Consider the following 57671-nt stretch of genomic DNA (forward strand, 5'->3'; position numbering starts at 1 on the left):
TGGTCCCACCTGACCCCATGCCGAACTCAGAAGTGAAACGCCGTAGCGCCGATGGTAGTGTGGGGTCTCCCCATGTGAGAGTAGGGAACTGCCAGACATCAAATAAGTGAGAAGGCCATCCGAAAGGATGGCCTTTTTGCGTTTCTACGCTACACAAACTGTAGGCCGGGTAAGGCGAAGCCGCCACCCGGCATAACAAACGATTAATGAATCACCTGCGATAAAAATGCCCGTGTGCGTTCTGACTTCGGATGCGCAAAGAACTCATCCGGTGGTGCCTGTTCGACAATCTCTCCACGATCCATAAAGATCACCCTGTCAGCGACGGTTCTGGCGAACCCCATTTCATGCGTCACGCACAGCATCGTCATCCCGGATTGCGCCAGCCCAATCATGGTATCCAGCACCTCTTTCACCATTTCTGGATCCAGCGCTGATGTTGGCTCATCAAACAACATTATCTTAGGTTTCATGCACAGGGAGCGGGCGATCGCTACACGCTGCTGCTGACCGCCGGATATCTGCCCAGGGAATTTATTGGCATGTTCAGCAATGCGCACACGCTCGAGATAGTGCATTGCCAACGCTTCGGCCTCTTTTTTCGGCATCTTTTGAACCCAAATGGGGGCCAGCGTGCAGTTTTGCAGAACGGTCAGATGCGGGAACAGATTGAAGTGCTGGAATACCATCCCCACTTCCTGTCGTACACGGTCGATATTGCGAATATCTTCATTCAGCTCGATACCATCAACCACAATACGCCCCTGCTGATGTTCTTCAAGATGGTTAATACAGCGAATAGTTGTGGATTTCCCTGAACCGGAAGGACCACAAAGTACGATACGTTCGCCCTGCTTCACCTTGAGATTGATATCCTTCAGGACATGAAACTGTCCGTACCATTTATTGACGTTTTCCAGCGTAATCATCGCGTCGGCAGGTGTCATAGTAATCTGGCTCATAATTTCCTCAGTGCGGTGTACGCCCGGTGTTAAAGCGCTTTTCCAGGTGCTGGCTATAGCGCGACATGCTAAAACAGAAGATCCAGTAGATCAGAGCAGCGAAGACATATCCCTCGGTGGACATACCCAGCCAGACAGGGTCAACGGTAGCCTGCTGCACGCTGCTAAAGAGATCGAACAATCCGATGATGATCACCAGACTGGTATCTTTGAAGAGGGCAATGATCGTGTTGACCAGACCCGGAATGACCAGTTTGAGTGCTTGCGGGAGAATGACCAGACCCTGCGTTTTCCAGTAACCGAGAGCCAAAGATTCAGCGGCTTCGTACTGACCTTTGGGTAATGCCTGCAGACCACCACGCACAACCTCAGCAACGTAGGCAGACTGAAATAGAATCACCCCGACCAGGGCGCGGATCAGTTTGTCTATCGTTGTGCCTTCTGCCATAAACAGCGGCAGCATGACCGACGACATAAACAGAACGGTGATAAGCGGTACGCCACGCCAGAACTCTATGAAAATAACGGAGAGGACACGTACGACCGGCATTTTTGATCGCCGCCCCAGAGCCAGTAAAATCCCCCACGGCAGAGCGCCAGCGATCCCCACTGAGGCAATAATGAGCGTCAGCGTCAGTCCGCCCCACTGACGGGTTTCAACGCGCTCGAGCCCCAGAAAACCGCCATACAACAACACCCAAACAATAATCGGATAAACGGCAGCCCAGCTCGCAATGTATCGGCCACGGTGAGGAAGCTTTTTCCAGAACATTACGGCGATGGAGAGCAAGCCGATAACCAGCGCCAGATTAATACGCCAGCGCTGTTCGTGTGGGTACAATCCATACATGAACTGACCAAAACGTTCGTGGATAAAGACCCAGCATGCGCCCGCTTTTGTACAATCCGCGCGCGTGGAGCCCACCCAGTTCGCCTGCAGAAAAGCCCAATTAAGCAGAGGCGGGATCAGTTCCCAGATTAACCACAGGCAAACAACCGTCAGCAGGCTGTTACTCCAGCTGGAGAACAGGTTCTTACGTGCCCAAATAATGAAGCGCCCACCGTTTGTGCTGGCAGGACGCGAGGAGTGCGACAATATCGCTTTTGTCATCATGGATCCTTAGCGCTCAACCAGTGCTATACGGCGGTTATAAAGGTTCATCAACAGTGAAATCATCAGGCTGATGATCAGATAAACAGACATAGTAATGGCAATAGTTTCAATCGCTTGCCCGGTCTGGTTAAGCACGGTCCCAGCGAACAGTGACACCATATCGGGGTAGCCGATGGCAGCGGCCAGCGATGAGTTTTTGACAATATTGAGGTACTGGCTGGTCAGTGGCGGGATGATGACCCGTAAAGCCTGCGGAATAATGACCTGGCGAAGCGTCACGGTATTTGGCAAGCCCAGCGAGCGCGCCGCCTCATGCTGCCCGTAAGGGACTGCCTGGATCCCTGAGCGGATGATCTCCGCAATAAATGCGGAGGTATAAATCGAGAGCGCCAGCGTCAGTGCGGCCAGTTCCGGAATTAACACCATCCCGCCCTGGAAGTTAAAACCACGCAAATGCGGAATATCCCAGTGCAAGGCTGCGCCAAATAGCCAGTGTGCGACTAACGGCAGACCAACAATCAGTGCAGCGCCAACCGGCCATGTTTTACGCAACTGCCCGGTTTTGATCTGATGCTTACGGTTATAGCGGAACAAGCCGACAGTAATCGCAAGTGCAATAATCATGGCGATGATGAAGGCATAGAACCCTTCAGCGACCTGCGGAGAGGGAATGTATAACCCGCGGTTGCTCAGAAAAAGGAGGTCGAAAGCATCCACGGCCTGGCGAGGACCGGGAAGGTTACGCAGGACAGCGAAATACCAGAAGAAAATCTGCAGCAGTGGCGGGATATTACGAAAGGTTTCGATATAAATAGTCGACAGTTTCCGCAGCAGCCAGTTTTCAGAAAGTCGGGCCAGACCCAGGAAAAAGCCGAGTACGGAAGCGAACACAATACAGAGCGCTGACACCAGCAGCGTATTCAACAGACCCACGATGAATACGCGTCCATACGTATCGCCTTCCTGATAATCAATAAGATGCTGAACGATGCCAAAACCCGCGCTGCGATCCAGAAAAGCAAAACCAGAGGTGATGCCTCGGTTATTCAGGTTGGTAACGGTGTTATGGATTAAATAAATGGCGATAGCCACAACCACGACAACAGCAATAATCTGGAACAGCCAGGCGCGGACCGCGGGATGAGAAAAGGACAGCGCTCCTTTTACGGCTAAGCGGCGATGGGACATAAAAACCTCGGTAACCATGACTCTGGACTGGGCACTGCGCTTGCAGTGCCCGTTACAGCAAAGACTTAACGTACTGGCGGTGCGTACTGAATACCGCCGTTATTCCAGAGATTGTTCTGGCCGCGTTTGATCTTCAGCGGGCTTTCCGAGCCCACGTTGCGCTCAAAGATCTCGCCATAGTTACCGACCTGTTTAATGATGTTATAAGCCCACTTGTTATCCAGCTTCAGGTCTTTGCCGAAATCACCTTCTTTGCCCAGAAGATGTGCCATATCTGGCGTGGACGGATTAGCGGTTTTTTCATCGACGTTTTTCGAGCTGATGCCCATCTCTTCGGCGTTCAGCATGGCAAACAGCGTCCAGCGAACAATGGAGAACCAGTCTTCATCGCCACGACGAACGACAGGGCCAAGAGGTTCTTTGGAGATCACTTCCGGCAGGACAATCCACTCGGCAGGGTTGCTCAATTTGATGCGTAAAGCGTAGAGCTGTGACTGGTCAGATGCCAGGGTATCGCAACGGCCAGACTCCAGCGCCTTAGCCGATTCATCAGAGCGATCAAAGGTGACAGGGGTGTACTTCATATTATTGGCTTTGAAGTAGTCCGCGACGTTAAGCTCTGTGTCAGTACCAGCCTGGATGCACACGGTCGCACCATCCAGCTCTTTAGCGCTTTTCAGACCGGCTTTATTATGAGTAAGGAAGCCGATGCCGTCGTAATAGGTGACGCCGGTAAATGACATTCCCATTCCCGCGTCGCGCGAGGAGGTCCAGGTCGTATTGCGGGAGAGCATATCAACTTCGCCAGACTGTAGCGCAGTGAAACGTTCTTTCGCCGTCAGTGGGGTATATTTTACTTTGCTGTCATCACCGAAAACCGCTGCGGCAACGCCACGGCAGACATCAACGTCAATACCGGTAAACTTGCCGTTCGCGTCGGCATAGGAAAAGCCTGGCAAACCGTCACTGATACCACATTGTACAAAACCTTTCTTTTTAACGGCATCCAGCGTCGTGCCCGCATGCGCCTGACCGGCTACAGCAAACAACACGCTCGCGGCGGCCAGGCTGGCTATCATCATCTTTTTCATAATGGATCCTGTGTGGCGAAATTTATCGTTATAGAGGCGTTTTAAAACGCTTTTACCTGTCTGTGGCTTTGGCCAACGTTTATAAAGCAAACGTAATGCCAGGTTTTGCGCTCGATTAAATAAAGACAAGTGAACGCATAATGCTGAGTGTAGACAGGCTTAAATAAATCGAATGCCCCGAAACGGTGCGAAATTCCAACCTGCGCCACAAATTAGAGCAAAAGTTGGTAGAAGGGTATGGTTTAAACCGGAGGTAGTTTCAGCCGTGAATATTGGCAGGGTATTAAATGGATTTAATATGTGAATATCATCACGATGGAATTGGTAACTCGTCAGGATAGGCAATAAAGATGTGACGTCAATCTTATAAAAAATACCAGGCGTGAATAAAAGAGGGCTCTTTTTTTACTTATATTAAATTAGTGCACTATTTAAAAGCAAAAGCGCGGACAGCGCCGCGCTTTCAGGAATGAGTCATACCCCAGTGGTTATTTTGTCAGAGCCACGATACCCAGCGTCAGACCCGCTATTGCGGCAGCACCGCCAGCGATAGCACCGGCTGTTTCCCAGTTATCCTGGGTGGTGCCTTTCATGCAGGTGTTGGTATGAACCAGTCGGCCTTGATCGTCGTATACCGGTACACATGGAGAATCGTGCGCGCAACCAGCAAGCAGCGCAGCGAGAAGTGCAACGGAAATGAATCTTTTCATGATGTTACCTCAGTGTTTTCTCACATTCGCCATAAAGCCAAAACGGCAATTAACGAATTAGCGACTATTTTACCACCAGCAGAAGTTCGCGTTGCAGGAGGAATAATCTCAAATTATGTGAATTGTAAAAATCATGGAGAAAACTCAGCGGCAAAAAGAATTAATGGAGAAAATATGAAGAGAAAGAAATTTAAAGCTGTTGTTTATATTAAATAAAAGGCACCAGAGGTGCCTTTTAGTGATGGGTTATTCTTTATGGTTTATGAATCGTCGACGGACAACCACGAAGAATACGGGTACGAAGAAGATAGCCAAAAGTGTTGCAGATAGCATTCCTCCCATTACACCCGTCCCGACAGCATTTTGCGCGCCGCTCCCGGCACCGCTGCTCATTACTAACGGCATGACGCCCAGAATAAAGGCCAGCGAAGTCATCAGGATAGGACGAAGGCGCATCCGGGAGGCTTCCAGCGTCGCTTCAATTATCCCTTTGCCCTCCTTCTCCATCAGATCTTTGGCAAACTCCACAATCAGGATGGCGTTTTTGGCCGATAACCCAATTGTTGTCAGAAGGCCGACCTGGAAATAGACGTCATTGTTCAGTCCTCGCAATGAAGCTGCGAGAAGGGCGCCAATCACCCCCAATGGCACAACCAGCATGACGGAGAATGGAATAGACCAACTCTCATACAGCGCAGCCAGGCATAAGAACACCACTATCAGCGAGATAGCATACAACGCTGGTGCCTGGTTGCCTGAAAGTCGCTCCTGATATGACATACCCGTCCAGTCGTAGCCGATGCCGGAAGGCAGTTTTGAGGCGAGGCTTTCCATCATGACCATCGCTTCACCGGTACTCTTACCCGGTGCGGATTCACCGAGGATCTCCATCGATGGCATGCCGTTGTAGCGTTCAAGGCGAGGAGAACCATACACCCAGTGGGCGTTGCTAAAGGCGGAGAACGGTACCATTTCTCCATTTGCGCTGCGCACGTAAAGGTTGCTGATGTCTCCCGGCAGCATGCGGAAGCGGGCATCGGCCTGAACGTACACTTTTTTCACGCGGCCGTGATCAATAAAGTCATTTACGTAAGTTCCCCCTAGCGCCGTCGAGATCGTCTGGTTGACATCAGATAGGCTGATGCCCAGGGCCTGCGCTTTCTCCTGATCGACATCCAGTTTGAACTGAGGGGTATCTTCCAGACCGTTAGGACGCACTCGAACCAACAGGTCGGGGTGCTCCTTTACCATACCGAGCAGTTTGTTACGCGCCTGCGTTAATTGCGTATGTCCCAGGTTGGCCTGATCGATCAGTTCGAAATCGAATCCTGTTGCAGTCCCTAACTCGATAATGGCGGGCAGGTTAAAGGGAAATACGAGGCCATCTTTGATCTGGCTGAACGCTTTCGTCGCGCGACCCACAATGGCTTCAACGCTATTCTTCTCACCCGGGCGTTCTTCCCAGGGCTTCAGGCTGACGAAGGCGATACCGGAGTTTTGCCCCTGGCCGCTAAAGCTAAAACCATTAACGGTAAAGACGGATTCAACATTCGCTTTCTCTTTCGTCAGGTAGTAGTTCTGAACCTGATCGAGAACCTGCTGCGTACGTGTCTGGGTTGCTCCGGCAGGAAGCTGAACCATCGTCATAAACACCCCCTGATCCTCTTCAGGCAGGAAGGAGGTCGGCAAGCGCAGGAACAGTACCGCCATGCCGCCGACGATGAGCACGTACACCACCAGGTAGCGCCCGGTCTTGCGAAGAATACCGCTCACGCTGTTGCTGTAGTGTTCCACGCTCTTGTCAAAGAGGGTATTGAACCAGCCAAAGAAGCCACCTTTCGTCTCGTGATGTTCACTGGACGCGGGCTTGAGCAGTGTGGCGCAAAGGGCAGGGGTGAGGATCAGTGCAACCAGAACGGACAGCGCCATCGCGGAGACAATGGTGAGCGAGAACTGGCGATAGATGGCCCCCGTCGAGCCGCCAAAAAAGGCCATAGGGATGAATACTGCCGAAAGCACCATGGCGATACCGACCAGCGCGCCCTGGATCTGCTCCATCGACTTCTGCGTTGCCTCTTTTGGCGGCAGCTTGTCCTCAACCATGACGCGTTCGACGTTCTCAACAACCACAATCGCATCATCGACCAACAGGCCTATCGCCAGCACCATCCCGAACATCGTCAGGGTATTGATGGAGAAACCGAATGCCGCCAGAACCGCGAAGGTCCCCAACAGAACGACCGGAACCGCAATTGTAGGAATGAGCGTTGCCCGCAGGTTTTGCAGGAACAAATACATAACGAGGAAGACGAGAACAATCGCCTCAAACAGGGTTTTCACCACTTCGTGAATGGAGATTTTCACGAACGGCGTGGTGTCATAGGGATAGACAACCTTCAATCCCTGCGGGAAGAATTGCTGCAGCTCTGCCAGCTTGCTCTTAATCGCTGCCGCCGTATCCAGCGCGTTTGCCCCGGTTGCCAGCTTGATCCCGAGACCCGTAGCCGCCTGGCCGTTGATTTTGGTGACCATGTTGTAGTTTTCGCCGCCCAGCTCAATGCGAGCCACATCCTTCAGGTGCACCATGGAGCCGTCCTGGTTCACCTTCAGCGTCACGCGACCAAACTCTTCCGGCGATTTTAGACGAGTCTGCGCGATGATAGAGGCGTTCAACTGCTGGCCGGGAACCGATGGCGTTCCACCTAGCTGTCCGGCCGCAATCTGGTCATTCTGCGTTTTCAGTTGATTGATAATATCCAGAGGCGTCAGCTGGTATTTATTCATCGCATTGCTGTCGAGCCAGATACGCATTGCATACTGCGCACCGAACAGCTGCACATCGCCAACACCCGTTGTGCGACTAATTGCATCTTTCACATTCGACGCGACGTAGTCAGAGATATCATCCTGAGTCAGGTTTTTATTGTCCGACACAAAGCCCGCAACCAGCAGGAAGCTACTGCTGGATTTTTTAACGCCAATCCCTTGCTGCTGTACTTCTTGTGGCAGCAGCGGCATGGCGAGCTGAAGTTTGTTTTGAACCTGAACCTGCGCGATGTCCGGATCTGTACCCGACTCAAAGGTCAGAGTGATGGTGACGTTACCCGCAGAATCGCTGGTGGACGACATATACATCAGATTATCGATGCCGTTCATGTTCTGCTCGATAACCTGCGTCACGGTATCCTGCACCGTCTGAGCGTCAGCGCCCGGGTAGGTTGCTGTGATGGCAACGGCAGGAGGGGCGATGGTCGGATACTGCGCGACGGGCAGTTTGAGAATTGCCAGCCCGCCCGCAATCATCAAAATAATAGCGAGTACCCAGGCGAAAACCGGCCTTTGAATAAAGAAATTAGCCATGTCGTTGTCCTTAACTGGCTGGCGTTGCAGCGGTGTCAGGTGTCGTTACGACGGTGACGCCAGGACGAACTTTTTGCAGGCCGCTGACAATCACGCGGTCGCCATTTTTCAGCCCTTCCGTCACAAGCCAGCGGTCGCCAATCGCCTGAGGAGCAACGACGGTACGTGATTCAACCTGGTTTTTATCGTTAACCACCATCACCGTTGCGTCACCGCGCGGTGTGCGGGTCACGCCCTGCTGCGGAACCAGAATGGCATTCGGCTGTGTGCCTTCATCAATGCGCGCGCGGACAAACATACCGGGTAAGAGCTGATGCTGAGGATTTGGGAAAATCGCGCGCAGGGTAATCGAGCCGGTGCTTTCGTCGACCGTCACATCTGAGAACTGCAGCGTACCCTTCTGCGGGTAGGGCTGACCGTTTTCCATCAACAGCTCAACGGTGCTGGTGGCGTCCCCTTTTTCCAGACTGGTCTGTTTCAGGCGCATAAAATCATTGCTGGACTGAGTCACATCGACGTAGATGGGATCAAGCTGCTGTACCGTTGCCAGGGCGGTTGCCTGCCCGCTCGTGACGAGAGCCCCTTCGGTGACGCTGGATTTGCCGATACGTCCGTTGATGGGGGATGTCACTTTGGTATAGGCAAGATTGATGCGCGCGCCTTCAACGCCGGCTTGTGCGGCAACGACGCTGGCATCGGCCTGTTGCGCCGTCGCCACTGCCTGATCGTATTCCTGCTTGCTGACGTACTGGGTGCCGACCAGCGGGACATAGCGCTTCACCGTCAGATGCGCAATATTCGCTGCCGCCTGCGCTTTCGCCAGTTCGCCTTTCGCACTGTCATAGGCCGCCTGATACGTAGCAGGATCGATTTGATAAAGGGAGTCGCCTGCCTTCACATCACTGCCTTCTGTGAAGTTACGGCGAAGAATAATGCCGCTAACCTGAGGACGGACCTCCGCAACGCGATACGCATCTGTCCTGCCAGGAAGTTCCGTTGTGACTGCCAGTGGCGCGCTTTTCACAACGTGTACACTCACCTGAGGGGCTTGTGGTTGTTGTTGCTGGTTCTCCTGCCCATCGCATCCGGTGAGCAGTGCGGCGCAGACAATAAAACCGGCTAAGGGTAAGAGTCTGAAATGATTCGTCATTACTGTTCCTTTAAATACCCATTAACCGATATTTGCCGTAAATCGGTGACAGGGGCAGGGTACAAATACAAAAATGTAGCTGCATATAATAATGAGGGTATTTAATGTTTTTTAATTTATAAGTGCGAATGAAGAGGGCTAAAGACAAAAATCAGAATCAGACCGGATGCATGACACGATATACTTACTCATGACTAATCAAGTAAATGGAATTAAATCGTCTCATTCATATGTGGTGTGAATTTAATTGCTTTTATTCATTCGCCTTAATTATAAATTAAGAGGGTTGACTTTTTTTGTGCAAAATTAAAACCGATTTTAGGGAATACTCTGTTACCTGACTCCAAAATTAAGCCTTCAACGTGTGAATAACGAGTAACTGTCTATGGCGCGTAAAAAGAAAGAAGATGCCCAGAAAACCCGGCAACGGCTAATTGAGGCGGCAATCGGTGAGTTTGCTACGCGTGGCGTAGCCAACACGACGCTTACGGACATCGCTGATGCCGCAAAGGTTACGCGCGGTGCAGTCTACTGGCATTTTTCCAGTAAAGCCGAAATATTTAATGCCATTTGGGAGCAGCAGATCCCCCTGCGTGAAATTATTCGTGACAGGCTATCGCTCACCGAAAATGATGACCCGTTGTTAATGCTTCGTGAGCAATTTATCACGGCATTGCAATATATCGCACGTGAACCACGGCAGTGTGCGCTTTTACAAATTCTGTATCATAAATGTGAATTTAACAATAATATGATTTCAGAATGTGAAATTCGTAAACGTATTGGTTTCAACAATGATTCTCTGCGCGCTACGCTGGAGAATTGTATTTCACGGAAAGTGATTTCACCACAGGTCAATGTTGATTTGACGCTGATCGTTCTCCATGGCTTTTTTAGCGGGATAATTAAAAACTGGCTAATGAATAGCGACAGTTTTAATCTATATCAGCAGGCACCCGCTCTGGTCGACAACATCCTGGGGACACTCCCTGTGATACGCGTGTCGCCGCAGGATGACGTTTATACTTCCGCGCCGGGCAACATCTCCCCACGTTCACACAGTGCCTCAATGGTCTGAGCACTGACCGGCTTACCTAACAGATAACCCTGGAGCGTGTGACAGCCCAGCCTGGTTAAAAACGTTTGCTGTGCTTCAGTTTCCACACCCTCTGCCACCACTTTTAGATTTAGCGTTTTGGCCAGCGCGACGATGGCTGAGACAATGGTGGCATCTTCGCTTTCCCCACTCAATTCCTGCACAAAAGCACGATCAATTTTCAGTTCACTGGCGGGTAGGCGCTTAAGGTATAGCAGGCTTGAATACCCGGTTCCGAAGTCATCAATGGAGGCTTTCACTCCGGCATTGGTCAGTTCTGTCAGTACCCGTACGCTTTCATCAGGGTTGCTCATCGCGGTGGTTTCGGTCACTTCAAGGATCAGCATTTCCGGGGGGACATCGTGACGGGTCAGGCAGTCGAGCACCGTTTTTACCAGTGAGGGTTGTTCAAACTGCAGCGTCGACAGGTTTACCGCCATCGACCAGTTACGGTGCCCCTGTAGGCGCCACTCCCGCAGCTGGCGACAGGCTTCGTTGATAACCCAGTTACCGATGGGAATAATCAGCCCTGTTTTTTCTGCCAGCGGCAGGAAGAGTTCGGGCGTCAATAATCCCTGCTTCGGATGCTGCCAGCGTAGCAGTGCTTCAAAGCCGAGGAGGGGGCCCGCAGGTGCATGGAATTTAGGCTGATAGAGCAAACGAAGTTCATTGCGATCGATGGCCAGCCACAGATCGTTCATCAGCTGCAGATGGGTCTGCGCCAGCGTATTCATGGAGGGCTGGAAAAAATGATACCCGTTCCGGCCCATATGTTTTGTGTGGTACATCGCCGCATCGGCATTGAACATCAGTTCGCGATCGGTTTTGCCGTCATGCGGATAAAGCGCGATCCCAATGCTGAGGGTCACCACCAGCTCATAAGGCTCCAGGTTGAACGGGTTATCTATAGCGCGAACCAGCGAATTCGCCAGCGAGGCCGCATCATCCGGGCCTTCACTCTCCGCCAGCAGAACAAATTCATCGCCACCGATACGGGCGAGAGTGAACTGGCCCTTCAGTGGCAGCAACAAACGCTCCGTCACGGCGACCAGGAGCTTATCGCCAACATCATGCCCGTAGGCGTCATTGATGGTTTTAAACCCGTCGAGATCCATGAACATCAGCGCAAAGTGTGCACCCTCGCGGTCTGCTTTACTGATAGCCTGATCGAGTCTGTCTTCCAGCAGGATACGGTTGGGCAGACGCGTCAGGGTATCGTGCAGCGCCAGCTGCGCGAGTTCCCGGTTCGCTTCTGCAAGCGACGAGGCCAGAAGGGCAGTACGTGCCTGAAGGCGGGCATCCAGCATTGACACCAGCAGGGTGATCCCAAGAATAGAGAGCGCGACGACGCTGACCAGCACCGCCAGCCAGCTTCCGTTGATACCTTCATGGTGAACCATTGTGGACATTGGAAACTGCGCCGCTTTCATGCCTGCATAGTGCATTCCCGCAATCGCAATCCCCATTGTGATGGCGGCACCCATGCGCATCAGCACGACCTGCGCGGCTTCGTGACGCAGGCGGAAGGTCAGCCATAATGCCGCGAGCGAGGCGGCAAGCGCAATGGCGACCGAAATGGCCACCCAGACCTTGTCCCAGATAATCCCGGGCATCACTTCCAGCGCCGCCATGCCGGTGTAATGCATGGCAACAATACCGCTTCCCATCACCAGCGCGCCGGGCAACAGTCGGCGCAAGCGTAATTGCTCGCAGCTTACGAGCCATAGCGCAAAAAGCGACGAACCCACGGCGATAAGCATGGATAACACCGTCAGGGTGGCGTTGTAGCTCATGCTCATGGAGAGATCCATCGCCAGCATGCCGATAAAATGCATGGCCCACACGCCAATACCCATTGCAATACCGCCGCCAGCCAGCCAGACGCGGGCAGCGACGCCCTGGCTCCCGGCAACGCGTGCAGCCATGTTCAGTGCGGTATACGCAGCAAGGATGGCAACAACAAAGGAGAGGACTACCAGGATGTGATTGTATTGGCTGACCAGCATGGACGGTTCTACTCGAGTGTGAGGTTACGCAAGAGCGGTTGGGAAGGGCGAGACATTATCACCGTAAGGTAATGACTCAAAGGGATTTAAATCCTCGTTTTTACTGTGTGAATATCGTTTTTTGGCGACGTTCGCAGGCTAGTCGAGCTCAGAGCAATTGACCAGTTTTAGAGGATTCACGGAGTTCATATTGCGGCACTTATCGGTTTCGGTACTCATCAGTTCAATCCACTGCATCAGCAGCGCATCGAAAATGAAAACAGAGACAGCAAAAACAACCAGCCACCAGTATTTACGAATCATTGTGCCATTCCGCAGGAAAGAACCAGTAAGGTGCTGGAAATATACACGAAAAGTCGCGCTTTAAAAGCGGGAGAGGTGAAGGTTTACAAAGCGTTGACGGTTGCCATTATGGGCAATAAAAAAGGCGCTTCCCCATGCCGAAGAGCGCCTTTTTAAACAAGCATTTAACTGATTAGTATCAGTTCATGCCGTATTTTTTCAATTTCTTACGCAGAGTACCACGGTTGATACCCATCATCAGCGCAGCGCGGGTCTGGTTACCGCGGGTGTATTGCATCACCATGTCCAACAGTGGCTGTTCAACTTCAGCCAGTACCAGCTCATACAGGTCATTAACATCCTGACCGTTCAGTTGAGCAAAATAGTTCTTCAGTGCCTGTTTAACCGAGTCACGCAGGGGCTTTTGAGTTACCTGGTCCTGGGAGTTAACGGTAGATACGGTCAGTACGTCAGAATTTACGCGTTGTTCGAACATAGTTCTGTCAGCTCTTTATTTCATTACGCAAGATTTTCGAAGTATGCCTCCAACGCCTCCAGCTGTACGCTGGCATCCTCTATGGCGTTGAATGTGCGCCGAAACTGGTCATTTGGAGCGTGCTCCTGGAGATACCAGGAGACGTGTTTACGCGCAATTCGGTACCCTTTTGCCTGACCGTAATGGTCATGCAATTCCCGAACATGCGAACAAAGCAAGCGCTTGACCTCTGCCAGTGGCAGCGGAGCAAGCAGCTCCCCAGTGTCCAGATAATGCTGGATTTCCCGAAAGATCCAGGGTCTTCCCTGAGCGGCACGTCCTATCATCAGAGCATCAGCTCCCGTATAGTCGAGCACAGCTCTGGCTTTAAGCGGGTCAGTAATGTCACCATTCGCGATAATCGGAATGGAAACTTTCTGCTTAACTGCCCGAATGCTGTCGTATTCAGCTTCTCCGTTGAACAAACAGGCGCGAGTGCGTCCATGAATGGTCAGGGCCTGAATGCCACAGTCTTCGGCCAGTTGGGCAATCTCTACACAGTTACGGTGTTCCGGCGACCAACCCGTGCGAATCTTTAACGTAACAGGAACGTCCACTGCGCTGACAACCGCCGTCAGGATTGACTTCACCTGGTCGGGGTATTGCAGAAGGGCTGAACCTGCAAGCTTGCGATTCACTTTCTTGGCCGGGCAACCCATATTGATATCAATAATTTGGGCACCACTTTCCACGTTGATACGCGCGGCGTCTGCCATCTCTTCAGGCACGCTTCCGGCAATTTGCACGGTGCGAATACCTGGCTCATCCACATGTACCATCCGCAAACGGGACTTATCGCTTTCCCACACTTGTGGGTTAGACGACATCATCTCGGAAACGGTTAAACCTGCTCCCATCTCGTAGCACAACGTCCTGAACGGCCGGTCGGTAATACCTGCCATTGGCGCTGCGATCAGGCGATTTCTGAGCTGGTGGTGTCCGATGCGCATGAGTTAAGAAATGACCATACTGTGACTGCAAGGCGGCGTATATTACGCATTTTTTGCACGAGATGAAAGGCCAAACTTTGAACAATCCACTGCTGTAGATCAAGGAATCGCCGCTAAGACTATTCGGGGAAAATTATTCACTATTTAAATCATTGTGTTATACATTAATGGTTATTTTATCGGCGCTTACAATTTCCCGTAACTTCTCATCATTTCTGAATAAATGAATCACTTCAGCGGGATAATCTGCTGTTTTTAACAGCAGATTATCCCGCATCTTTGCGATCTACGTCGCATTTTAGAACATCATCTCAGCGCGAAAAATGCACATTATTCAACGATGACGCGGCCATGAAGCGGTTGTACCGGACGGTTATTATCATGGTGCATGGTGTGAGTGAATTTACCCAACTGTTCTGCTGAGACGGTCAGCGGATGTTTGAGCACAATCCAGGTGACACCCTCGGAGCACGGTGGGGTGGTGAGTGACCCGCTAAAGCGCCAGTACGTCTTATCTTTTGGCAGCAGCTGGTTCATGTCGAGGTTTGGCTTGATGCTGACGTTCTGGTCAACCTGGCCCGGCATCACGCCCCAGAGTTTATCCAGTTCAGCGTTAGCGGCACCTTTATCAAACATCACGGCAACCACCACCAGCTCCCCCTTTTCGTTCTTATGCACCAGATGCATTTCCATTGCGTACGACTTACCGTGCACCGTGTTTTCGCTCGGGGCATGGAAGTGGAACTGCTGTAAGGTCCAGGTTTGATTATCGAGGGTGATGCTGTCGCGGGTGTCCGCCTTTTCAACGGCCTGAATAGTATGTCCGTTGTTTGTCAGCGTAACGGGACCGTCAATATAGTGCGTTTCCAGCGGGGAGAGGTGTGCTTTCGCGGTGGAATCGATGTTAATGGGAGACTGGTTCATCCCGCTTTTACAGGTCTTGTACGCCTCGTCCAGCTCGCCCCAGTGCTCCGGTGCGCCTTCTCCTTGATAACTCCAGTGTGATGCAATAGCGGAAGCCGAGACCATGCTCAGCGCCAGCAGCGCTGCCTTGCCATAAACGTGTTTCATTATATTCTTCCTGTGAATTTTATTATTCAAATCAAAATTAAAACACATGATTTGTAGGGTTATTTTAGCGGAGACAGGTAAAAGGCGGGAGAAATACCAGAGGGAAAAAGGCGTGGTCAGAGGACCACGCCAAAGGCTTATTTTTTACGACCGGTAATGCGGCACCACTCTTCTTTCTCAACCACCGGGTCGAGCGCGAAGAGATCGGCATAGGCTTCACAGACGCTCTCAGACTGGCTTGCCAGAATACCGGAAAGCCCCAGCAGACCGCCCTCAACGGGCAGCACGCTGATTAACGGTGCCAGTTCACGTAATGGGCCTGCCAGGATGTTTGCCACTACCACGTCGGCTTTCATGGCCTCAGGTTGAGCATCTGGCAGATACAGCTCCAGACGATCGGAAACCCCGTTACGCTCGGCATTATCGCGGCTGGCCTGAATCGCCTGTGGATCGATATCGATCCCGATGGCTTTTGCCGCGCCCAGTTTAAGGGCAGCAATTGCGAGGATCCCGGAACCACAGCCGAAGTCGATCACCGTCTTACCGTCCAGATCCAGTCCATCCAGCCATTGCAGGCACAGGGACGTCGTTGGATGGGTGCCGGTCCCAAACGCCAGACCCGGATCGAGCATCACGTTAACCGCATTCGCGTCCGGCACGTCGCGCCAGCTTGGGCAAATCCACAGACGCTTGCCGAACTGCATCGGGTGGAAGTTATCCATCCACTCGCGTTCCCAGTCTTTATCTTCCAGCTGTTCGATTTTGTGCACAAACCCAGCGCCCAGCAGAGGGTGGTTTTCCAAAATCGCGACGACCTCTTTCATGTCGGTTTCTGCATCAAACAGGCCGATAACGTCGGTATCGCCCCACAGGCGGGTTTCGCCCGGCAGTGGCTCAAAGACCGGCGTGTCATGCGTGTCCTGGAAGGTGATAGAGACCGAACCGGCCTCCATCAGCGCATCGCTCAATTCCTCGGCGTTAGCGCCGGTTGTGTTCAGTTTTAGTTGGATCCACGGCATGGCAAAACTCTTTATTTATCAGTAGAAATCATAGCGGGTTGTGGGACGGGCTGACCGAAACGGTTCCCCACCACAAACGCCAGTAAACTTAGCAGTAACGAAGGCACAATCGGATGGAAGCCCAGATACTGAATTTTAAATGTTGCGAGCACGGCGTACAGCACGCCGCCGACAATCATGGCGCTCAGCGCGCCTGCAGCGTTCGCGCGCTCCCAGTAGAGACCCAATACCAGCGGCCACAGGAAGACGGCTTCAAGGCCGCCAAACGCAAGCAGGTTCAGCCAGATGATCATCTCCGGTGGACGCCATGCGGCTAGCAGCAGCAATGCCCCTAACGCCAGCGTAATAACGGCCGACATGCGCTTCAGGCGTCGCTCATTTTCGACCTGATCAGGGCGCAGGTTCAGATAAAGATCTTTAATGATCGTAGCGGAACTTTGCAGTAACTGAGCGTTGATTGTCGACATGATGGCGGCCATCGGTGCGGCAAGGAAAATGCCGGCAGCGAACGGCGGAAGCACTTTTACCATCAGCGTTGGGATCACCAGATCCGGCACGGTGAGGTCGGGGATCACCGCGCGCCCTAATGCGCCCGCCAGGTGCATACCAAACATCAGGATCGCGACAACGACAGTGCCGATAATGATACCTCGGTGCACGGCTTTGCTGTCTTTATAAGAGATACAGCGCACGGCGGTATGCGGCAGGCCAATCACCCCAAAGCACACTAATACCCAGAACGAGGTCATAAATGTAGGAGAAAGGATGTCATCCGCGCCCTGGGGCGAAACCAGTTTTGGATCGATCGCCTCGAGCGTTTCAACCGCATGGCTCAGGCCACCCGCGGCGTGGACGATGCCGACCAGCAGAACGATAGTGCCGATAAGCATAACCATGCCCTGCATCGTGTCGTTCAGCACGCTGGCGCGGAATCCGCCAAAGGCTGTATACAGCGCAATGCTGACACCGAAGATGATCAGGCCTGTCTCGTAGGGGATCCCGGCAGCCGTTTCCAGCAGGCGTGCCCCGCCGATAAACTGTACCGTCATCGCGCCGATAAAGGCCACCAGCAGGCTTAAGCTGGCCAGCCACACCAGTAAACGGCTCTGGTAACGTGCAAACAGCATATCGTTGAGCGTCACGGCATTATAACGGCGCGCCAGAATGGCAAATTTTTTGCCCAATATGCCGAGCGAGAGCCAGACGGCAGGAAGCTGGATCATTGCCAGCAGCACCCAGCCTAACCCGTATTTATAGGCTGCTCCGGGTCCGCCGATAAACGAACTGGCGCTGATGTAGGTCGCGGTCAGCGTCATGGCCAGCACGACGCCGCCCATCGAGCGGCTGCCGAGGAAATACTCGTTCAGGAAGGTGCCCGTCGTTCTTTTACGCATGGCGTAAACGGATAAACCAAACACCACTAACAAGTACGCGATAAGCGGCAGAATGACTTCAAGCTGCATCATCGTCCTCCAGCGGAATATCACGATAAATGAATTTCACCATTGCCCAGCACAGCAGGATAAAGACCAGCGGTACCAGCAGGCAGGCCATTTCAAACCAGTGTGGCAGGCCGGTGATGCCAATAGCGGAGTCAGGTAAGTAAGCGGTTACTAACCAGGCAACAAGATAGAGAAGGGTCAGCCACAGCGCCCAGCGCGCTTCTTTATGGGCCTGAACAAAACGCTTGTCCATTTTATGTCCCTTGTGGATGAAGAAAGCGGGGATTGTACATGATGGGGCCTGGCGATCCCCAGAAATAAAAAAGGCCGGATAATCCGGCCTTTTCGCGTTGCTGCAGTCTTACTTCTCGTGCAGACCGAGTTTCTTCTCAAGATAGTGGATGTTAGTCCCACCATTCTGGAAGTGCTCGTCGCTCATGATGCGCATCTGCAGATCGACGTTGGTTTTGATACCGTCGATGATCAGCTCCTGCAGGGCGTTCTTCATGCGGGCAATCGCCACGTCACGGTTTTCGCCGTAGCAGATAAGCTTACCGATCATTGAGTCATAGTACGGCGGTACGGTGTAGCCGGCGTAGATATGAGACTCCCAACGCACACCAAAGCCACCCGGCGCGTGGAAACGCGTGATTTTACCCGGGCTTGGCAGGAAGGTATTCGGGTCTTCGGCGTTGATACGGCATTCCACCGCATGGCCTTTCACCACAACTTCTTCCTGCTTGATGGACAGCGGCTGGCCGGCTGCGATACGCAGCTGTTCTTTGATCAGGTCAACGCCGGTGATCATTTCTGTCACAGGGTGTTCAACCTGAATACGGGTGTTCATTTCGATGAAATAGAACTCGCCGTTTTCGAACAGGAACTCAAAGGTACCTGCACCGCGATAGCCGATATCGACACACGCTTTGGCGCAACGCTCGCCGATGTAGCGACGCAGTTCCGGGGTAATGCCCGGTGCTGGCGCTTCTTCGACCACTTTCTGGTGACGACGCTGCATGGAGCAGTCACGTTCTGCCAGATAGATGGCGTTACCCTGACCGTCAGCCAGCACCTGAATTTCGATGTGGCGTGGGTTTTCCAGGTATTTTTCCATGTACACCATGTCATTGCTGAAAGCGGCTTTCGCTTCAGCTTTAGTCATGGAGATGGACTGAGCCAGTTCAGCATCGCTGCGCACAACGCGCATACCGCGACCGCCGCCGCCGCCGGACGCCTTGATGATAACCGGGTAGCCAATGCGTTTAGCATGAGCACGGTTAGCATCCATGTCGTCGGTCAGAGGGCCGTCAGAGCCGGGTACGGTTGGAACACCGGCTTTCTTCATTGCGGTGATTGCAGACACTTTGTCGCCCATCAGGCGGATAGTGTCAGCTTTCGGGCCGATAAAGATAAAGCCAGAGCGTTCAACCTGCTCAGCAAAGTTGGCGTTCTCAGAGAGGAAGCCGTAACCCGGATGAATTGCCACCGCGCCGGTGATTTCAGCGGCGCTGATGATAGCCGGGATGTTCAGATAGCTTTTTACGGACGGAGCCGGGCCAATACAGACCGTCTCATCCGCCAGCAATACGTGTTTTAAATCGCGATCCGCGCTTGAGTGCACGGCCACGGTCTTGATGCCCAGTTCTTTACAGGCACGAAGAATACGCAGTGCAATCTCGCCGCGGTTGGCGATAACAATTTTATCCAGCATGTTCGCCTCGTTACTCGATGACGACCAGCGGCTCGTCAAATTCTACCGGCTGACCACTTTCGACCAGAATCGCTTTCACAGTACCTGACTTGTCAGCTTCGATCTGGTTCATCATTTTCATCGCTTCAACGATGCACAGGGTATCGCCTACGTTGACTTTCTGACCCACTTCGATGAACGCCTTCGCGTCCGGGCTCGGGGTGCGGTAGAAAGTACCAACCATTGGGGAACGTACGATGTGACCACTGATTTCTGCAGCTGCTGCAGGTGCGGCTTCTGCGGCTGGCGCAACGGCTGCGGAAAGCGCAGGCTGCTGCACTGGCGCAGCATAAGCTTGCTGCATTACCGGGAAGCTAGCGGCTGGGGCTGCACGGCTGATGCGTACAGACTCTTCGCCTTCAGAAATTTCCAGTTCGGAGATGCCTGATTCTTCAACCAGCTCGATCAGTTTTTTAATCTTACGAATATCCATGAGTGGGTTCCGTACTCTTGTTTAGTTTGATTGTGACAAGCGTTTTACCGCTGTCTGTAAAGCGTATGAATAACCGTCTGCACCCAGACCACAGATCACGCCAGCAGCGATATCTGACAGATAGGAATGGTGGCGGAACGGCTCTCGGGCGTGCACGTTACTCAGGTGGATCTCGATAAACGGGATACTCACCGCGAGCAGTGCGTCGCGAATAGCTACACTGGTGTGCGTAAACGCGGCCGGATTGATCAGGATATAGTCCACATTGTCTTTAGCCTGATGAATACGGTCGATGATTGCGTACTCCGCATTTGACTGAAAATGGTCCAAATCGACGTTCAGCGAAGCTGCTTCCGTCATCAGACGGTTAACAATTTCACTCAATGTTAGCGTGCCGTACTTCTCTGGCTCACGGGTGCCGAGCATGTTCAGGTTCGGTCCGTTCAAAACTAAGATCTGGAATTTATCCGCCATTGTGCCGCTATCTCCTGCGAATTTCCGGTAAAAAACAAAATATACCTTCAATGCGCGATTGTCACCTAATCAGAGTCTGAAAACTCCATCAGGAAAACCAAAGTCGCACATTATAACGATTTCGTAGCATTTGGCAGCTAAATACTGGTCTTATCAGGGAAGATTATCAACCGCTATCGGAAAAAGATTCACGGTCGATAAGTAATCTGCGGGAAAACGCACAGTTTCGCGAACTATCGCAACCACTGGCGGAACTTCTTGTAACGCCACGCTAAAAGCGCCAGTGCCAGCAGGGCATAGATGACCGGCTGGGGTGATAAAATCTTCACTGACCACAGGTAGTGGATGGGGGCGAGGATCGCGACAAGATAGACGAAGTTATGCAAGCGTTGCCAGCGCCTGCCCAGTTTTCGCTGGGCATATTGCGTGGAGGTCAGCGCTAATGCCAGCAACACCAGCCAGCTGACGATACCCAGCGTCAAATACGGGCGCGTAACCAGCTCGCGGCCTAACAGTGCCAGATTATTAATGCCCAACTCCAGAAGCGCGTAGCTGGTGAGGTGCAGCGTCGCCCAGGCAAAACACCATAGCCCCAGCAGCCGACGGGTGCGTATCAAAAGTGGCTGTTTAGCGTAGCGTGCCAGCGGCGATATCAGCAAGGTTGCCAGTAAAAATTTCAGAGCCATCCTACCGGTAAAATGTTGAATATCTTTCGCTGGATCGGCGCTGAATGCGCCGTGACTGACCGCCCAGAACAGCCAGATAAAAGGAAGCAGCCCGGCCAGGTGCAATAACACTTTGAGCCAGGTTATATGCTTAACGGTTAAACGCACTCAGAAGTTCTCCCGTAAATTCAGCCCGCGATAGAGCGACGCCACTTCATCCGCGTAGCCGTTAAACAGCAGTGTAGGCTGACGCTTCACATCCAATGCGCCGCCAGAGCCGATAAACCGCTCGGTGGCCTGCGACCAGCGCGGATGGTCAACGTGGGGGTTCACGTTAGCAAAAAAGCCGTACTCGCCGGGGGCCGCCAGGTTCCAGGTGGTCGGCGGACGTTCGCGGGTAAGCTTAATGCTGACGATAGATTTAATCCCCTTAAAACCGTATTTCCACGGTACGGTCAGGCGAACAGGCGCGCCGTTTTGCGGCGGAAGCGCTTTGCCGTAAACCCCCACGGTCAGCAGGGTGAGCGGATGCATGGCTTCGTCGAGGCGTAGCCCCTCCACATAAGGATACTTAAGCCCGCCGCCGATGAACCGATCCTTCTGGCCCGGCATCTCTTCCGGGGCGTAGCGCGTCTGGAAGGAGACGTATTTTGCATTGCTGGTGGGTTCAACCAGCGCCAGCAGCTTGTGCAGCGGGAAGCCTATCCAGGGCACCACCATCGACCAGGCCTCCACGCAGCGCATGCGATAGATACGCTCTTCGAGGGGGAAGCGGGTGGTGAGGTCGTGATGATCCAGCGTGAGGGGTTTTGCTACCTCACCGTCGATTTTCAGCGTCCACGGATCGGTTTTCATGCTGCCTGCATTGGCGGCAGGATCGGCCTTATCCAGACCAAATTCGTAGAAGTTGTTATAGCCGGTCACTTTATCTTCCGGCGTGAGCGTCAGTTTGTTTTGCCATTGGGCCGGTTTCGTAAAGGTGAGCGGGGCACCGGAAGGGGCTTTCGGACGATCGTTGCCTTTAAACCAGTCGAGCAGATCGGCATGAGCCGCAGGAGTAAGGGTCAGCGCAGTGGCGCTGATGCCAAGCATTTTCAGGATCTGGCGGCGCTGTAACATAAAGACAGACTCTGACGTTACGTCGGCTTCCGTCAGTTTTCGGTTTTTCATGGCATCCTCCGTCATGCGTTTTTCTAAGCATGACGGAGGAGAAGCGTTAGCGCGAATATGTCACGAAAAATTGAAGATTAGGCAATTTTCACCAGCGCACGGCCGTGGAACTGGTTGTCCATGATTTTACCGGCATATTCAGGTGCCTGACTGAGCGTAATCTCGGTGGCGCTCTGGGTATAGAATGCTTCCGGGAGGTCGCGCACCAGACGTTCCCAGGCTTCTGCACGACGGGCAGGCGGAGTCATCACGGAATCCACACCCTGCAGGCGGACGTTACGCAGAATAAATGGCATCACGGTGGTGGGCAGGGCAAATCCGCCCGCCAGTCCGCAGGCCGCCACGCAGCCGCCGTAGTTCATCTGCGCCAGCACTTTCGCCAGGACTTTGTCACCGACGGTATCCACTGCTCCCGCCCAGACCTGTTTTTCCAGCGGGCGGGTTTCGGCGAATTCGTCACGGCTGAGAATGCGGTTGGCGCCGAGCTGGCGCAGGTAATCGTGGGTGCTTTCACGACCGGACACCGCCGCGACCTGATAGCCAAGCTTGTGCAGTAGCGTCACCGCCGTGCTGCCCACGCCCCCGCTGGCGCCGGTGACGACAACTTCACCCGATTCAGGGCGGACGCCCGCGTCTTCCAGCGCCATCACGCACAGCATGGCGGTAAACCCTGCGGTACCGACGATCATCGCCTTGCGGCCATCCATGCCTTTTGGCATCGGCACCAGCCAGTCGCCCTTAACGCGCGCCTGCGTGGCCAGCCCGCCCCAGTGATTTTCACCTACGCCCCAGCCGGTGAGCAGCACCTGCTGGCCCGGGTGGAAGCGCGGATCCTCGCTGGTATGAACCCGGCCCGCGAAATCAATACCCGGCACCATAGGGAAATTTCGGATGATTTTACCCTTACCGGTAATCGCCAGCGCATCTTTGTAATTTAAACTGGACCAGTCGATATCGACGGTGACTTCGCCTTCCGGGAGGCGACTCTCTTCTACCGACTGCACTGAGGCAAGCGTTTTGCCGTCCTGCTGTTCTAAGATCAAAGCCTGCATACGGGGTCCTCTCGACTCATATGATTGGAAAATAATTTCTGAAGACTATACTCGCTCAGGGAAACGCAGTGCCGATTTAACGCAATAAATTGCCAGATACGCCCGATTTGGTAGTATGCCGCATCTCAAATGCAAGTTAGCGCTTACTCGCTACCCCATCAACCCACGGAGTAATCTCAAGGATGCGATTAACGACGAAGTTCTCGGCTTTTATCACCCTGCTAACGGGGTTAACGATTTTTGTCACCCTGTTTGGCTGCTCCTTAAGTTTTTATAATGCCATCCAGGACAAGCTGGTTAATCGGGTAGAGTCGGTTGCATCGGTTATAGATACGCGTTTGATTACGACTTCACTTCCGGCACTGTCGCCAGAGCTGGATGAGCTCATGGTGCCTGTTGATATTGTTCGGGTCGATATCCTCCAGGGAAAGCAGACAGTTTTCAGTCACACCCGGCGGGGGAGCTACCGTCCAGCCGGTACGGTCAGCCAGTATCGGGTAGTTACGGTCGATTCGCTTAAACATCCGGGTATGACCATTCGCATGGTCTATCAGGATCCGATGGCCAACTATTTCCACTCGTTGATGACCACCGCGCCTCTCACCATTGCTGTTGCTTTTATCGTGCTGCTTATTTTTCTGGCGGTTCGTTGGTTGCGCCGTCAGCTTGCCGGACAAGAATTGCTTGAAACACGCTCCGTAAGGATCCTGAACGGCGAGCGTGGCCCGCAGGTGCGGGGTTCGGTCTATGAATGGCCGGCGCGCACCAGTAGCGCACTGGATGTGTTGCTCTCAGAAATCCAGTTCGCCAGCGACCAGCGTAGCCGAATGGACACGCTCATCCGCTCTTACGCGGCACAGGATAATAAAACCGGTCTGAATAACCGTCTCTTTTTTGATAATCAGCTGGCAACGTTGTTGGATGACTCCGAAAAGGTGGGCACCCACGGCGTAGTCATGATGATCCGCTTGCCTGATTTCGATCTGCTGCGCGACACCTGGGGGCAGCGTGTGGCGGAAGAGAATCTCTTTACGCTGATCAATCTCCTGTCTACTTTTATCATGCGCTACCCGGGAGCCCTTCTGGCACGTTATCACCGGAGCGACTTTGCCGTGTTATTGCCGCACCGCACGTTAAAAGAGGCTGAAAGTATCGCCAGCCAGCTCCTGAAAGCCGTCGATGCGCTGCCGCAAAGCAAAATGCTCGACAGAGACGATATGGTGCATATGGGCATTTGCGCCTGGCGCGGTGGACAGTCAACCGAGCAGGTGATGGAGCATGCAGAGGCGGCCACGCGAAACGCCGTGCTGCAGGGGGCGAACGGATGGGCGATTTACGACGATTCGCTACCGGAGAAAGGGCGCGGAAACGTGCGCTGGCGTACTTTGATTGAGCAAATGCTCAGTCGCGGCGGGCCAAGGATCTATCAAAAACCGGCGGTCCTGAAAAATGGAAATGTGCACCACCGCGAGTTGATGTGCCGTATTTTTGACGGCTCGGAAGAGGTTATTTCTGCTGAATACCTGCCGATGGTGCTGCAATTTGGATTATCCGAAGAGTACGACCGCCAGCAGATAACCCGGGTGATTCCGTTTTTATCGTTTTGGCCGGAAGAAAACCTGGCATTACAGGTTACCGTGGAGTCGTTAATACGTCCGCGTTTTCAACGCTGGCTGCGCGATACTTTAATGCAATGCGAAAAATCGCAACGCAAACGCATTATTTTTGAACTTGCTGAGGCGGATGTAGGTCAACACATCAGCCGGTTGCGTCCGGTGGTGCGTTTGATCAATGCGTTGGGTGCACGAGTAGCGGTCACACAGGCCGGTTTAACGCTGGTCAGTACCCGTTGGATCAAGGAGCTGGATGTTGAGTTATTAAAGTTACATCCAGGTCTGGTAAGGAATATCGAAAAGCGCACGGAAAACCAGCTGCTGGTACAGAGTCTGGTGGAAGCATGCAAAGGAACGCAAACACAAGTATTTGCCACAGGCGTGCGTTCACGAAGTGAATGGCAGATGTTGACAGAGCGCGGTGTAACCGGAGGTCAGGGGGATTTTTTTGCCGCCTCTCAGCCGCTTGACACCAATGTGAAAAAATATTTGCAAAGATACTCTGTTTGACCTGCCGTTTAATTTGTTTTCACGTAGAATATCGCGCCTGTAGCTTTGAGTATGACGAGCAAAACGCCAGTGAACGACCTTTAACGGATTACAAATGAACATGAGGGACGCTGCTGTTTACTCAGCCCTGAGGGAATCCGGGGATGCATTTGTAACAAAGGAAACGTACTGCACAAATTTTCACCGCTGCAGATGATTTTTGCGCCTTGTCGCTGCTGCGTGTGGTTGGTAAAGTAAGCGGATTTTGTTTTCCGCCCCAGCTTTCAGGATTATCCCTTAGTATGTTGAAAAAATTTCGTGGCATGTTTTCCAATGACCTGTCCATTGACCTGGGTACCGCGAATACCCTTATCTATGTAAAAGGACAAGGCATCGTATTGAATGAGCCTTCTGTTGTGGCCATTCGTCAGGATCGTGCTGGCTCGCCAAAAAGCGTGGCCGCAGTGGGTCATGACGCGAAGCAGATGCTGGGTCGTACCCCTGGCAACATTGCCGCAATCCGCCCAATGAAAGACGGCGTTATCGCTGACTTCTTCGTGACTGAAAAAATGCTTCAGCACTTCATCAAGCAGGTTCACAGCAACAGCTTCATGCGTCCAAGCCCACGCGTGCTGGTGTGTGTGCCCGTTGGCGCCACTCAGGTTGAACGTCGCGCAATCCGTGAATCCGCACAGGGCGCTGGCGCACGTGAAGTGTTCCTGATTGAAGAACCAATGGCTGCGGCAATCGGTGCGGGTCTGCCTGTTTCCGAAGCGACCGGTTCTATGGTGGTGGATATCGGTGGTGGTACCACTGAAGTGGCCGTTATCTCCCTGAACGGCGTGGTGTACTCCTCTTCCGTGCGTATCGGTGGTGACCGTTTCGACGAAGCCATCATTAATTACGTGCGCCGTAACTACGGCTCTCTGATCGGTGAAGCCACCGCAGAGCGTATTAAGCACGAAATCGGTTCTGCTTACCCAGGCGATGAGGTTCGCGAAATCGAAGTTCGCGGGCGTAACCTGGCTGAAGGCGTTCCACGCGGCTTTACCCTGAACTCCAACGAAATCCTGGAAGCGCTGCAAGAGCCGCTGACCGGTATTGTGAGCGCGGTAATGGTTGCGCTGGAACAGTGCCCGCCAGAGCTGGCGTCCGATATCTCCGAGCGCGGTATGGTTCTGACCGGTGGTGGTGCGCTGCTGCGTAACCTCGACCGCCTGTTAATGGAAGAGACAGGAATTCCTGTCGTAGTTGCAGAAGATCCACTGACTTGCGTTGCCCGTGGTGGTGGCAAGGCGCTGGAAATGATCGACATGCACGGCGGCGACTTGTTCAGCGAAGAGTAGTCATTGTGAAAGGGTAGCGCATTGCTACCCTTTCTCTCTGACGCGAGAATACGCATAGCCTATGAAGCCAATTTTTAGCCGTGGCCCATCGCTACAGTTTCGCCTTATCCTGGCGGTTCTGGTTGCGCTTGGGGTCATTATTGCCGATAGCCGCCTCGGTACGTTCAGCCAGATCAGAACGTACATGGATACCGCCGTCAGTCCTTTCTACTTTGTATCAAATGGTCCCCGTGAACTGCTCGACTCCGTTTCTCAAACGCTGTCTTCACGCGATCAACTCGAACTCGAAAACCGGGCATTACGTCAGGAACTGCTGCTGAAAAACAGCGAACTGCTGATGCTGGGACAGTACAAGCAGGAAAACGCGCGTCTGCGCGAGCTGCTTGGCTCGCCGCTGCGTCAGGATGAGCAGAAAATGGTCACGCAGGTGATCTCTACCGTCAACGATCCTTACAGCGATCAGGTGGTGATCGACAAAGGCAGCGTCAACGGTGTATACGAAGGCCAGCCTGTTATCAGTGATAAAGGCGTTGTGGGTCAGGTCGTGGCGGTTGCCAAACTGACCAGCCGCGTGCTGCTGATTTGTGATGCCACCCATGCGCTGCCGATTCAGGTTCTGCGTAACGACATTCGCGTGATTGCGGCCGGTAACGGCTGTACGGACGATCTGCAACTCGAACATCTGCCTGCCAACACGGACATCCGTGTGGGTGACGTGCTGGTGACGTCAGGTCTGGGCGGACGCTTCCCTGAAGGATACCCCGTTGCGGTTGTCTCTTCCGTGAAGCTGGATACGCAACGTGCGTATACCGTCATCCAGGCGCGTCCGACCGCCGGTTTACAGCGTCTGCGCTACCTGCTGCTGCTGTGGGGGGCCGATCGTAACGGCGCCAATCCGATGACGCCTGAAGATGTGCATCGCGTGGCGAATGAGCGTCTGATGCAGATGATGCCTCAGGTTCTCCCTGCGCCAGACGCGATGGGGCCGCCTGCGCCTGTACCGGCTCCTGCTACGGGATTAACGCAGCCGCCACCGCCACCTCAAGTCTCGGGTGGAGGGCAGTAGTGGCAAGTTATCGTAGCCAGGGACGCTGGGTTATCTGGCTCTCATTTCTTATCGCATTGTTGCTGCAAATCATGCCCTGGCCGGACGACATCCTCGTTTTCCGGCCAAACTGGGTATTGCTCATTTTGCTCTACTGGATCCTCGCCCTGCCGCACCGCGTAAATGTGGGCACAGGTTTTGTGATGGGTGCCATACTGGATCTCATTAGTGGCTCTACGCTTGGCGTACGTGCGTTATCCATGAGCATTATTGCGTACCTCGTCGCACTCAAATTCCAGCTCTTTCGTAACCTCGCGCTCTGGCAACAGGCGCTGGTGGTGATGTTGTTGTCACTTGCTGCGGATATCGTTGTTTTCTGGGCAGAGTTTTTAGTGATCAACGTCTCTTTCCGACCGGAAGTGTTCTGGAGTAGTGTAGTAAACGGTGTGCTCTGGCCATGGCTGTTCCTGCTGATGCGTAAAATTCGCCAGCAGTTTGCCGTGCAGTAAAAGGTTTCTATGACGTCTATCTATCTTGCCTCTGGTTCTCCGCGTCGTCAGGAGTTGCTCACTCAGTTGGGCGTCTCCTTTGAACGTATCGTTACGGGTATTGAAGAGAAACGTGCTGAGGGTGAAAGTGCTCAGCAGTATGTTTCCCGCCTGGCACGTGAAAAAGCGCAGGCTGGCGTGGCGCAAACGCCGCGTGACCTTCCGGTTCTGGGGGCGGATACCATCGTTATCCTTAACGGTGAAGTGCTGGAGAAACCGCATGACGCTGACCATGCAGCGCGAATGCTACGTAAAATGTCCGGGCAAACGCACCAGGTGATGACGGCCGTTGCGCTGGCGGACAGTCAAAACGTGCTGGATTGCCTGGTCGTGACGGACGTGACGTTCAGAGTGCTTACCGACGACGAGATCGCCGCTTACATTGCCAGCGGTGAACCGATGGATAAAGCAGGTGCATACGGTATTCAAGGGTTGGGTGGCTGTTTTGTCAGGAAGATTAATGGCAGCTATCACGCCGTAGTCGGCTTACCGCTGGTGGAAACGTATGAGTTGCTGAGCAATTTTAACTCACTGCGTGAGGGAAGGGATAATTATGACGGCTGAATTGTTGGTAAACGTAACGCCCTCGGAAACCCGTGTGGCCTACATTGATGGTGGCATTCTTCAGGAAATTCATATTGAGCGTGAAGCGCGACGCGGAATCGTAGGCAATATCTACAAAGGTCGTGTCAGTCGTGTACTACCGGGTATGCAGGCGGCTTTTGTAGATATTGGGCTCGATAAGGCGGCATTTCTTCATGCTTCAGACATCATGCCGCACACCGAGTGCGTGGCAGGTGAAGAGCAAAAACAGTTTGCCGTCCGCGACATCTCCGAGCTGGTGCGTCAGGGCCAGGATCTGATGGTGCAGGTGGTGAAAGATCCTCTGGGGACCAAAGGTGCCCGTCTGACCACCGACATCACGTTACCTTCCCGCTACCTGGTCTTTATGCCGGGTGCATCGCACGTGGGGGTTTCCCAACGTATTGAGAGCGAAACCGAACGCGAACGTCTGAAAAAAGTCGTCAGCGCCTACTGCGACGAACAGGGCGGGTTTATCATCCGTACCGCCGCGGAAGGGATCAGCGAAGAAGACCTGGCCTCCGATGCGGCCTACCTCAAGCGAGTCTGGACCAAAGTGATGGAGCGTAAAAAACGCAACCAGACCCGCTATCAGCTGTACGGCGAGCTGGCGCTCGCGCAGCGTGTTCTGCGTGATTTCGCCGACGCGCAGCTTGACCGCATTCGCGTGGATTCCCGCCTGACCTATGAAGCGCTGCTGGAATTTACCGCCGAGTACATCCCGGAAATGCCGGGCCTGCTGGAGCATTACTCTGGCCGCCAGCCGATTTTCGATCTCTATGATGTCGAAAACGAAATCCAGCGCGCGCTGGAGCGTAAGGTCGAGCTGAAATCAGGCGGCTATCTGATCATCGATCAGACCGAAGCAATGACGACCGTGGATATCAACACCGGGGCGTTTGTCGGCCATCGCAATCTGGATGACACCATTTTCAACACCAATATCGAAGCCACGCAGGCCATTGCTCGCCAGCTTCGTCTGCGCAATCTGGGCGGCATTATCATCATCGATTTTATCGATATGAGTAATGAAGACCATCGCCGTCGCGTGCTGCACTCGCTTGAGCAGGCGCTGAGTAAAGATCGCGTGAAAACCAGCATCAACGGCTTCTCTCAACTGGGTCTGGTGGAAATGACCCGGAAACGGACCCGCGAAAGCGTGGAACATGTGCTGTGTAACGAATGTCCAACCTGCCACGGACGCGGTACGGTAAAGACGGTTGAGACCGTCTGCTATGAAATCATGCGGGAAATCGTGCGTGTGCATCATGCCTACGACTCAGACCGTTTTCTGGTCTATGCTTCCCCTGCGGTGGCGGAAGCCCTGAAAGGGGAAGAGTCGCACGCGCTGGCGGAAGTGGAAATCTTTGTCGGCAAGCAGGTAAAAGTACAAATCGAACCGCTCTATAACCAGGAGCAGTTTGACGTCGTAATGATGTAAAGCGCAGTTCGCTGCGAGACCAAAGCTGACAAGGAGAGATGCGTGAGGCGATTGCCGGGGATTTTACTGCTTACAGGGGCAACGCTGGTCGTGATTGTCGCGTTGCTCGTGAGCGGGCTACGCCTCGTTCTGCCGCATCTGGATAGCTGGCGTCCGCAGGTGCTGGCGAAAATCGAATCCGCCACCGGCGTGCCGGTGGACGTCAGCCAGATCAGTGCGAGCTGGCAGAACTTCGGTCCAACGCTCGATGCGCGGGATATCAATGCCAGCCTGAAAGACGGCGGCCATCTGAAAATTAAACGCGTAACGCTGGCGCTGGATGTCTGGCAAAGCCTGCTGCATCTGCGCTGGCAGTTTCGCGACCTCACCTTCTGGCAACTCCAGTTCCTGACCAATACGCCGCTGCGCAGTGGCGACGGCGCTCAGGGACTGGAAACCAACCGCATCAGCGATCTCTTCCTGCGCCAGTTCGATCACTTTGATCTCCGCGACAGCGAGGTGAGCTTTATTACTCTTTCGGGGCAGCGCGCCGAGCTGGCGATCCCGCAGCTGACCTGGCTGAACGGTAAAGACCGTCATCGTGCCGAGGGACAGGTGAATCTCTCCAGCCTGAATGGGCAGCATGGCGTGATGCAGGTGCGTATGGATCTGCGTGACGACAATGAACTACTGAACAACGGTAAGGTGTGGCTGCAGGCCGACGATGTGGATGTGAAACCCTGGCTGGGTGACTGGCTGCAGCAAAACATGCAGCTGGAAACCGCGCGTTTCAGCCTTGAAGGCTGGATGACGCTGACAAACGGGGAATTCGCCAGCGGTGACATCTGGCTGAAGCAGGGGGGCGCGAGCTGGAAAGCGGAGAACCAGCAGCATCAGCTTTCCGTGGATAATCTCACTGCACACGTGACTCAGGAGAAAGAAGGCTGGCAGTTTGCTATTCCCGATACGCGCATCACCATGGACAACAAGCCGTGGCCGCGCGGTGCGCTGACGCTGGCCTGGATGCCGGAACAGGATGTCGGCGGGGCAAGCAGCAAACGCAGTGACGAGCTACGTATTCGAGCCAGCAATCTGGATCTGACCGCCATCGAAGGGCTGCGCTCAATGGCCGCAAAACTTTCGCCTGACCTGGGTGAGATCTGGCTGGCCACGCAGCCGAGCGGAACGATCGACGCCCTGGGGCTGGACATCCCGCTTCAGGCGACGGAAAAAACGCGCTTCCAGGCCACATGGAAAGATCTGGCGTGGAAGCAGTGGAAACTGCTGCCAGGCGCAGAACACTTCAGCGGCAAACTGGAAGGTAGCGTGGAAAACGGCAGGCTGACGGTCGATATGCACGACGCTAAAATGCCGTATGAAACCGTCTTCCGCGCTCCTCTGGAAATCGAGCATGGCAACGTTACGCTGAACTGGCTTAAAAATGACAAAGGTTTTCAGCTTGATGGCCGCGATATTGATGTCAAAGCCAAAGCTGTTCATGCGCGCGGGGATTTCCGCTATCTGAAGCCCGAAGGCGATGAGCCGTGGCTGGGTATTCTTGCAGGGATCAGCACTAGCGACGGCTCGCAGGCCTGGCGCTACTTCCCGGAAAACCTGATGGGCAAAGCGCTGGTGGATTACCTGAGCGGCGCGATCCAGGGCGGGCAGGCGGATAACGCCACGCTGGCCTATGGCGGTAATCCGCACCTGTTCCCTTACAAGCATAATGAAGGCCAGTTCCAGGTGCTGGTGCCGCTGCACAACGCCACCTTCGCCTTCCAGCCGGGCTGGCCCGCCCTGAAAAATCTGGATATTGAACTCAACTTCCTCAATGACGGATTGTGGATGAAGTCAGACAGCGTTGCGCTGGGTGGCGTGACGGCCAGCAATCTGACGGCAAATATACCGGACTATTCCAAAGAAAAGCTGCTTATCGATGCGGATATCAACGGCCCGGGCAAGGCGGTTGGACCGTACTTTGAGGAGACGCCGTTGGATGATTCACTGGGCGCCACTCTTAATGAGCTACAGTTGGATGGTGATGTAAGTGCTCGCTTACATCTGGATATCCCGCTGGACGGTGAGATGACCACTGCGAAAGGCGATGTTCGTTTGAACAACAATAGCCTGTACATCAAACCGCTCGACAGCACGCTAAAAAACCTCACGGGGCAGTTCAGCTTCGTGAACGGCAACCTGAAGAGTGAGCCACTTAAAGCAAACTGGTTCAATCAGCCCGTCAATATTGATTTCTCCACCACCGAAGGGGAAAAGGCCTATCAGGTGGCGGTTAATCTGGATGCTAACTGGCAGCCTGCCAGAATGGAGGTTTTGCCAAAACCAATCGCGCAATCGGTGGATGGCGCCGTTTCCTGGAACGGTAAGGTCGCTATCGATCTGCCTTATCACGCCAGCGCCCGCTATAAGGTCGATATCACTGGCGACCTGAAAAACATCAGCAGCCAGCTTCCCGCGCCGCTGGATAAACACGCCGGGCAGGCGCTGCCAGTGAAGCTCAACGTTGATGGCAACCTCAATAGCTTCGCGCTGACCGGCAGCGCAGGCGAGACGAACCACTTCAACAGCCGCTGGCTGCTTAACCGCAAGCTTACGCTCGACAGGGCCATCTGGACGACTGACAGCCGCACCACGCCGCCGCTGCCGGATCGTGAAGGTATTGAACTCAACCTTCCGCCAATGGATGGTGCCGAATGGCTTGCGCTCTTCCAGAAAGGCGTGGGGCAGAACGTAGACGAGACCGCTCAGTTCCCGCAGACCGTTACCCTGCGTACGCCTGCGCTGACGCTGGGTGGACAGCGGTGGAACAACCTGAGCATTGTCTCTCAGCCGACGAGCAACGGGACAAAGGTAGAGGCTCAGGGCAGGGAAATTAACGCCACGTTAAATATGCGCGATAACGCGCCGTGGCTGGCCGCGATCCGCTACCTCTACTACAACCCGACAGTCGCGAGCAGTAAAGACCAGCCCGCAGGCCCGTCGCCGTTCAGTAACGCTTCCCGCATTGATTTCAGCGGCTGGCCCGATCTGCAGCTACGCTGCGCTGAATGCTGGCTGTGGGGGCAAAAGTACGGACGCATTGACGGAGATGTTGCCATCAAAGGCAATACGTTGAGCCTGACCGGTGGGCTGGTCGATACCGGCTTTGGTCGCCTGACGGCGGCGGGCGAATGGGTCAATAACCCAGGCGAGCAGCGCACCTCGCTGAAAGGCGACATCAAGGGCAACAAGCTGGACGCCGCGGCTAACTTCTTTGGCATCAGCACACCGCTTCGCGGCTCGTCATTTGACGTCAATTACGATCTGCACTGGCGCGCGGCGCCGTGGAAGCCGGATGAGGCTTCGCTTAACGGTATTCTGAAAACCCACTTCGGCAAAGGTGAGATCGCCGACGTGAGCACGGGGCGCGCCGGGCAGATCCTGCGCCTCCTCAGCTTTGATGCCCTGCTGCGCAAGCTGCGCTTCGATTTCAGCGATACCTTCAGCGAAGGTTTCTACTACGACTCCATCCGCAGTACGGCGTGGATCAAGGACGGCGTTCTGCATACGGACGATACGCTGGTGGATGGCCTGGAAGCGGACATTGCCATGAAAGGCTCAGTCAACCTCGTGCGCCGCGAGCTGGATATGGAAGCCGTGGTGGCACCGGAAATTTCCGCGAGCGTGGGCGTTGCGGCTGCCTTTGTGGTGAACCCGATTGTCGGTGCGGCGGTATTTGCCGCCAGCAAAGTGCTGGGGCCGCTGTGGAGCAAGGTCTCCATTCTGCGCTACCGCATCACCGGTCCGATCGATAAACCGCAGATTAACGAGGTGCTGCGCCAGCCGCGCAAAGATGCACAGCAATGATTTGACGTGGGCAGGTAATTGCCTCACTCTCAATAAATACGATCTTTATACCGCCACGGGCGGCAACGAACGAGTAGCAATACGATGAGTCTGAACCTGGTAAGTGAACATTTGCTCGCAGCGAACGGCCTGAGCCATCAGGACCTGTTCTCCATTCTTGGTCAACTGACCGAACGTCGTCTCGACTACGGCGATCTCTATTTCCAGTCGAGCTATCACGAATCCTGGGTTTTAGAAGACAGCATCATCAAAGATGGCTCCTACAACATTGACCAGGGCGTCGGCGTGCGTGCCGTCAGCGGCGAGAAAACCGGTTTTGCCTATGCGGATCAGATTAGCCTGGCTGCCCTGGAGCAGAGCGCGCAGGCCGCGCGCACCATTGTGCGTGATGCGGGCGATGGCCGCGTGAAAACCCTGGGAGAAGTGCAGCACGCTGCGCTCTATACCAGCATCGATCCGCTGCAGAGCATGAGCCGTGAAGAGAAGCTGGATATCCTGCGTCGCGTGGACAAAGTCGCCCGCGCGGCGGACAAACGCGTGCAGGAAGTGTCTGCCAGCCTGAGCGGAGTCTATGAGTTGATTCTGGTGGCGGCAACGGACGGCACACTGGCCGCTGATGTGCGTCCGCTGGTGCGTCTCTCCATCAGCGTGCAGGTCGATGAGGACGGCAAACGCGAGCGCGGCTCAAGCGGCGGCGGCGGTCGTTTTGGCTATGACTGGTTCCTGGGCGACGTCGACGGTGAAGCGCGCGCTGACGCGTGGGCAAAAGAAGCCGTGCGCATGGCGCTGGTGAATCTGAATGCCGTCGCGGCACCGGCGGGGTCATTCCCGGTTGTGCTGGGCGCTGGCTGGCCGGGCGTACTGTTGCACGAGGCGGTAGGACACGGCCTGGAAGGCGATTTCAACCGTCGCGGGACGTCCGTGTTCAGCGGTCAGATCGGGCAGCTTGTCTCCTCGGAACTGTGCACCGTGGTGGATGACGGCACCATGCGCGATCGCCGTGGTTCGGTGGCTATCGACGATGAAGGTACGCCAGGCCAGTACAACGTGCTGATTGAAAACGGCGTGCTGAAAGGCTACATGCAGGACAAACTCAACGCGCGCCTGATGGGCGTTGCGCCGACGGGTAACGGACGTCGTGAATCCTACGCGCACCTGCCGATGCCGCGCATGACCAACACCTATATGCTGCCGGGCCAGTCTACGCCGCAGGAGATTATCGAATCCGTCGATTACGGGATCTTCGCGCCAAACTTTGGCGGCGGCCAGGTGGACATCACCTCCGGTAAGTTTGTTTTCTCCACGTCAGAAGCGTATCTGATCGAGAAAGGCAAAGTGACTAAAGCGGTGAAGGGCGCGACGCTGATTGGCTCCGGTATTGAAGCCATGCAGCAGATCTCCATGGTCGGTAACGATCTGAAGCTGGATAACGGCGTGGGCGTCTGCGGTAAAGAGGGCCAGAGCCTGCCGGTTGGCGTGGGCCAGCCAACGCTGAAAGTGGACAACCTGACGGTGGGCGGCACAGCCTGACCTGACCATGCATAAAAAAAGGCGCTACTGATGTAGCGCCTTTTTTTTAACGTAAGTTACCCAGCGGTATCTCCGGATCCGGCTCGTGAGTGATGCGATTACGCAAATCACGGCGAATGATTTCGATCGACCAGAACCAGACCAGATGGCCCACGATCTCTGACACGTGTTCATACCACGGCAGCTCAAAGAGCGGTGGCGTCAGCCCCATCAGCGGGAAGGAGATCATATGAACAAAAAGCTGAGCTAACGCACCTGCCAGCAAACCCTGCCAGAGTTTAATTTTCGGGAAGACTTCAGCAACTACGCAATAACCTACGGCGAACACGATTGAGAAAATAATATGTGTTACGCCGACCCAGTTAAATATATGTCCGGCAAATGTATAAACCGCCGCATTAGGATCGACGACGCCCAGCCAGTCGCGTAAAAAAACATAAGGTGGGTTTAAAAAATTGCGGGAACAGTCAATCTGACTTGCTGCCCGTAATAATTGCTCTGGCCCGCATGCGCCGGTAAATAAATCTGTCGGGCTGCGAGGTGGAAGCGGCACCTCGGCCCCCCATTTGACAAACGCGGAGACAATCCCGGCAATCAAACCAATGAACGCGGCGAGTCCATAGCGCCTGCGCGACGGCGGTGTTTGTTCGAATATATTCATTTCTTTTCCTTGTTTAACGTCATCCTGCGGAATACATTTTATTATTCATGTTGGTAACAAATATATAACAGTCTGATGCTCAGACTGCTTATAAGGTAAATGGCGGGTGGCGGGAGTGTCAATTAGCCATTCCTGAGAGGAGGGCGCAAATATTCCGAAATGAATGTGAGTACCATCCGGGACATATTTATGCCAAATATGATTGCAGCGATTATCTTGTTACTCCTTTCTTCTTGCCCGCATTCCCTGAAAAAGCTCCGCCACTTCGACAAAATAGTCGGTCAGATAGTTAATGCACACCTGTACCTTGAGAGGCAGTTTGTCCTTCTCGGTATACAGAGCGTAGACCGGACGCGGATCGGACTGGTAACGCGGGAAGAGGATCTCCAGTACGCCGCTGTTGATCTCATTGATCACCCACATTAGCGGCACGTAAGCGATCCCGGCCCCGGCCACCAGCCAGCGGGAGATGGTCATCGGATCGTTGGTGACGAACCGACCTTCCGGAAGCAGTTTGGTGGAAATCCCTTCCGGAGCAATCAGTTCGAATTCGTTATCCGGGCGCACGCTGTATTCCAGCCACGAGTGGTTGCTGAGATCGGCAGGCTTCTCCGGAACGCCGTACTGCGCCAGATAGCTTTTTGAGGCGCAGACCACCATCGGCATGCTCCCCAGACGACGCGAAAAGAGGCTCGAGTCCTGTAACGCCCCGACGCGGATCACCACATCTAATCCGTCGGCGATCAGGTCCGGCGCGGGGATGCCCGTCACCAGATTTACCGTTAAACCCGGATACTCTTTCAGCATTTCCGCCGTCATGGCAGCGAGAACATTTTGTGCCATAGTTGAAGAACACCCAATGCGCAGCGTACCGATGGGGGTGTTATTGAAAGCGTAGAGCTGTTCGTGCACATCCTGCACTTCGTGCATCATTCGGCGGCAGCCCTGGTAATAAATTTTACCGGCTTCCGTCAGGCCGATGCTGCGGGTACTGCGGTTGAGCAGCTTCACCTGCAGCTCATCTTCCAGTTTTGACACCGTCTGGCTGATGGAGGAGACACTCATCTGCAATTGACGCGCAGCGGCGGTAAATGAGCCGAGCTCCACCACTTTGGCGAAGACGGACATGCGTTTTAAACGTTCCATTGTTCACTCTGGCTTAAAAGTGATTTAGATCACATATTATAGATAACAGCATAACAGTTACGTTAATATATTATTAATTACATAACGGCTGCGCCATTCTCGCCCGGCGTTTCTTGCTCTCCTGCGATGGCGTGCGCTAAAAAAAATCTGAAGCCTGCACTCTCTCTTATCAAGGTCAACATGAGTCTGTTTCCTGTAATCGTGGTGTTCGGTCTGTCGTTCCCACCGATATTTTTCGAGCTTCTTTTATCACTGGCGATCTTCTGGCTGGTGCGCAAGGTGCTGGTCCCTACCGGGATCTATGATTTCGTCTGGCACCCTGCATTGTTCAATACCGCGCTGTATTGCTGCCTGTTCTATCTGATATCGCGCATGTTTGTCTGAGGTTGATGTGAAAACGCTAATAAGAAAAGTCTCCCGCACTGCCATCACCATGGCGCTGGTCGTTCTGGCGTTTATCGCCATTTTCCGCGCCTGGGTTTATTACACTGAATCACCGTGGACGCGCGATGCGCGTTTCAGCGCCGATGTGGTGGCGATTGCCCCCGACGTGGCCGGTCTTATCACGGCGGTCAACGTCCACGATAACCAACTGGTGAAAAAAGATCAGGTTTTGTTCACCATTGACCAGCCTCGCTATCAAAAAGCGTTAGAAGAAGCGGAAGCGGACGTGGCCTATTACCAGGCACTGGCTGCGGAGAAACGCCGCGAGGCAGGCCGCCGTAACCAGCTGGGCGTTCAGGCAATGTCCCGCGAAGAGATTGATCAGTCCAACAACGTGCTGCAAACCGTGCTGCACCAGCTGGCGAAAGCGCAGGCAACGCGCGATCTGGCGAAGCTCGATCTGGAACGCACCGTGATCCGCGCGCCGTCCGATGGCTGGGTGACCAACCTTAACGTCTATGCCGGGGAATTCATTACCCGTGGCTCAACCGCCGTGGCGCTGGTGAAACAGAACTCCTTCTACGTACTCGCCTATATGGAAGAGACCAAGCTGGAAGGCGTACGTCCGGGCTACCGGGCAGAAATTACGCCGCTGGGCAGCAATCGCGTCTTTAAAGGTACTGTCGACAGCGTCGCCGCAGGGGTGACTAACTCCAGCAGCTCTAACGATACCAAAGGGATGGCAACGGTGGATTCCAACCTCGAGTGGGTACGTCTGGCCCAGCGCGTGCCGGTCCGTATCCACCTGGACGAACAGCAGGGCAATCTGTGGCCTGCGGGCACCACGGCGACGGTGGTGATTACCGGTGAAAAAGATCGGGATGCCAGCCAGGACTCGTTCTTCCGTAAAATCGCCCACCGCCTGCGCGAGTTTGGTTAATCGTTATGGGTATTTTCTCCATCGCCAGCCAGCACATTCGCTTCGCCGTGAAGCTGGCATGTGCCATCGTGCTGGCGCTGTTTGTTGGCTTCCACTTCCAGCTGGAAACGCCCCGCTGGGCGGTGCTGACGGCTGCTATCGTTGCGGCTGGCCCCGCCTTTGCCGCGGGCGGTGAACCCTATTCTGGCGCGATCCGCTACCGGGGTATGCTGCGTATCGTCGGAACGTTTATCGGCTGTTTCGCGGCGCTCACCATTATTATTCTGATGATCCGCACCCCGCTGCTGATGCTGATGGTCTGCTGCATCTGGGCGGGTTTTTGTACCTGGATCTCGTCTCTGGTGAAGGTGGAGAACTCCTACGCCTGGGGGCTGGCGGGCTATACCGCGCTGATCATTGTCATCACCATTCAGTCCGAGCCGCTGCTTGCTCCGCAGTTCGCGGTTGAACGCTGCAGCGAGATTGTCATTGGTATCGTCTGCGCGATCGTTGCGGATCTGCTTTTCTCCCCGCGCTCCATCAAGCAGGAAGTGGACCGTGAGCTCGACGCGCTGATTGTTGCCCAGTACCAGCTGATGCAGTTGTGCATCAAGCACGGTGACAGCGAAGAGGTCGATAAAGCGTGGAGCGGCCTGGTGCGCCGCACGCAGGCGCTGGAAGGGATGCGCAGTAATCTCAATATGGAGTCTTCGCGCTGGGAACGGGCCAATCGTCGTCTGAAAGCGATCAATACCGTCTCGTTAACGCTGATCACCCAGGCGTGTGAAACCTACCTGATTCAGAACACTCGCCCCGAAGTGGTAACGGATACCTTCCGCGAACTGTTTGATGAGCCTGTGGAGACGGTGCAGGACGTGCATCGACAGCTTAAACGTATGCGTCGCGTTATCGCCTGGACGGGTGAGCGCGATACGCCGGTGACGATTTATACCTGGGTCGGTGCCGCGACGCGCTACCTGCTGCTTAAGCGCGGCGTGACGGGAAATACCAAAATCAGCGCGGCGGAAGAAGAGGTGCTGCAGGGCGAAGTGGTGATCAAGCCGGAATCCGCCGAGCGCCATCACGCTATGGTCAACTTCTGGCGAACCACGCTGGCCTGCATGCTCGGCACGCTGTTCTGGCTGTGGACCGGCTGGACGTCCGGTAGCGGTGCAATGGTCATGATTGCCGTCGTTACCGCGCTGGCGATGCGTCTGCCCAACCCGCGCATGGTCGCTATCGATTTTCTCTATGGCACCCTTGCCGCACTGCCCATTGGTGCGCTCTACTTCCTGGTGATTATCCCGTCGACGCAGCAAAGCATGCTTCTGCTCTGCATTAGCCTGGCGGTAATGGCATTCTTTATTGGGATAGAAGTGCAGAAGCGCCGCCTGGGATCGCTGGGTGCGCTGGCCAGTACCATAAACATTATTGTTCTGGATAACCCGATGACCTTCCATTTCAGCCAGTTCCTCGACAGCGCGTTAGGTCAGCTGGTGGGCTGTTTCCTGGCGATGATGGTGATTCTGCTGGTGCGGGATAACTCTCAGGCGCGGACCGGCCGTGTGCTGTTGAATCAGTTTGTGTCGGCTGCCGTTTCATCCATGACAACCAATGCCGCACGTCGTAAAGAGAACCACCTTCCGGCGCTTTATCAGCAGCTGTTTCTGCTGCTCAATAAATTCCCGGGGGACGTTGCCAGGTTCCGTCTGGCGTTAACCATGATCATCGCGCACCAGCGTCTGCGGAATGCGCCTGTGCCGGTTAACGACGATCTGTCTGCCTTCCACCGTCAGCTGCGGCGCACGGCCGACCATGTGATCGCGGCGTCCAGCGATGACAAACGGCGTCGCTATTTTAAACAGCTGCTTGAAGAGTTAGATATCTACCAGGAGAAGCTCAAGGTCTGGGATGCGCCGCCTCAGGTGACCGAGCCGGTCGGGCGATTGGTCTTCATGCTGCATCGCTACCAGAATGTCCTGACTGACAATTAAGTGAGATTAAAAACCGACGCCAAAAGCGTCGGTTTTTTTGTGGCTATACTTAGTCCTGCAGGCTCTTACATTCAGGAAGGGAGGACACATGACTACCCAGGCTCTCCAGGACAACATTCTTTTTCAAAACGGATATCTTGTTAACGGCATCTGGAAAACTCTCGACACCACGTTTGACGTGCTGAACCCGGCGACAGGTGAGGTGATCGCCAAAGTGGCGAAAGCCGGTAAAGCGGAAACCGAAGAAGCGATTGCCGCCGCGACCAAAGCCTTCCCCGCGTGGCGCGCCAAAACCGCGAAGGAGCGTTCGACGATCCTCTACCGCTGGTACGAGCTGATTATCGAAAACAAAAGCTGGCTTGGACGGCTAATGACCACCGAACAGGGCAAGCCCCTGAAAGAAGCCGAGGGCGAAGTAGAGTATGCCGCCAGCTTTATCCAGTGGTTTGCTGAGCAGGCCAAGCGCGCAAACGGTGAAATTATCCCTCCGGTTAAACCCGGCTCCCGCATTCTGGCGACCCGCGAGCCCATCGGCGTGGTTGCCGCCATTACGCCGTGGAACTTTCCGATGGCGATGCTCACCCGCAAGCTCGGCCCGGCGTTGGCCGCAGGCTGTACCGGCGTGATTAAACCCGCCAACAATACTCCGCTGAGCGCTTTTGCACTGCTCACGCTGGCGAAGCAGGCCGGTGTGCCAGACGGCGTACTCAATGCGGTGGCGGGCAATACGCATGAAATCAGCGACGCGATCATGGCCAGCCATGATGTGCGAAAAATCTCATTCACCGGGTCAACCTCTGTGGGGAAAACCCTGGTGCGCAACGCTGCCGAGACGATGAAGAAAGTGTCAATGGAGCTGGGGGGCAATGCGCCCTATATCGTTTTTGAGGATGCAGATATTGATGCAGCCGTTAAGGGCGCGATTGCGAACAAGTTCCGCAATGCCGGGCAGGTTTGCGTCAGCGTAAACCGTTTTTATATTCAGGAAACGGTCTATGACAAGTTTGTGAACCAGCTCGCCGATGCGGTAAACGCATTGAAAGTCGGCAACGGTCTGGAAGAGGGCGTCGTTGTTGGCCCACTGATTGACGCTTCCGCCGTCGATAAAGTACGCGAACATGTGGAAGATGCCGTTGCAAAAGGCGCCACGGTGCTGGCAGGCGGTAAAGCGCATTCTCTCGGCGGCAACTTCTGGATACCCACAGTACTCGGTGATTGTCATGAAGGGATGAAGCTGGCGGAAGAGGAGACGTTTGGCCCGGTGGCTGCCTGCTTCCGGTTTACGTCGGAAGATGAAGTGATTATGCGCGCCAACAACACGCCTTACGGGCTGGCAGCCTATTTCTACACTCAGAACCTGTCGCGCGTGTTCCGCGTCTCACAGGCGATTGAAAGCGGGATGATCGGGATCAACGAGTGTGCCGTCTCCACCGAACTGGGGCCGTTTGGCGGCGTAAAAGAGTCCGGGCTGGGGCGCGAAGGATCCGTGCTGGGGCTGGAAGAATTTCTGGAAGTCAAAACCCTGCATATCGGGGGATTATAATAGACAGGGCGGCATATTCCGCCCGCCTGTACCGGGTGGCTGGCAATGAAAACCTATACCTTTGATTTTGACGAAATCGACAGTCAGGACGACTTTTATCGAGAATTTACCCGGGTATTTAACCTGGAGCGGGAAAGCGTCACCAATCTGGATACGCTGTGGGATGTGGTTACCGGCAGTCAGTTGCCCTTACCGCTGGAGATCGAGTTCATTCATTTGCCCGACAAGCTGCGCAGACGCTTTGGCGCGCTGATCCTGCTGTTTGATGAAGCCGAAGAAGAGCTGGAAGGACAGTTGCGTTTTAATGCGCGACATTAAAAAAAGCCCCTGACCGTGAGGCCAGGGGCAAGTCGTATGCGCAGATACGACGAGGGTTTATTTATACAGTTCAGCAGTTGCGTGCCAGGTGTCACCGCTACGCGCCTCAATGATGCGATAAGAGGATGCACCTTTTTCTTCCGCTTTCTTGTTCAGCATCTCATGCATATCCATCGGAGACGTACCGACCGCGCCAATAGACACCGTGCCGATTGCCTCACGGGATTGCGCCTGATCTGCGTTGATGGAATCAGCCGCAAAAGCGCCGAATGACAGGACAGACAGGATACTCAGAGCCGCTACAGTAGTTTTGATTTTCATGATTCTTTACCTCGTCGAATTTTTTAGTGGGGTCTTGCTTTGTGACCCTCATCACAAAATCAAGTATACACTAATCACGCGATAAATTAATACCATGCTAATTGTTTCATGGGTAATTACGTGTTAACGGGAAAGATTTTTATAACCAAAACGCATAAAATTGGTTATTTTACCATCATATGTTGAGGGTTAATTCAATAAAATCATAAGGATATGATGCTTTGATTTTTTGTGCGGTTTTTTGCCTTAGCATTCACCAAGTGAATGTTAATGGCTGGTAAAAAGCACTATTTGTCAAAGTAAGGACAGTGGAAAAGAGGGGTTAACGTAGCGGGGGCAGAACAATCCCCGCAGCAGGCTGCGGGGAGGAGGATTACAGTTCCTGTTCGAACAGGACCAGAATCGCTTCGTAGAGATCCTTCACCGAAAAACCGTTTGCCGGAGTGGTAAAGATAGTGTCATCACCGGCGATGGTGCCGAGAATACCTTCCGCTTTACCTAATGAATCCAGCAGGCGAGCAATCAGCTGCGCCGCGCCCGGGCTGGTGTGAATAACCACCACGGCATCGTTATAGTCGATGTCGAGGACCAGGTTCTTCAGCGGGCTGGAGGTGGTCGGCACGCCAAGTTCAGCTGGCAGACAATAGACCATTTCCATTTTGGCATTGCGGGTACGCACTGCGCCAAACTTGGTTAACATGCGGGAGACTTTCGACTGATTGATGTTTTCGAAGCCTTGTTCCTGCAACGCCTGAACAATTTCTCCCTGAGAACTGAATTTCTCTTCTTTGAGTAGCGCTTTAAACGCCTTCACTAATTCTTCTTGCTTAGACGAGCTTCGCATAAGTCACCCGGAATATGACGATAGAAACAACATTATTATGCATGTGGATGAATTTTTATGCAAACTATCTACCTGGCGCCAGGCTGAAATAATGTTATGAAAGGGAGTGATTTTATCAGATTTCGTTATCGGAAAACATGCCTGGGTCACGCCGCGCAAATAAGCTTAAAAGTAAATTAAATGTTATCAAAATGATGTTGTTTTGGTGGTGTAGCAAGGTGTATTGTAACCACCTCTTATTTCGTTGCTGCCCGCTGCCCGATAGCATTCAGGCGAAGGTGAAAGACGCGCGACCTCAAATTCTTTAGCTACGAAAATTGTAATTATTTACTCGCTGAATTATGGTCGCCGCAACGGAGTTACAGATACTTAAAGTTAACCATAATAAGGAGTTTAGGATGAAAGTTGCAGTCCTCGGCGCTGCTGGTGGTATCGGCCAGGCGCTTGCCCTACTACTGAAAACCCAACTGCCTTCAGGCTCAGAACTCTCCCTGTACGATATTGCTCCGGTAACCCCAGGTGTGGCGGTTGACCTGAGCCACATCCCGACCGCTGTGAAAATCAAAGGCTTCTCCGGTGAAGATGCGCGTCCTGCGCTGCAGGGTGCTGACGTCGTACTGATCTCTGCGGGTGTGGCACGTAAACCTGGTATGGATCGTTCTGACCTGTTCAACGTCAACGCGGGCATCGTGAAAAACCTGGTTCAGCAGATCGCTGAAATCTGCCCGAAAGCCTGTATCGGTATCATCACTAACCCGGTGAACACCACCGTTGCTATCGCAGCAGAAGTGCTGAAGAAAGCGGGTGTTTACGACAAGAACAAACTGTTCGGCGTGACCACGCTGGATATCATCCGTTCCAACACCTTCGTCGCTGAGCTGAAAGGCAAGCAGCCAACGGAAGTGGAAGTGCCGGTTATCGGTGGTCACTCTGGCGTGACGATCCTGCCTCTGCTGTCGCAGATCCCAGGCGTGAGCTTTACCGAGCAGGAAGTGGCTGACCTGACTAAACGCATCCAGAACGCGGGCACCGAAGTGGTGGAAGCGAAGGCGGGTGGCGGATCCGCAACCCTGTCTATGGGTCAGGCGGCGGCGCGTTTCGGTCTGTCTCTGGTTCGTGCTCTGCAGGGCGAGAAAAATGTTGTTGAATGCGCTTACGTTGAAGGCGACGGCGAACACGCTCGCTTCTTCTCTCAGCCGCTGCTGCTGGGCCAAAACGGTATTGAAGAGCGTAAATCCATTGGTACGCTGAGCGCGTTTGAACAACACGCGATGGAAGGCATGCTGGATACGCTGAAGAAAGATATCACTCTGGGCGAAGAGTTCGTTAATAAGTAAAACGAACCTTCTCCCGGCAAAAAAAACGGAGCTTATCGCTCCGTTTTTTTATGCCTGTCAGTTAGTGGCCGGATATTCCTGAATCGTCACATGCAGCGTCAGTTTCTTATCGTTGCGCATGACTTCAACAGGGATGATAGAGCCCGGACGAATTTCCGCCACCTGGTCCATCGTCTCCAGCGCAGAGACCGCTGGCGTGCCGTTGACCGACACAATGACATCATTAACCTGAATACCCGCATTCGCGGCCGGGCCACCAGGCGACACTTCATTCACCACAATCCCCTGAATCTGGTCGATCCCACCGCCCTGGGTATGCATCGGTGCAATTTCCCGCCCGCCTATACCGATATATCCGCGGATCACGCGTCCATCGCGAATGAGCTTGTCCATGATCTTGGTTGCCAGCTGGAATGGAATCGCAAATCCAATCCCTTCCGGCGTCTCGCCATCGTTACTCTTATCGAACGAGAGGGTGTTGATGCCCATGAGCTCACCCAGTGAGTTCACCAGCGCGCCGCCGGAGTTACCGTGGTTGATAGAGGCATCGGTCTGAAGGAAATTCTGCCGCCCGGACGGGTTCAGGCCGATTCGACCGGTGGCGCTGATAATCCCCTGGGTAATGGTCTGGCCCAGATTGTACGGGTTACCTATCGCCAACACGACGTCGCCAATATGTGGCGTGCGTTTACGGTTGATCGGAATGGTGGGCAGGCCGCCCGTGGCGTTGATCTTCAGAACCGCCAGGTCGGTCAGGCTGTCCGAGCCCACGAGTAACGCTTCAAATACGCGACCATCCTGCAAGGCGACGATAATCTGGTCGGCATCGTTAATCACGTGCTTGTTGGTAATGATGTAGCCACGTTCATCCATAATTACGCCGGAGCCGAGCGTGCGGATCTCCAGCTGGTTATGGGCCGAGGTATTCAGTCCTCGGTTATAAACGTTGACCACGGCGGGTGCGGCACGGCGAACCGCCTGATTGTAAGTGGCAGGCGTTTCATCCGTACTGTCAAACTGGGGGGCCGTCAGCTTGTTGAACTGACGCAAAGACGGCATAGCCACCAGCAGCAGGGCAGCAACGATCAAACCGATAGCAATGGAACGAAAGAGCTTTAAAAGCATGATGCGCGTGTCGTTAAAAAATGAACGGTTTGCAGCATAACATGAGTTATCCGGACATCACATGCAGCGGTGATGTCCGGGGTCGCAAATGCTTAGCGCAATAAAATATAGATAGTCTCTTTGCCACGTATAACCTGCAGGGCAATGACCGTTGGCTTACTTTCCAGCACCTTGCGCATCTCTGCAATAGATTGCACGCGCGTGCGGTTCACGCCGATGATGACATCATCCTGATGCAGTCCCGCCTGTGCGGCAGGGCTGCTCTTCTCGACGGTGTCAATAGTAATGCCTTTCGTGCCGTCTTTAAGCTGGCCGTCGCTCAACGTCGCGCCTTGCAGGGCCGGGGCGATCAGCTCCGCGCTGGCGGAAGAAGAGGTGCTCTTATCCAGCGTGACTTCAACATCCAGCGGCTTGCCGTCGCGAATCAAACCGAGTTTCACTTTGGCGCCAGGCTCGGTGGTGGCAATGCGAGAACGCAGTTCTGCGAAGCTGTTCAGCGGCTTATCGTTCAGGCTGACGATGACATCGCCGGATTTCACGCCTGCTTTCGCCGACCCGGAATTTGGCAGCACTTCGCTGACAAACGCGCCGCGCTGGACGTTGACGTTAAAGGCTTTGGCGATATCCGCGCTCATCTCCATCCCTTTGATGCCCAGCAGTCCACGTTTGACTTCACCAAACTGAATAAGCTGTTGAGACAGGGTTTTGGCCATATTGCTCGGTATGGCAAAGCCAATCCCGATACTGCCGCCGCCGGGCGCGAGGATCGCCGTGTTGATACCAATAAGCTCACCATTCAGGTTGAGCAGCGCTCCACCCGAGTTACCGCGGTTAATTGACGCGTCGGTCTGAATAAAGTTTTCCAGCCCTTCCAGGTTCAGGCCGCTGCGCCCCAGTGCAGAGACGATCCCGGAAGTGGCAGTCTGGCCCAGACCGAAGGGGTTACCCACGGCAACGGCAAAATCGCCTACCCGCAGCGTGTCGGAGTCCGCAATGGTAATCTGCGTCAGGTTGCTGGGTTTCAGGATCTGCAGCAGCGCAATATCGCTCTGGTCATCGCCGCCGATCAGTTTGGCGTCAAATTCGCGGCCATCATTGAGCTGGACGCTGATCTTATCCGCCTGACTGATCACGTGGTTGTTGGTCAGGATATAGCCCTTGGCCGCATCAATGATCACCCCAGAGCCCAGTCCCTCAAATGGCTGCGCCTGCTGGTCGGGAGATTCATCACCGAAGTATTTCTTCAGTTCTTCCGGCACGCGCTGGCTTTGCCGCGCGGTGCCTTCGACCTGGACGCTGACCACGGCGGGCAGCACTTTTTCCAGCATCGGCGCGAGGCTAGGAATGGCTGCCTGTCCCGGCACCTGCGAAGGCAGCGCCGCGTGGGCAGGGAAGGACGCCGAGAGAGATAACCCGACACTTAACGCTAAAGCGCTCAACAGCTGGTTTTTTTTCTTCATTGATGCAGACTCTCGTATCCTGGAATGAAAGAAGCACGGCCCAAAAACATCTTGATGTTATTGAATTTTCAACCGCTGAACAATGAGGTGTTTGACTAAATAATAGCTGGGGACGGGAAGAAAAGACGGGCGCAAGAGATGCGCCCGTAAAATTTATTCATGTTTTGCGATTAATCGCGTTTTGCGCCACCGCGCAGCAGGCCGGACGCGCCGTCCGAATAGTCGCGTGGCATCTGAACCGGAGCCTGATCGTTACCCGCTTCAGAGTCTGCCAGACGGTTGCGGAACGGGTTCGTTTCTGCGGTCATTTCCGGCAGCAGGCTGCTGGAGCTTTTCGCCATATGTTGATACAGCTGGCGATAGTCGGTCGCCATGTTGTCCAGCAGCTCGGCGCTACGGGCAAAGTGGCTGACCAGCTCTTCACGATACTCTTCCAGTTCGGCTTTGTTCTTTTCCAGTTCGTACTGCAGTGACTGCTGCTGACGCAATTTGCGATTACCGAAACGCATGGCCACAGCACCGATGACGATGCCGACGACTAAACCGATTAGCGCATATTCCCAGGTCATGAACTTCTCCCGTTGTCTTGTTGTTCCGTAGGGTGTTGGCTCGGCTCCTGCCTGTGCCTGATAATGCCACTATAACCGCTATTTCCGTAGAAGTGGAATCCTGACGTATCATCGCGTAGTGTAGAACGGCCTTTTTTTCATCAGTCACGTCTGCTGGTGAGCGTTAATTGAAGGAATAACAATAAGATTATGCCAAACCTGTCCCCTGCATCGCGATATCAACTGGCCCTTAACGAGGGTACCCATCAGCCGGATGACGTTCAACGTGAGGCGGTAAGCCGTCTGGAGATGATTTATCAGGAACTCACGGCCAAACCCGCTGAAACCGAACAGAATGGCGGGCTAAAGGCGGCATTTGGGCGGTTGCTCGGAAAAAAAGCGCCACAGGCTCACGCGCCAGTGCACGGTTTATATATGTGGGGCGGGGTCGGTCGCGGTAAAACCTGGCTGATGGACATGTTCTACCAGAGCCTGCCGGGCACGCGTAAACAGCGCCTGCATTTTCACCGTTTTATGCTTCGGGTTCACGAGGAGCTGACGGCGCTGCAGGGCAAAAGCGATCCGCTGGAGATTGTGGCCGACCGCTTTAAGGCGGAAACGGACGTACTCTGCTTTGACGAATTTTATGTTTCCGATATTACGGATGCGATGCTGCTGGGCGGGTTGATGAAAGCGCTGTTTGCGCGCGGAATCACGCTGGTGGCCACGTCGAATATCCCGCCGGACGAGCTGTACCGCAACGGCCTGCAGCGGGCACGCTTCCTGCCCGCCATCGACGCCATTAAGCAGCACTGCGACATTATGAATGTTGATGCCGGTGTCGATTATCGTCTGCGCACGTTAACCCAGGCGCACCTGTGGCTCTCGCCGTTAAATGCAGAGACCACCCGCGAGATGGATACACTCTGGCTGGCGCTGGCGGGAGCAAAACGCGAGCACGCCCCGGAACTTGAGATTAACCATCGTCCGTTGCCTACGCTCGGCGTTGAAAACCAAACGCTGGCGGTCTCCTTTACGACGCTCTGTGTCGACGCCCGTAGCCAGCACGACTACATCGCGCTTTCGCGCCTGTTCCACACCGTGATGGTGCTGGATGTGCCGGTGATGACGCGCCTGATGGAAAGCGAAGCGCGACGCTTCATTGCGCTGGTGGACGAGTTTTACGAGCGCCACGTTAAGCTGGTGGTCAGCGCCGAGGTACCTTTATATGAGATTTACCAGGGCGAGCGGCTGAAGTTTGAGTTCCAGCGCTGCCTGTCGCGCCTGCAGGAGATGCAGAGCGAGGAATACCTGAAGCTGGAGCATATGCCATAATAAATGCCACCCTCTCCCTGAGAAGGGAGCCTTGTAGGCCGGGTAAGGCGCAGCCGCCACCCGGCATTTTCAGCCCCCTCGAAAAACCCATTCCAAATCACATTTAAGGGTCGATCTTTGACCTCAACTTCTCTATAATCTTGCGACCCCACGTTACGAGAAGGTTTTTTTCCCGAAACTTTCTATGTGTCGGCATGAGCTATTCGAAGGGGTAGGTTTGCCGGACTTTGTCGTGTGAACCTCAACTGACTAAACGTTTGGGTGTTCACCAACGTGTAACTTATTATTTGGGTAAGCTTTTAATGAAAACTTTTACAGCTAAACCAGAAACCGTACAGCGCGACTGGTATGTTGTTGACGCGACCGGTAAAACTCTGGGCCGTCTGGCTACTGAACTGGCTCGTCGCCTGCGCGGTAAGCACAAAGCGGAATACACTCCGCACGTTGATACCGGTGATTACATCATCGTTCTGAACGCTGATAAAGTTGCTGTAACCGGCAACAAGCGTACTGACAAAATGTACTATCACCACACTGGCCACATCGGTGGTATCAAAGAAGCGACCTTTGAAGAGATGATTGCTCGCCGTCCTGAGCGTGTGATTGAAATCGCGGTTAAAGGCATGCTGCCAAAAGGCCCGCTGGGTCGTGCTATGTTCCGTAAACTGAAAGTTTACGCAGGCAACGAGCACAACCACGCGGCACAGCAACCGCAAGTTCTTGACATCTAATCGGGATTATAGGCAATGGCTGAAAATCAATACTACGGCACTGGTCGCCGCAAAAGTTCCGCAGCTCGCGTTTTCATCAAACCGGGCAGTGGTAAAATCGTAATCAACCAGCGTTCTCTGGAACAGTACTTCGGTCGCGAAACTGCCCGCATGGTAGTTCGCCAGCCGCTGGAACTGGTTGATATGGTAGAAAAACTGGATCTGTACATCACCGTTAAAGGTGGTGGTATCTCCGGTCAGGCAGGTGCGATCCGTCACGGTATCACCCGCGCTCTGATGGAGTACGACGAATCCCTGCGTTCTGAACTGCGTAAAGCTGGCTTCGTTACTCGTGACGCGCGTCAGGTTGAACGTAAGAAAGTGGGTCTGCGTAAAGCACGTCGTCGTCCACAGTTCTCCAAACGTTAATCCATTCTGCTTACGCAGAACGATTGGCGAAAAAACCCGCTTCGGCGGGTTTTTTTATGGATAATGCGCAGGTTATCCACAACATGAATTGATATATCTCCTCTTTTTCCACATTTCCAGAATCCCCTCACCACAAAGCCATCAAAATCTGGTAAACTATCATCCAATTTTCTGCCCAAATATCGGTGAATACTCGATTTTTGTTCGATTCTTGAACAATGTGTTTTCTCTGGGATGGGCAATACATCATCTGGCTGGCCCTGGTGGGCTGGTAGCAGTAAAATTCTGAATATACCTGGAGGTTTTCATGGCTGTCGCTGCCAACAAACGTTCGGTAATGACGCTGTTTTCTGGTCCTACTGACATTTATAGCCATCAGGTTCGTATCGTGCTGGCCGAGAAGGGTGTCAGTTTTGAGATCGAGCATGTGGAAAAGGATAACCCTCCTCAGGATCTGATCGATCTCAACCCGAGCCAGAGCGTACCAACGCTGGTGGATCGCGAGCTGACCCTGTGGGAATCCCGTATCATTATGGAATACCTGGATGAGCGTTTCCCGCATCCGCCGCTGATGCCTGTTTACCCTGTTGCGCGTGGTGAAAGCCGCCTGTACATGCAGCGTATCGAAAAAGACTGGTATACGCTGATGAACGTTATCGTTAACGGTACGTCGTCTGAAGCGGATGCTGCGCGTAAACAACTGCGTGAAGAGCTGCTGGCAATCGCGCCAGTCTTTGGTCAAAAACCTTTCTTCCTGAGCGATGAGTTCAGCCTGGTGGATTGCTACCTGGCACCGCTGCTGTGGCGTCTGCCTACGCTGGGCGTAGAGTTCAGCGGTCCTGGCGCGAAAGAGCTGAAAGGCTATATGACTCGCGTATTCGAACGCGACTCTTTCCTGGCTTCTCTGACTGAGCCGGAACGTGAAATGCGTCTCGGCCGAGGCTAATGACTGTGGAAATGTCACAACTTTCCCCACGCCGTCCGTATCTGCTGCGCGCCTTCTATGAATGGCTGCTGGATAACCAGCTCACGCCGCACCTGGTTGTGGATGTGACGTTGCCGGGCGTGCTGGTTCCAATGGAATACGCACGTGACGGACAGATTGTGTTGAACATTGCGCCTCGCGCGGTGGGTAACCTGGAGCTGGCAAACGACGAAGTGCGCTTTAACGCGCGTTTTGGCGGCGTACCGCGTCAGGTTTCCGTACCACTGGCTGCGGTTCTGGCGATCTACGCACGTGAGAACGGTGCGGGTACCATGTTTGAGCCGGAAGCGGCGTATGACGAAGATGTTGCCAGCCTGAATGATGATGATGCTTCCGATGAGCGCGAAAGCGACACGGTGATGTCACTTATTGATGGCGACAAACCCGACGATCACGACGACAACGATCCTGATGACGATCCGCCTCCGCGCGGTGGCCGTCCGGCGCTGCGCGTAGTGAAATAATCAAACAGGCCCTCAGGGCCTGTTTTGCTTTCTGCCCCTTTTCGCCCCCTCTAATTTCCTGTGTTATGATGAGCCGTTTTCCTTATATGGCACCGGACTGCAATGAAACCGACCGATCTTAAAGCTGAAAACTCTGATGAAACTATTGGCCGCAGCCTGCATCGTCGTCCGCTGGCGCGCAAAAAGCTGTCTGATATGGTGGAAGAAGAGCTGGAGCAGATGATCCGCCGCAAGGAGTTCGCCCAGGGAGAACAACTGCCCTCCGAACGCGAGCTGATGGAGTTCTTCAACGTGGGCCGCCCTTCGGTGCGTGAGGCGCTGGCGGCGCTAAAGCGCAAAGGGCTGGTGCAGATCAACAACGGTGAACGTGCCCGCGTCTCCATGCCTTCAGCCGATACCATCATCAGCGAACTTTCTGGCATGGCGAAAGATTTCCTGACCCAGCCCGGCGGCATTGCCCATTTTGAGCAGCTACGCCTGTTCTTTGAATCCAGCCTCGTTCGATTTGCCGCTGAGTTTGCCACTGACGATCAAATCGCTCAGCTGACAAAAGCGCTGGAGATCAACAGCCAGTCTCTGGATGATAATACCCTGTTTATTCGATCTGACGTCGATTTCCACCGCGTGCTGGCGGAGATCCCCGGCAATCCGATCTTTAACGCGATCCACGTTGCGCTGCTCGACTGGCTGATCGCCGCGCGTCCGAAAGTGCCGGATGCCGAGCTGTATAAGCATAATGAAGTCAGCTATCGCCAGCATATTGCAATCGTCGATGCGATCCGCCGCCGCGATCCGGATGAGGCCGATCGCGCGCTCCAGACCCACCTCAACAGCGTTTCTGCCACCTGGCACGCTTTCGGCCAACATTCAAAAGCCAAAAAATAACGATCCTTTAGTGAAGCAGATCGCAATATAAGCGTTCTGTATTCCACTGCTGCTTAATTGATCTGGTATAACAGGTATAAAGGTATGTCGTTATAACAAACACACGATCGATTGAGGTAACTATGGCAACGCAATTACGCGGCGTAATGGCCGCACTCCTGACCCCGTTTACTCAGCAGCAAATGCTGGATAAAGAGAGCCTGCGCCGTCTGGTGCAGTTCAATATTGAGCAGGGCATCGACGGGCTTTATGTCGGTGGCTCAACGGGAGAGGCTTTTGTGCAAAGCCTTTCAGAACGCGAGCAGGTAATGGAGATCGTGGCGGATGAGGCGAAGGGGAAAATCACCCTCATCGCCCATGTTGGCTGTGTCAGCACCGCAGAAAGCCAGCAGCTGGCAACTGCTGCCGCCCGCTTTGGGTTTGACGCCGTGTCCGCCGTCACACCGTTCTACTATCCCTTCAGCTTTGAAGAACACTGCGACCACTACCGTGCAATTATTGACTCCGCTGATGGTTTGCCGATGGTGGTCTACAACATCCCTGCGTTGAGCGGCGTTAAGTTAACGCTGGAGCAGATCAACACGCTGGTGACGCTGCCGGGCGTCGGAGCGCTGAAGCAAACCTCTGGCGATCTCTTCCAGATGGAGCAGATCCGCCGCGCGCATCCGGATCTGGTGCTCTACAACGGCTACGACGAGATCTTCGCTTCCGGCCTGCTGGCAGGCGCTGACGGAGGGATCGGCAGTACGTACAACATTATGGGCTGGCGCTATCAGGCGATCGCTAAAGCGGTTCGGGAAGGGGATAACGCCACCGCGCAGCGTCTGCAGGGCGAGTGCAACAAGGTGATCGACCTGCTGATTGGCGCCGGCGTCTTCCGTGGTCTGAAAACGGTGCTGCACTATATGGACGTGCTCTCCGTACCGCTGTGCCGCAAGCCGTTTTCACCCGTGGACGAAAAATTCGTGCCCGCGCTAAAAGCCCTGGCAGAGCAGCTAATGGCGGAAAAACGCTAACGCATTACGTAGGCCGGGCAAGGCACAGCCGCCGTCCGGCAAAACGACAGAGAAATCGTCGGGAGAGTGAAATGAGTGTATCTACCCAAAGCATCCCGTGGTACCGCCATCTTAGCCGCCCGCAGTGGCGCGCCTTCTCCGCTGCCTGGCTGGGATATTTGCTTGATGGCTTCGATTTTGTACTGATTGCCTTAGTTCTGACGGAAGTGAAAAGCGAGTTCGGCCTGACGACGGTGGAAGCCGCGAGCCTGATTTCGGCGGCCTTTATCTCACGCTGGTTCGGTGGCCTGCTGCTGGGGGCGATGGGCGATCGCTATGGCCGCAAGCTGGCGATGATTACCAGCATTGTTCTTTTCTCCTGCGGCACCCTGGCCTGCGGGTTTGCGCCGGGTTACGTCACCATGTTTATCGCCAGAATGGTGATCGGCATGGGGATGGCGGGCGAATATGGTTCCAGCGCAACCTACGTGATCGAAAGCTGGCCAAAGCAGCTGCGCAACAAGGCGAGCGGCTTTTTGATTTCCGGTTTCTCCGTGGGGGCCGTCATCGCCGCGCAGGTCTACAGCCTCGTGGTCCCCGTCTGGGGCTGGCGCGCGCTGTTCTTAATCGGCATCTTGCCTATCGTCTTTGCCCTGTGGCTGCGCAAAAACATCCCGGAAGCCGAAGACTGGAAGGCGAAGCACGCTGGCAAAGCGCCGGTGCGCACGATGGTCGATATTCTTTATCGCGGTAAGTACCGCGTAATCAATATTGTCATGACGCTGTTTGCCGGTGCGGCGCTGTGGCTCTGCTTTGCCGGAGAGCTAAACAACGTCGGGATGGTGGTTATTCTGGGGCTGCTGTGCGCCGTCGTTTTTATCAGCTTTATGGTGCAAAGCAGCGGTAAACGCTGGCCCACTGGCGTAACGCTGATGGTTGTGGTGCTGTTTGCCTTTCTCTATTCGTGGCCGATTCAGGCGCTGCTGCCAACCTATTTGAAAACGGAGCTGGCCTACGATCCGGCTACGGTGGCCCGCGTGCTGTTCTTCAGCGGATTTGGCGCGGCGGTGGGCTGCTGCGTAGGCGGTTTTCTTGGCGACTGGCTGGGCACGCGTAAAGCGTACGTCTGCAGCCTGCTGGCCTCGCAGTTGCTTATTATTCCGGTGTTTGCGATCGGCGGCGCGAATATCTGGGTGCTCGGGCTGTTGCTCTTTTTCCAGCAGATGCTGGGTCAGGGCATTTCCGGGATCTTACCGAAGCTCATCGGCGGCTATTTCGATACCGACCAGCGTGCGGCCGGGCTTGGATTTACCTATAACGTCGGCGCGCTGGGCGGGGCGCTTGCACCGGTGATCGGCGCTCTACTGTCCCAGCGGATGGAGCTGGGAACCGCGCTGGGATCGCTCTCCTTTGGCCTCACGTTTGTCGTGATCCTGTTGATCGGCCTTGATATGCCGTCCCGCGTTCAGCGCTGGATCAGGCCGGAAGCGCTGCGCACTCACGACGCCATCGACGGTAAACCGCTGAGCGGAGCCTTTCCTGCGGGCGCGGTCAAACGCGAGCAGGTGATGAAATGACGACGCTGGCAATTGATATTGGCGGCACGAAGCTCGCTGCCGCCCTGGTTGAAGGGGGCGTTCTGTCGATGCGCAGGGCGTGCCCGACCCCCGGCAGCCAGACGCCGGGCGCGCTTGAGGAGGCGCTACGTGCCCTGGTTTTACCTCTGGTTAGGCATGCCGGGCGCGTGGCGGTGGCGTCGACAGGGATTATTCATAACGGCGTGCTCACCTCCATCAATCCGGCCAACCTGGGTGGCCTGGAGCAGTTTCCGCTGGTCGCCTTTCTGGAAGCCGCTACGCAATTACCGGTCACGGCGGTTAACGACGCGCAGTCCGCCGCATGGGCAGAGTTTTGCGCGCTGCCCGGGAGGGAAGATATGGTGTTCCTGACGGTTTCAACCGGCGTGGGCGGCGGCGTTGTACTCAATGGAAAACTTCAGACGGGCAGCGGGGGGCTGGCCGGGCATCTTGGGCATACGCTGGCCGATCCCGCCGGGCCGCTTTGTGGCTGTGGACGAAGAGGATGCATTGAAGCCATTGCTTCAGGCCGGGGCATAGCAGCTCAGGCGAAGGGTGAACTGGCAGGGCTGGATGCAAAGGCGATATTCAGCCGGAATACGCCGCAGGCTCGCAGGCTGGTGGCAAATTCGGCACACGCGCTGGCGCGACTGATCGCCGATGTTAAAGCCGTTACCGACTGTCAGGTTATCGTGGTCGGCGGCAGCGTGGGGCTGGCGGAAGGGTACCTACCTCTGGTGAGGGCCTGTTTATCGCAGGAGCCAGAAGTGTATCAGGTGCCTCTTCGGGCGGCGCATTATCGTCACGACGCCGGGCTATTGGGCGCGGCGCTGTTAGCGACAGGAGACGCGTTATGATGATGGGAGAGCTGCAGTCCCTGACATCGTCGGGCCTGCCTGCCGCACTGGTGAATGCTCTCACGCTGGCGGTTGCCGCCCGGCCAAAGGAGAAAGCGCCGGGTCACTACGAACTGCAGGGTGATGCGATCTTTATGAATGTTATGCAGTTTGCTACACAAGCTCCGGAGCTGAAAAAGGCAGAGCTGCACGCGGAGTATATTGATATCCAGCTCCTGTTAGCCGGTGAAGAGCGGATTCTGTTTGGCGTTGCGGAGTCCGCGCGCGGGTGTGAGGAAATGCATAGCGCCGGGGATTATCAGCTTTGCAGCCGCATCGAAGGGGAGCAGTCCGTAGCGTTAAGACCGGGGATGTTCGTGGTGTTTATGCCGGGGGAGCCGCATAAGCCAGGGTGCATCACCGACTCGGCGGGAGAGATTAAAAAGGCCGTGGTGAAGGTTCGCGCCAGCCTGTTAACCGCATAAAAAAAGCCGGATGGTTTTCCATCCGGCTCGATCTTTTACACTTCCAGGTAGTTCAGTATACCGTCAGCGGCTTTACGCCCTTCGGCAATCGCCGTTACCACCAGATCGGAACCGCGAACGATATCACCACCGGCGAAGATTTTCGGGTTGCTGGTCTGGAACGCGTTATCGCTGCCTTCTGGCGCAATCACGCGGCCCTGCGAATCCAGCTCAACGCTGTGCTTCGCCAGCCACTCCATGCTGTGAGGACGGAAACCGAACGCCATCACCACGGCATCGGCCGGGATCACGTGTTCAGAACCGGCGACGATCTCGGCGCGTCGACGGCCTTTCGCATCCGGTGCGCCCATCTCGGTACGCGCCATCATCACGCCGCTCACTTTACCGTTGGCATTCACTTCAATACCCAGAGG

At 54.4% G+C, this 57671-nt stretch carries 55 protein-coding genes and 1 rRNA gene (1 of these 56 running past the window's edge); 27 read left to right on the top strand and 29 right to left on the bottom strand.

What is annotated here, in order from left to right; translation table 11 throughout:
- Positions 1–97 (top strand): 5S ribosomal RNA (rrf, locus tag KK102_RS12125); the annotation flags it as partial.
- Between the two features lie 106 nt (positions 98–203).
- Here rrf and KK102_RS12130 read toward each other — a convergent pair.
- From KK102_RS12130 to KK102_RS12150, 5 genes are all read right to left on the bottom strand, one after another.
- Entirely contained in the window at positions 204–962 is a 759-nt protein-coding gene (locus tag KK102_RS12130) for an amino acid ABC transporter ATP-binding protein (RefSeq protein ID WP_010436211.1), read from the bottom strand.
- A gap of 7 nt (positions 963–969) precedes the next feature.
- Positions 970–2073 (bottom strand): amino acid ABC transporter permease, encoded by a 1104-nt coding sequence (locus KK102_RS12135; RefSeq protein ID WP_216357689.1) that lies wholly within the window; start codon positions 2071–2073, stop codon positions 970–972.
- Between the two features lie 9 nt (positions 2074–2082).
- Positions 2083–3264, bottom strand: coding sequence for an amino acid ABC transporter permease (locus tag KK102_RS12140; protein ID WP_216357690.1), 1182 nt, complete (start codon positions 3262–3264; stop codon positions 2083–2085).
- Between the two features lie 65 nt (positions 3265–3329).
- Positions 3330–4355, bottom strand: coding sequence for an amino acid ABC transporter substrate-binding protein (locus KK102_RS12145; protein WP_126545368.1), 1026 nt, complete (start codon positions 4353–4355; stop codon positions 3330–3332).
- Positions 4356–4843: 488 nt separating this feature from the next.
- Entirely contained in the window at positions 4844–5065 is a 222-nt protein-coding gene (locus KK102_RS12150; protein WP_006178893.1) for a lipoprotein, read from the bottom strand.
- 12 nt (positions 5066–5077) lie between these two features.
- On the opposite strand from KK102_RS12150, the gene KK102_RS12155 reads away from it, so the two are divergent.
- Positions 5078–5281 (top strand): hypothetical protein, encoded by a 204-nt coding sequence (locus KK102_RS12155; RefSeq protein WP_216357691.1) that lies wholly within the window; start codon positions 5078–5080, stop codon positions 5279–5281.
- A 30-nt stretch (positions 5282–5311) separates the two neighbouring features.
- Here KK102_RS12155 and KK102_RS12160 read toward each other — a convergent pair whose 3' ends face one another.
- Together KK102_RS12160 and KK102_RS12165 are read right to left on the bottom strand one after the other, a co-directional pair.
- Positions 5312–8425 (bottom strand): efflux RND transporter permease subunit, encoded by a 3114-nt coding sequence (locus KK102_RS12160; RefSeq protein ID WP_216357692.1) that lies wholly within the window; start codon positions 8423–8425, stop codon positions 5312–5314.
- Positions 8426–8435: 10 nt separating this feature from the next.
- Positions 8436–9575, bottom strand: a complete 1140-nt coding sequence (locus KK102_RS12165; RefSeq protein ID WP_216357693.1) for an efflux RND transporter periplasmic adaptor subunit — start codon at positions 9573–9575, stop codon at positions 8436–8438.
- Positions 9576–9960: 385 nt separating this feature from the next.
- On the opposite strand from KK102_RS12165, the gene envR reads away from it, so the two are divergent.
- Positions 9961–10653 (top strand): acrEF/envCD operon transcriptional regulator, encoded by a 693-nt coding sequence (gene envR / locus KK102_RS12170; RefSeq protein WP_216357694.1) that lies wholly within the window; start codon positions 9961–9963, stop codon positions 10651–10653.
- On the opposite strand, the gene KK102_RS12175 is transcribed toward envR, so the two are convergent.
- The 14 genes from KK102_RS12175 to acuI all read right to left on the bottom strand — a co-directional run bounded on the left by KK102_RS12175 (position 10596) and on the right by acuI (position 23520).
- Positions 10596–12677, bottom strand: a complete 2082-nt coding sequence (locus tag KK102_RS12175; RefSeq protein ID WP_216357695.1) for a putative bifunctional diguanylate cyclase/phosphodiesterase — start codon at positions 12675–12677, stop codon at positions 10596–10598. The two genes, envR and KK102_RS12175, sit on opposite strands and share 58 nt — an antisense overlap.
- Positions 12678–12815: 138 nt before the next feature.
- The gene (locus KK102_RS12180) at positions 12816–12980 is read right to left on the bottom strand and encodes a DUF2556 family protein (protein WP_003860373.1); all 165 of its coding nucleotides are present in this window, start codon (positions 12978–12980) and stop codon (positions 12816–12818) included.
- A gap of 178 nt (positions 12981–13158) precedes the next feature.
- Entirely contained in the window at positions 13159–13455 is a 297-nt protein-coding gene (gene fis, locus KK102_RS12185; RefSeq protein WP_000462905.1) for a DNA-binding transcriptional regulator Fis, read from the bottom strand.
- A gap of 23 nt (positions 13456–13478) precedes the next feature.
- On the bottom strand, positions 13479–14444 hold the full coding sequence (gene dusB, locus KK102_RS12190) for a tRNA dihydrouridine synthase DusB (protein ID WP_010436190.1): 966 nt from the start codon (positions 14442–14444) through the stop codon (positions 13479–13481).
- Between the two features lie 330 nt (positions 14445–14774).
- A complete protein-coding gene (locus KK102_RS12195; protein ID WP_216357696.1) occupies positions 14775–15515 on the bottom strand; it encodes a carbonic anhydrase in 741 nt (246 codons plus the stop codon).
- Positions 15516–15652: 137 nt separating this feature from the next.
- Positions 15653–16534, bottom strand: a complete 882-nt coding sequence (gene prmA / locus KK102_RS12200; protein ID WP_216357697.1) for a 50S ribosomal protein L11 methyltransferase — start codon at positions 16532–16534, stop codon at positions 15653–15655.
- Positions 16535–16545: 11 nt separating this feature from the next.
- On the bottom strand, positions 16546–17997 hold the full coding sequence (gene panF / locus KK102_RS12205; RefSeq protein WP_126545376.1) for a sodium/pantothenate symporter: 1452 nt from the start codon (positions 17995–17997) through the stop codon (positions 16546–16548).
- The gene (locus KK102_RS12210; protein ID WP_089598439.1) at positions 17987–18229 is read right to left on the bottom strand and encodes a YhdT family protein; all 243 of its coding nucleotides are present in this window, start codon (positions 18227–18229) and stop codon (positions 17987–17989) included. The genes panF and KK102_RS12210 overlap by 11 nt, the downstream gene beginning before the upstream one ends.
- 108 nt (positions 18230–18337) lie before the next feature.
- On the bottom strand, positions 18338–19687 hold the full coding sequence (gene accC, locus KK102_RS12215; RefSeq protein WP_041907823.1) for an acetyl-CoA carboxylase biotin carboxylase subunit: 1350 nt from the start codon (positions 19685–19687) through the stop codon (positions 18338–18340).
- Positions 19688–19697: 10 nt separating this feature from the next.
- Positions 19698–20159, bottom strand: coding sequence for an acetyl-CoA carboxylase biotin carboxyl carrier protein (gene accB / locus KK102_RS12220; RefSeq protein WP_010436174.1), 462 nt, complete (start codon positions 20157–20159; stop codon positions 19698–19700).
- Positions 20160–20180: 21 nt separating this feature from the next.
- Positions 20181–20633: a type II 3-dehydroquinate dehydratase gene (gene aroQ / locus KK102_RS12225; protein ID WP_108416103.1), complete on the bottom strand. Its 453-nt coding sequence runs from the start codon at positions 20631–20633 to the stop codon at positions 20181–20183.
- A gap of 233 nt (positions 20634–20866) precedes the next feature.
- A complete protein-coding gene (msrQ, locus tag KK102_RS12230) occupies positions 20867–21466 on the bottom strand; it encodes a protein-methionine-sulfoxide reductase heme-binding subunit MsrQ (protein ID WP_089598441.1) in 600 nt (199 codons plus the stop codon).
- Positions 21467–22468 (bottom strand): protein-methionine-sulfoxide reductase catalytic subunit MsrP, encoded by a 1002-nt coding sequence (gene msrP, locus KK102_RS12235; RefSeq protein ID WP_216357698.1) that lies wholly within the window; start codon positions 22466–22468, stop codon positions 21467–21469.
- Between the two features lie 77 nt (positions 22469–22545).
- Entirely contained in the window at positions 22546–23520 is a 975-nt protein-coding gene (gene acuI / locus KK102_RS12240) for an acrylyl-CoA reductase (NADPH) (RefSeq protein WP_216357699.1), read from the bottom strand.
- Between the two features lie 182 nt (positions 23521–23702).
- On the opposite strand from acuI, the gene csrD reads away from it, so the two are divergent.
- From csrD to tldD, 8 genes are all read left to right on the top strand, one after another.
- Positions 23703–25643, top strand: coding sequence for an RNase E specificity factor CsrD (csrD, locus tag KK102_RS12245; protein ID WP_216357700.1), 1941 nt, complete (start codon positions 23703–23705; stop codon positions 25641–25643).
- Positions 25644–25924: 281 nt separating this feature from the next.
- Positions 25925–26968 (top strand): rod shape-determining protein MreB, encoded by a 1044-nt coding sequence (gene mreB, locus KK102_RS12250; protein WP_000913396.1) that lies wholly within the window; start codon positions 25925–25927, stop codon positions 26966–26968.
- A 61-nt stretch (positions 26969–27029) separates the two neighbouring features.
- Positions 27030–28034: a rod shape-determining protein MreC gene (gene mreC / locus KK102_RS12255; protein WP_010436162.1), complete on the top strand. Its 1005-nt coding sequence runs from the start codon at positions 27030–27032 to the stop codon at positions 28032–28034.
- Complete coding sequence (mreD, locus tag KK102_RS12260) at positions 28034–28522, top strand: rod shape-determining protein MreD (RefSeq protein WP_010436160.1); 489 nt, start codon at positions 28034–28036, stop codon at positions 28520–28522. Before mreC ends, mreD begins: the two co-directional genes overlap by 1 nt.
- 9 nt (positions 28523–28531) lie before the next feature.
- Entirely contained in the window at positions 28532–29125 is a 594-nt protein-coding gene (locus tag KK102_RS12265) for a Maf family protein (RefSeq protein ID WP_126545357.1), read from the top strand.
- Complete coding sequence (rng, locus tag KK102_RS12270) at positions 29115–30584, top strand: ribonuclease G (RefSeq protein ID WP_010436156.1); 1470 nt, start codon at positions 29115–29117, stop codon at positions 30582–30584. Before KK102_RS12265 ends, rng begins: the two co-directional genes overlap by 11 nt.
- 42 nt (positions 30585–30626) lie before the next feature.
- Positions 30627–34427, top strand: coding sequence for an AsmA2 domain-containing protein YhdP (yhdP, locus tag KK102_RS12275; RefSeq protein ID WP_216357701.1), 3801 nt, complete (start codon positions 30627–30629; stop codon positions 34425–34427).
- Positions 34428–34511: 84 nt separating this feature from the next.
- Positions 34512–35957, top strand: coding sequence for a metalloprotease TldD (gene tldD / locus KK102_RS12280; protein WP_126545355.1), 1446 nt, complete (start codon positions 34512–34514; stop codon positions 35955–35957).
- A 46-nt stretch (positions 35958–36003) separates the two neighbouring features.
- On the opposite strand, the gene KK102_RS12285 is transcribed toward tldD, so the two are convergent.
- Together KK102_RS12285 and aaeR are read right to left on the bottom strand one after the other, a co-directional pair.
- Positions 36004–36618 carry a YagU family protein gene (locus tag KK102_RS12285; RefSeq protein WP_010436150.1) on the bottom strand — a complete coding sequence of 205 codons (615 nt, stop codon included), beginning with the start codon at positions 36616–36618 and terminating at the stop codon, positions 36004–36006.
- Positions 36619–36837: 219 nt separating this feature from the next.
- Positions 36838–37764 (bottom strand): HTH-type transcriptional activator AaeR, encoded by a 927-nt coding sequence (gene aaeR, locus KK102_RS12290; protein WP_126545354.1) that lies wholly within the window; start codon positions 37762–37764, stop codon positions 36838–36840.
- A 180-nt stretch (positions 37765–37944) separates the two neighbouring features.
- Between aaeR and aaeX the strand changes: the two genes are divergently transcribed.
- The 5 genes from aaeX to KK102_RS12315 all read left to right on the top strand — a co-directional run bounded on the left by aaeX (position 37945) and on the right by KK102_RS12315 (position 42922).
- Entirely contained in the window at positions 37945–38148 is a 204-nt protein-coding gene (gene aaeX, locus KK102_RS12295) for a p-hydroxybenzoic acid efflux pump operon protein AaeX (protein WP_003860416.1), read from the top strand.
- Positions 38149–38155: 7 nt separating this feature from the next.
- Positions 38156–39088, top strand: a complete 933-nt coding sequence (aaeA, locus tag KK102_RS12300; protein WP_126545353.1) for a p-hydroxybenzoic acid efflux pump subunit AaeA — start codon at positions 38156–38158, stop codon at positions 39086–39088.
- Between the two features lie 5 nt (positions 39089–39093).
- A complete protein-coding gene (gene aaeB, locus KK102_RS12305; RefSeq protein ID WP_126545352.1) occupies positions 39094–41061 on the top strand; it encodes a p-hydroxybenzoic acid efflux pump subunit AaeB in 1968 nt (655 codons plus the stop codon).
- 88 nt (positions 41062–41149) lie between these two features.
- Entirely contained in the window at positions 41150–42604 is a 1455-nt protein-coding gene (locus KK102_RS12310; RefSeq protein WP_126545351.1) for an NAD-dependent succinate-semialdehyde dehydrogenase, read from the top strand.
- A gap of 45 nt (positions 42605–42649) precedes the next feature.
- The gene (locus tag KK102_RS12315; RefSeq protein WP_010436138.1) at positions 42650–42922 is read left to right on the top strand and encodes a barstar family protein; all 273 of its coding nucleotides are present in this window, start codon (positions 42650–42652) and stop codon (positions 42920–42922) included.
- A 57-nt stretch (positions 42923–42979) separates the two neighbouring features.
- On the opposite strand, the gene yhcN is transcribed toward KK102_RS12315, so the two are convergent.
- Positions 42980–43243 carry a peroxide/acid stress response protein YhcN gene (yhcN, locus tag KK102_RS12320; protein ID WP_010436136.1) on the bottom strand — a complete coding sequence of 88 codons (264 nt, stop codon included), beginning with the start codon at positions 43241–43243 and terminating at the stop codon, positions 42980–42982.
- Between the two features lie 373 nt (positions 43244–43616).
- Positions 43617–44087, bottom strand: coding sequence for a transcriptional regulator ArgR (gene argR, locus KK102_RS12325; RefSeq protein ID WP_010436133.1), 471 nt, complete (start codon positions 44085–44087; stop codon positions 43617–43619).
- Between the two features lie 398 nt (positions 44088–44485).
- Here argR and mdh point away from each other — a divergent pair, with 398 nt between their 5' ends.
- Complete coding sequence (mdh, locus tag KK102_RS12330) at positions 44486–45424, top strand: malate dehydrogenase (RefSeq protein ID WP_216357702.1); 939 nt, start codon at positions 44486–44488, stop codon at positions 45422–45424.
- A gap of 57 nt (positions 45425–45481) precedes the next feature.
- On the opposite strand, the gene degS is transcribed toward mdh, so the two are convergent.
- From degS to zapG, 3 genes are all read right to left on the bottom strand, one after another.
- On the bottom strand, positions 45482–46549 hold the full coding sequence (degS, locus tag KK102_RS12335) for an outer membrane-stress sensor serine endopeptidase DegS (RefSeq protein ID WP_126545349.1): 1068 nt from the start codon (positions 46547–46549) through the stop codon (positions 45482–45484).
- A gap of 92 nt (positions 46550–46641) precedes the next feature.
- Entirely contained in the window at positions 46642–48009 is a 1368-nt protein-coding gene (gene degQ / locus KK102_RS12340; protein WP_126545348.1) for a serine endoprotease DegQ, read from the bottom strand.
- A gap of 170 nt (positions 48010–48179) precedes the next feature.
- A complete protein-coding gene (zapG, locus tag KK102_RS12345; RefSeq protein ID WP_010436126.1) occupies positions 48180–48578 on the bottom strand; it encodes a Z-ring associated protein ZapG in 399 nt (132 codons plus the stop codon).
- A 189-nt stretch (positions 48579–48767) separates the two neighbouring features.
- Here zapG and zapE point away from each other — a divergent pair, with 189 nt between their 5' ends.
- The 10 genes from zapE (at position 48768) to nanQ (ending at position 57258) form a co-directional block, all read left to right on the top strand.
- Positions 48768–49892, top strand: a complete 1125-nt coding sequence (gene zapE / locus KK102_RS12350) for a cell division protein ZapE (protein WP_216357703.1) — start codon at positions 48768–48770, stop codon at positions 49890–49892.
- A 302-nt stretch (positions 49893–50194) separates the two neighbouring features.
- Positions 50195–50623 (top strand): 50S ribosomal protein L13, encoded by a 429-nt coding sequence (gene rplM / locus KK102_RS12355; protein WP_003860434.1) that lies wholly within the window; start codon positions 50195–50197, stop codon positions 50621–50623.
- A gap of 15 nt (positions 50624–50638) precedes the next feature.
- The gene (gene rpsI, locus KK102_RS12360; RefSeq protein ID WP_003860436.1) at positions 50639–51031 is read left to right on the top strand and encodes a 30S ribosomal protein S9; all 393 of its coding nucleotides are present in this window, start codon (positions 50639–50641) and stop codon (positions 51029–51031) included.
- 307 nt (positions 51032–51338) lie between these two features.
- Positions 51339–51977, top strand: coding sequence for a stringent starvation protein SspA (gene sspA / locus KK102_RS12365; protein ID WP_010436114.1), 639 nt, complete (start codon positions 51339–51341; stop codon positions 51975–51977).
- A gap of 5 nt (positions 51978–51982) precedes the next feature.
- On the top strand, positions 51983–52480 hold the full coding sequence (gene sspB / locus KK102_RS12370) for a ClpXP protease specificity-enhancing factor (RefSeq protein ID WP_126545345.1): 498 nt from the start codon (positions 51983–51985) through the stop codon (positions 52478–52480).
- 102 nt (positions 52481–52582) lie between these two features.
- The gene (nanR, locus tag KK102_RS12375; protein ID WP_216357704.1) at positions 52583–53365 is read left to right on the top strand and encodes a transcriptional regulator NanR; all 783 of its coding nucleotides are present in this window, start codon (positions 52583–52585) and stop codon (positions 53363–53365) included.
- Between the two features lie 122 nt (positions 53366–53487).
- On the top strand, positions 53488–54381 hold the full coding sequence (gene nanA, locus KK102_RS12380) for an N-acetylneuraminate lyase (RefSeq protein WP_126545343.1): 894 nt from the start codon (positions 53488–53490) through the stop codon (positions 54379–54381).
- 71 nt (positions 54382–54452) lie between these two features.
- Entirely contained in the window at positions 54453–55937 is a 1485-nt protein-coding gene (locus KK102_RS12385) for an MFS transporter (protein WP_126545342.1), read from the top strand.
- The gene (nanK, locus tag KK102_RS12390; protein ID WP_216357705.1) at positions 55934–56794 is read left to right on the top strand and encodes an N-acetylmannosamine kinase; all 861 of its coding nucleotides are present in this window, start codon (positions 55934–55936) and stop codon (positions 56792–56794) included. The genes KK102_RS12385 and nanK overlap by 4 nt, the downstream gene beginning before the upstream one ends.
- A complete protein-coding gene (gene nanQ / locus KK102_RS12395; protein WP_126545340.1) occupies positions 56791–57258 on the top strand; it encodes an N-acetylneuraminate anomerase in 468 nt (155 codons plus the stop codon). Before nanK ends, nanQ begins: the two co-directional genes overlap by 4 nt.
- Before the next feature lie 35 nt (positions 57259–57293).
- Here nanQ and KK102_RS12400 read toward each other — a convergent pair whose 3' ends face one another.
- A protein-coding gene (locus tag KK102_RS12400; protein WP_216357706.1) for a glutamate synthase small subunit crosses the window boundary here: on the bottom strand, positions 57294–57671 show its final stretch. The gene runs 1041 nt beyond the window's last position; 378 of the gene's 1419 nt are visible here — the last part of the coding sequence; the start codon falls outside the window, past its right edge; its stop codon occupies positions 57294–57296.

Source organism: Enterobacter quasimori (assembly GCF_018597345.1).
Lineage (GTDB): Bacteria > Pseudomonadota > Gammaproteobacteria > Enterobacterales > Enterobacteriaceae > Enterobacter > Enterobacter mori.

Bases quoted from the DNA above. Each gene is read 5' to 3' on its own strand.
- KK102_RS12210 (WP_089598439.1), bottom strand. From the start codon at position 18,229: ATGGACAAGCGTTTTGTTCAGGCCCATAAAGAAGCGCGCTGGGCGCTG.
- mreB (WP_000913396.1), top strand. From the start codon at position 25,925: ATGTTGAAAAAATTTCGTGGCATGTTTTCCAATGACCTGTCCATTGAC.
- aroQ (WP_108416103.1), bottom strand. From the start codon at position 20,633: ATGGCGGATAAATTCCAGATCTTAGTTTTGAACGGACCGAACCTGAAC.
- zapG (WP_010436126.1), bottom strand. From the start codon at position 48,578: ATGACCTGGGAATATGCGCTAATCGGTTTAGTCGTCGGCATCGTCATC.
- aaeR (WP_126545354.1), bottom strand. From the start codon at position 37,764: ATGGAACGTTTAAAACGCATGTCCGTCTTCGCCAAAGTGGTGGAGCTC.
- KK102_RS12130 (WP_010436211.1), bottom strand. From the start codon at position 962: ATGAGCCAGATTACTATGACACCTGCCGACGCGATGATTACGCTGGAA.
- prmA (WP_216357697.1), bottom strand. From the start codon at position 16,534: ATGCCGTGGATCCAACTAAAACTGAACACAACCGGCGCTAACGCCGAG.
- KK102_RS12160 (WP_216357692.1), bottom strand. From the start codon at position 8,425: ATGGCTAATTTCTTTATTCAAAGGCCGGTTTTCGCCTGGGTACTCGCT.
- tldD (WP_126545355.1), top strand. From the start codon at position 34,512: ATGAGTCTGAACCTGGTAAGTGAACATTTGCTCGCAGCGAACGGCCTG.
- msrP (WP_216357698.1), bottom strand. From the start codon at position 22,468: ATGAAAAACCGAAAACTGACGGAAGCCGACGTAACGTCAGAGTCTGTC.
- panF (WP_126545376.1), bottom strand. From the start codon at position 17,997: ATGCAGCTTGAAGTCATTCTGCCGCTTATCGCGTACTTGTTAGTGGTG.
- aaeB (WP_126545352.1), top strand. From the start codon at position 39,094: ATGGGTATTTTCTCCATCGCCAGCCAGCACATTCGCTTCGCCGTGAAG.
- rpsI (WP_003860436.1), top strand. From the start codon at position 50,639: ATGGCTGAAAATCAATACTACGGCACTGGTCGCCGCAAAAGTTCCGCA.
- KK102_RS12315 (WP_010436138.1), top strand. From the start codon at position 42,650: ATGAAAACCTATACCTTTGATTTTGACGAAATCGACAGTCAGGACGAC.
- KK102_RS12310 (WP_126545351.1), top strand. From the start codon at position 41,150: ATGACTACCCAGGCTCTCCAGGACAACATTCTTTTTCAAAACGGATAT.
- KK102_RS12285 (WP_010436150.1), bottom strand. From the start codon at position 36,618: ATGAATATATTCGAACAAACACCGCCGTCGCGCAGGCGCTATGGACTC.
- csrD (WP_216357700.1), top strand. From the start codon at position 23,703: ATGCGATTAACGACGAAGTTCTCGGCTTTTATCACCCTGCTAACGGGG.
- KK102_RS12150 (WP_006178893.1), bottom strand. From the start codon at position 5,065: ATGAAAAGATTCATTTCCGTTGCACTTCTCGCTGCGCTGCTTGCTGGT.
- KK102_RS12135 (WP_216357689.1), bottom strand. From the start codon at position 2,073: ATGACAAAAGCGATATTGTCGCACTCCTCGCGTCCTGCCAGCACAAAC.
- KK102_RS12175 (WP_216357695.1), bottom strand. From the start codon at position 12,677: ATGCTGGTCAGCCAATACAATCACATCCTGGTAGTCCTCTCCTTTGTT.
- KK102_RS12140 (WP_216357690.1), bottom strand. From the start codon at position 3,264: ATGTCCCATCGCCGCTTAGCCGTAAAAGGAGCGCTGTCCTTTTCTCAT.
- KK102_RS12195 (WP_216357696.1), bottom strand. From the start codon at position 15,515: ATGAAACACGTTTATGGCAAGGCAGCGCTGCTGGCGCTGAGCATGGTC.
- yhcN (WP_010436136.1), bottom strand. From the start codon at position 43,243: ATGAAAATCAAAACTACTGTAGCGGCTCTGAGTATCCTGTCTGTCCTG.
- envR (WP_216357694.1), top strand. From the start codon at position 9,961: ATGGCGCGTAAAAAGAAAGAAGATGCCCAGAAAACCCGGCAACGGCTA.
- KK102_RS12265 (WP_126545357.1), top strand. From the start codon at position 28,532: ATGACGTCTATCTATCTTGCCTCTGGTTCTCCGCGTCGTCAGGAGTTG.
- fis (WP_000462905.1), bottom strand. From the start codon at position 13,455: ATGTTCGAACAACGCGTAAATTCTGACGTACTGACCGTATCTACCGTT.
- nanQ (WP_126545340.1), top strand. From the start codon at position 56,791: ATGATGATGGGAGAGCTGCAGTCCCTGACATCGTCGGGCCTGCCTGCC.
- mreC (WP_010436162.1), top strand. From the start codon at position 27,030: ATGAAGCCAATTTTTAGCCGTGGCCCATCGCTACAGTTTCGCCTTATC.
- KK102_RS12165 (WP_216357693.1), bottom strand. From the start codon at position 9,575: ATGACGAATCATTTCAGACTCTTACCCTTAGCCGGTTTTATTGTCTGC.
- mdh (WP_216357702.1), top strand. From the start codon at position 44,486: ATGAAAGTTGCAGTCCTCGGCGCTGCTGGTGGTATCGGCCAGGCGCTT.
- nanR (WP_216357704.1), top strand. From the start codon at position 52,583: ATGAAACCGACCGATCTTAAAGCTGAAAACTCTGATGAAACTATTGGC.
- KK102_RS12180 (WP_003860373.1), bottom strand. From the start codon at position 12,980: ATGATTCGTAAATACTGGTGGCTGGTTGTTTTTGCTGTCTCTGTTTTC.
- degQ (WP_126545348.1), bottom strand. From the start codon at position 48,009: ATGAAGAAAAAAAACCAGCTGTTGAGCGCTTTAGCGTTAAGTGTCGGG.
- argR (WP_010436133.1), bottom strand. From the start codon at position 44,087: ATGCGAAGCTCGTCTAAGCAAGAAGAATTAGTGAAGGCGTTTAAAGCG.
- KK102_RS12385 (WP_126545342.1), top strand. From the start codon at position 54,453: ATGAGTGTATCTACCCAAAGCATCCCGTGGTACCGCCATCTTAGCCGC.
- nanK (WP_216357705.1), top strand. From the start codon at position 55,934: ATGACGACGCTGGCAATTGATATTGGCGGCACGAAGCTCGCTGCCGCC.
- accC (WP_041907823.1), bottom strand. From the start codon at position 19,687: ATGCTGGATAAAATTGTTATCGCCAACCGCGGCGAGATTGCACTGCGT.
- acuI (WP_216357699.1), bottom strand. From the start codon at position 23,520: ATGCAGGCTTTGATCTTAGAACAGCAGGACGGCAAAACGCTTGCCTCA.
- sspA (WP_010436114.1), top strand. From the start codon at position 51,339: ATGGCTGTCGCTGCCAACAAACGTTCGGTAATGACGCTGTTTTCTGGT.
- degS (WP_126545349.1), bottom strand. From the start codon at position 46,549: ATGCTTTTAAAGCTCTTTCGTTCCATTGCTATCGGTTTGATCGTTGCT.
- accB (WP_010436174.1), bottom strand. From the start codon at position 20,159: ATGGATATTCGTAAGATTAAAAAACTGATCGAGCTGGTTGAAGAATCA.
- nanA (WP_126545343.1), top strand. From the start codon at position 53,488: ATGGCAACGCAATTACGCGGCGTAATGGCCGCACTCCTGACCCCGTTT.
- rplM (WP_003860434.1), top strand. From the start codon at position 50,195: ATGAAAACTTTTACAGCTAAACCAGAAACCGTACAGCGCGACTGGTAT.
- rng (WP_010436156.1), top strand. From the start codon at position 29,115: ATGACGGCTGAATTGTTGGTAAACGTAACGCCCTCGGAAACCCGTGTG.
- KK102_RS12145 (WP_126545368.1), bottom strand. From the start codon at position 4,355: ATGAAAAAGATGATGATAGCCAGCCTGGCCGCCGCGAGCGTGTTGTTT.
- zapE (WP_216357703.1), top strand. From the start codon at position 48,768: ATGCCAAACCTGTCCCCTGCATCGCGATATCAACTGGCCCTTAACGAG.
- dusB (WP_010436190.1), bottom strand. From the start codon at position 14,444: ATGCGCATCGGACACCACCAGCTCAGAAATCGCCTGATCGCAGCGCCA.
- aaeX (WP_003860416.1), top strand. From the start codon at position 37,945: ATGAGTCTGTTTCCTGTAATCGTGGTGTTCGGTCTGTCGTTCCCACCG.